This is a genomic window from Pseudomonas sp. BNK-7 (genome assembly GCF_048072025.1).
Taxonomy (GTDB): domain Bacteria; phylum Pseudomonadota; class Gammaproteobacteria; order Pseudomonadales; family Pseudomonadaceae; genus Aquipseudomonas; species Aquipseudomonas danubii.
Genome location: NZ_CP182252.1, coordinates 375,001 through 431,185, shown reverse-complemented (window position 1 = coordinate 431,185; position 56,185 = coordinate 375,001). Strand labels below are relative to the sequence as shown.

51 protein-coding genes and 1 tRNA gene (2 of these 52 running past the window's edge) are annotated in these 56,185 nt (G+C 60.4%); 25 read left to right on the top strand and 27 right to left on the bottom strand.

Annotation, left to right across the window (positions count from 1 at the left end; genetic code table 11):
* Positions 1-42, top strand: the 3' portion of a protein-coding gene (locus ACMGF8_RS02050; protein ID WP_416758523.1) for a glucose/quinate/shikimate family membrane-bound PQQ-dependent dehydrogenase. It extends 2,331 nt beyond the left edge of the window; the window shows 42 of its 2,373 coding nt (coding positions 2,332-2,373); the start codon falls outside the window, past its left edge; it ends in the stop codon at positions 40-42.
* Positions 43-216: 174 nt separating this feature from the next.
* Here ACMGF8_RS02050 and ACMGF8_RS02045 read toward each other — a convergent pair.
* From ACMGF8_RS02045 to rpsU, 5 genes are all read right to left on the bottom strand, one after another.
* A tRNA-Ile gene (locus ACMGF8_RS02045) sits at positions 217-293 on the bottom strand.
* A 15-nt stretch (positions 294-308) separates the two neighbouring features.
* The gene (locus tag ACMGF8_RS02040) at positions 309-4,052 is read right to left on the bottom strand and encodes a bifunctional diguanylate cyclase/phosphodiesterase (RefSeq protein ID WP_102861934.1); all 3,744 of its coding nucleotides are present in this window, start codon (positions 4,050-4,052) and stop codon (positions 309-311) included.
* A gap of 109 nt (positions 4,053-4,161) precedes the next feature.
* On the bottom strand, positions 4,162-6,009 hold the full coding sequence (gene rpoD / locus ACMGF8_RS02035; protein ID WP_102861933.1) for an RNA polymerase sigma factor RpoD: 1,848 nt from the start codon (positions 6,007-6,009) through the stop codon (positions 4,162-4,164).
* 67 nt (positions 6,010-6,076) lie between these two features.
* Positions 6,077-8,050: a DNA primase gene (gene dnaG / locus ACMGF8_RS02030; RefSeq protein ID WP_416758521.1), complete on the bottom strand. Its 1,974-nt coding sequence runs from the start codon at positions 8,048-8,050 to the stop codon at positions 6,077-6,079.
* Positions 8,051-8,530: 480 nt separating this feature from the next.
* Entirely contained in the window at positions 8,531-8,746 is a 216-nt protein-coding gene (rpsU, locus tag ACMGF8_RS02025) for a 30S ribosomal protein S21 (RefSeq protein WP_002551877.1), read from the bottom strand.
* A gap of 200 nt (positions 8,747-8,946) precedes the next feature.
* Here rpsU and tsaD point away from each other — a divergent pair, with 200 nt between their 5' ends.
* Positions 8,947-9,972, top strand: coding sequence for a tRNA (adenosine(37)-N6)-threonylcarbamoyltransferase complex transferase subunit TsaD (tsaD, locus tag ACMGF8_RS02020; RefSeq protein WP_102861931.1), 1,026 nt, complete (start codon positions 8,947-8,949; stop codon positions 9,970-9,972).
* A gap of 38 nt (positions 9,973-10,010) precedes the next feature.
* Here tsaD and plsY read toward each other — a convergent pair whose 3' ends face one another.
* Complete coding sequence (gene plsY / locus ACMGF8_RS02015; RefSeq protein ID WP_416758518.1) at positions 10,011-10,580, bottom strand: glycerol-3-phosphate 1-O-acyltransferase PlsY; 570 nt, start codon at positions 10,578-10,580, stop codon at positions 10,011-10,013.
* Positions 10,581-10,654: 74 nt separating this feature from the next.
* Between plsY and folB the strand changes: the two genes are divergently transcribed.
* Together folB and folK are read left to right on the top strand one after the other, a co-directional pair.
* On the top strand, positions 10,655-11,008 hold the full coding sequence (gene folB, locus ACMGF8_RS02010; RefSeq protein ID WP_102861929.1) for a dihydroneopterin aldolase: 354 nt from the start codon (positions 10,655-10,657) through the stop codon (positions 11,006-11,008).
* Positions 10,999-11,514, top strand: coding sequence for a 2-amino-4-hydroxy-6-hydroxymethyldihydropteridine diphosphokinase (gene folK, locus ACMGF8_RS02005; RefSeq protein ID WP_102861928.1), 516 nt, complete (start codon positions 10,999-11,001; stop codon positions 11,512-11,514). The genes folB and folK overlap by 10 nt, the downstream gene beginning before the upstream one ends.
* Positions 11,515-11,565: 51 nt before the next feature.
* On the opposite strand, the gene ACMGF8_RS02000 is transcribed toward folK, so the two are convergent.
* The 11 genes from ACMGF8_RS02000 to ACMGF8_RS01950 all read right to left on the bottom strand — a co-directional run bounded on the left by ACMGF8_RS02000 (position 11,566) and on the right by ACMGF8_RS01950 (position 25,692).
* Positions 11,566-12,795, bottom strand: a complete 1,230-nt coding sequence (locus tag ACMGF8_RS02000; RefSeq protein ID WP_416758515.1) for a multifunctional CCA addition/repair protein — start codon at positions 12,793-12,795, stop codon at positions 11,566-11,568.
* Between the two features lie 66 nt (positions 12,796-12,861).
* Positions 12,862-14,424: a SpoVR family protein gene (locus ACMGF8_RS01995; protein WP_102861926.1), complete on the bottom strand. Its 1,563-nt coding sequence runs from the start codon at positions 14,422-14,424 to the stop codon at positions 12,862-12,864.
* Positions 14,421-15,695 carry a YeaH/YhbH family protein gene (locus tag ACMGF8_RS01990; protein WP_102861925.1) on the bottom strand — a complete coding sequence of 425 codons (1,275 nt, stop codon included), beginning with the start codon at positions 15,693-15,695 and terminating at the stop codon, positions 14,421-14,423. Before ACMGF8_RS01990 ends, ACMGF8_RS01995 begins: the two co-directional genes overlap by 4 nt.
* Before the next feature lie 118 nt (positions 15,696-15,813).
* Positions 15,814-17,736: a PrkA family serine protein kinase gene (locus tag ACMGF8_RS01985; RefSeq protein WP_016967942.1), complete on the bottom strand. Its 1,923-nt coding sequence runs from the start codon at positions 17,734-17,736 to the stop codon at positions 15,814-15,816.
* A gap of 299 nt (positions 17,737-18,035) precedes the next feature.
* On the bottom strand, positions 18,036-18,365 hold the full coding sequence (gene glpE / locus ACMGF8_RS01980) for a thiosulfate sulfurtransferase GlpE (protein WP_102861924.1): 330 nt from the start codon (positions 18,363-18,365) through the stop codon (positions 18,036-18,038).
* Positions 18,366-18,398: 33 nt separating this feature from the next.
* On the bottom strand, positions 18,399-19,268 hold the full coding sequence (locus tag ACMGF8_RS01975) for a symmetrical bis(5'-nucleosyl)-tetraphosphatase (protein WP_416758512.1): 870 nt from the start codon (positions 19,266-19,268) through the stop codon (positions 18,399-18,401).
* A complete protein-coding gene (apaG, locus tag ACMGF8_RS01970) occupies positions 19,268-19,648 on the bottom strand; it encodes a Co2+/Mg2+ efflux protein ApaG (protein WP_025131262.1) in 381 nt (126 codons plus the stop codon). The genes ACMGF8_RS01975 and apaG overlap by 1 nt, the downstream gene beginning before the upstream one ends.
* Positions 19,649-19,774: 126 nt before the next feature.
* Positions 19,775-20,587: a 16S rRNA (adenine(1518)-N(6)/adenine(1519)-N(6))-dimethyltransferase RsmA gene (rsmA, locus tag ACMGF8_RS01965; RefSeq protein WP_102881042.1), complete on the bottom strand. Its 813-nt coding sequence runs from the start codon at positions 20,585-20,587 to the stop codon at positions 19,775-19,777.
* A complete protein-coding gene (gene pdxA / locus ACMGF8_RS01960; RefSeq protein ID WP_207166653.1) occupies positions 20,584-21,573 on the bottom strand; it encodes a 4-hydroxythreonine-4-phosphate dehydrogenase PdxA in 990 nt (329 codons plus the stop codon). Before pdxA ends, rsmA begins: the two co-directional genes overlap by 4 nt.
* Positions 21,570-22,886 (bottom strand): peptidylprolyl isomerase SurA, encoded by a 1,317-nt coding sequence (surA, locus tag ACMGF8_RS01955; RefSeq protein ID WP_146036396.1) that lies wholly within the window; start codon positions 22,884-22,886, stop codon positions 21,570-21,572. The genes pdxA and surA overlap by 4 nt, the downstream gene beginning before the upstream one ends.
* The gene (locus ACMGF8_RS01950; protein WP_416758509.1) at positions 22,867-25,692 is read right to left on the bottom strand and encodes an LPS-assembly protein LptD; all 2,826 of its coding nucleotides are present in this window, start codon (positions 25,690-25,692) and stop codon (positions 22,867-22,869) included. Before ACMGF8_RS01950 ends, surA begins: the two co-directional genes overlap by 20 nt.
* Before the next feature lie 130 nt (positions 25,693-25,822).
* Between ACMGF8_RS01950 and ACMGF8_RS01945 the strand changes: the two genes are divergently transcribed.
* Genes ACMGF8_RS01945 through ACMGF8_RS01935 form a run of 3 tightly spaced genes read left to right on the top strand, consistent with a single transcriptional unit; the run spans position 25,823 to position 28,288 of the window.
* Positions 25,823-26,848 (top strand): aminoglycoside phosphotransferase family protein, encoded by a 1,026-nt coding sequence (locus ACMGF8_RS01945; RefSeq protein ID WP_115581060.1) that lies wholly within the window; start codon positions 25,823-25,825, stop codon positions 26,846-26,848.
* Positions 26,845-27,519 (top strand): N-acetylmuramate alpha-1-phosphate uridylyltransferase MurU, encoded by a 675-nt coding sequence (gene murU, locus ACMGF8_RS01940; protein WP_102861917.1) that lies wholly within the window; start codon positions 26,845-26,847, stop codon positions 27,517-27,519. The genes ACMGF8_RS01945 and murU overlap by 4 nt, the downstream gene beginning before the upstream one ends.
* Position 27,520: 1 nt before the next feature.
* Positions 27,521-28,288, top strand: coding sequence for a TerB family tellurite resistance protein (locus tag ACMGF8_RS01935; protein WP_102861916.1), 768 nt, complete (start codon positions 27,521-27,523; stop codon positions 28,286-28,288).
* Between the two features lie 49 nt (positions 28,289-28,337).
* Here ACMGF8_RS01935 and ACMGF8_RS01930 read toward each other — a convergent pair whose 3' ends face one another.
* The gene (locus ACMGF8_RS01930; protein WP_115581059.1) at positions 28,338-29,327 is read right to left on the bottom strand and encodes an alpha/beta hydrolase family protein; all 990 of its coding nucleotides are present in this window, start codon (positions 29,325-29,327) and stop codon (positions 28,338-28,340) included.
* A 74-nt stretch (positions 29,328-29,401) separates the two neighbouring features.
* Here ACMGF8_RS01930 and ACMGF8_RS01925 point away from each other — a divergent pair, with 74 nt between their 5' ends.
* The 14 genes from ACMGF8_RS01925 (at position 29,402) to ACMGF8_RS01860 (ending at position 44,848) form a co-directional block, all read left to right on the top strand.
* Positions 29,402-31,801, top strand: a complete 2,400-nt coding sequence (locus tag ACMGF8_RS01925; RefSeq protein WP_102861914.1) for a PAS domain-containing sensor histidine kinase — start codon at positions 29,402-29,404, stop codon at positions 31,799-31,801.
* 13 nt (positions 31,802-31,814) lie between these two features.
* Positions 31,815-32,444 (top strand): response regulator transcription factor, encoded by a 630-nt coding sequence (locus ACMGF8_RS01920; RefSeq protein ID WP_102861913.1) that lies wholly within the window; start codon positions 31,815-31,817, stop codon positions 32,442-32,444.
* A gap of 261 nt (positions 32,445-32,705) precedes the next feature.
* Positions 32,706-33,830: an ABC transporter ATP-binding protein gene (locus tag ACMGF8_RS01915; protein WP_102861912.1), complete on the top strand. Its 1,125-nt coding sequence runs from the start codon at positions 32,706-32,708 to the stop codon at positions 33,828-33,830.
* A 41-nt stretch (positions 33,831-33,871) separates the two neighbouring features.
* On the top strand, positions 33,872-34,933 hold the full coding sequence (locus ACMGF8_RS01910; protein ID WP_102861911.1) for an ABC transporter substrate-binding protein: 1,062 nt from the start codon (positions 33,872-33,874) through the stop codon (positions 34,931-34,933).
* Positions 34,934-35,076: 143 nt separating this feature from the next.
* Complete coding sequence (locus tag ACMGF8_RS01905) at positions 35,077-36,324, top strand: ABC transporter permease (RefSeq protein WP_102861910.1); 1,248 nt, start codon at positions 35,077-35,079, stop codon at positions 36,322-36,324.
* Positions 36,325-36,337: 13 nt separating this feature from the next.
* Positions 36,338-37,162, top strand: a complete 825-nt coding sequence (locus ACMGF8_RS01900) for an ABC transporter permease (protein WP_102861909.1) — start codon at positions 36,338-36,340, stop codon at positions 37,160-37,162.
* A gap of 141 nt (positions 37,163-37,303) precedes the next feature.
* Positions 37,304-38,452 (top strand): iron-containing alcohol dehydrogenase, encoded by a 1,149-nt coding sequence (locus ACMGF8_RS01895; RefSeq protein WP_102861908.1) that lies wholly within the window; start codon positions 37,304-37,306, stop codon positions 38,450-38,452.
* Between the two features lie 80 nt (positions 38,453-38,532).
* Positions 38,533-39,207: a ribulose-phosphate 3-epimerase gene (gene rpe / locus ACMGF8_RS01890; protein WP_207166650.1), complete on the top strand. Its 675-nt coding sequence runs from the start codon at positions 38,533-38,535 to the stop codon at positions 39,205-39,207.
* Complete coding sequence (locus ACMGF8_RS01885) at positions 39,204-40,022, top strand: phosphoglycolate phosphatase (RefSeq protein ID WP_102861906.1); 819 nt, start codon at positions 39,204-39,206, stop codon at positions 40,020-40,022. The genes rpe and ACMGF8_RS01885 overlap by 4 nt, the downstream gene beginning before the upstream one ends.
* 71 nt (positions 40,023-40,093) lie before the next feature.
* Positions 40,094-41,581 (top strand): anthranilate synthase component I, encoded by a 1,488-nt coding sequence (trpE, locus tag ACMGF8_RS01880; protein ID WP_110653351.1) that lies wholly within the window; start codon positions 40,094-40,096, stop codon positions 41,579-41,581.
* A 12-nt stretch (positions 41,582-41,593) separates the two neighbouring features.
* The gene (locus tag ACMGF8_RS01875; protein WP_102881031.1) at positions 41,594-42,187 is read left to right on the top strand and encodes an aminodeoxychorismate/anthranilate synthase component II; all 594 of its coding nucleotides are present in this window, start codon (positions 41,594-41,596) and stop codon (positions 42,185-42,187) included.
* Between the two features lie 9 nt (positions 42,188-42,196).
* Complete coding sequence (trpD, locus tag ACMGF8_RS01870; protein WP_102881030.1) at positions 42,197-43,246, top strand: anthranilate phosphoribosyltransferase; 1,050 nt, start codon at positions 42,197-42,199, stop codon at positions 43,244-43,246.
* Positions 43,243-44,079 carry an indole-3-glycerol phosphate synthase TrpC gene (trpC, locus tag ACMGF8_RS01865; RefSeq protein ID WP_102861902.1) on the top strand — a complete coding sequence of 279 codons (837 nt, stop codon included), beginning with the start codon at positions 43,243-43,245 and terminating at the stop codon, positions 44,077-44,079. Before trpD ends, trpC begins: the two co-directional genes overlap by 4 nt.
* 67 nt (positions 44,080-44,146) lie before the next feature.
* Positions 44,147-44,848, top strand: a complete 702-nt coding sequence (locus tag ACMGF8_RS01860) for a lipoate--protein ligase family protein (protein WP_180988536.1) — start codon at positions 44,147-44,149, stop codon at positions 44,846-44,848.
* On the opposite strand, the gene crp is transcribed toward ACMGF8_RS01860, so the two are convergent.
* The gene (gene crp, locus ACMGF8_RS01855) at positions 44,845-45,489 is read right to left on the bottom strand and encodes a cAMP-activated global transcriptional regulator CRP (RefSeq protein ID WP_102861900.1); all 645 of its coding nucleotides are present in this window, start codon (positions 45,487-45,489) and stop codon (positions 44,845-44,847) included. The genes ACMGF8_RS01860 and crp overlap by 4 nt on opposite strands.
* A gap of 233 nt (positions 45,490-45,722) precedes the next feature.
* Between crp and ACMGF8_RS01850 the strand changes: the two genes are divergently transcribed.
* Positions 45,723-46,145, top strand: coding sequence for an OsmC family protein (locus ACMGF8_RS01850; RefSeq protein WP_020295492.1), 423 nt, complete (start codon positions 45,723-45,725; stop codon positions 46,143-46,145).
* Positions 46,146-46,220: 75 nt separating this feature from the next.
* Here ACMGF8_RS01850 and coq7 read toward each other — a convergent pair whose 3' ends face one another.
* The 6 genes from coq7 to hemJ all read right to left on the bottom strand — a co-directional run bounded on the left by coq7 (position 46,221) and on the right by hemJ (position 50,692).
* Positions 46,221-46,868 carry a 2-polyprenyl-3-methyl-6-methoxy-1,4-benzoquinone monooxygenase gene (gene coq7 / locus ACMGF8_RS01845; RefSeq protein WP_011063796.1) on the bottom strand — a complete coding sequence of 216 codons (648 nt, stop codon included), beginning with the start codon at positions 46,866-46,868 and terminating at the stop codon, positions 46,221-46,223.
* Positions 46,869-46,995: 127 nt separating this feature from the next.
* Positions 46,996-47,334 carry a histidine triad nucleotide-binding protein gene (locus ACMGF8_RS01840; protein ID WP_011063795.1) on the bottom strand — a complete coding sequence of 113 codons (339 nt, stop codon included), beginning with the start codon at positions 47,332-47,334 and terminating at the stop codon, positions 46,996-46,998.
* Positions 47,335-47,404: 70 nt separating this feature from the next.
* Complete coding sequence (locus ACMGF8_RS01835) at positions 47,405-48,193, bottom strand: SDR family NAD(P)-dependent oxidoreductase (protein ID WP_102881027.1); 789 nt, start codon at positions 48,191-48,193, stop codon at positions 47,405-47,407.
* 61 nt (positions 48,194-48,254) lie between these two features.
* Positions 48,255-49,163 (bottom strand): DUF805 domain-containing protein, encoded by a 909-nt coding sequence (locus ACMGF8_RS01830; protein ID WP_416758497.1) that lies wholly within the window; start codon positions 49,161-49,163, stop codon positions 48,255-48,257.
* A gap of 95 nt (positions 49,164-49,258) precedes the next feature.
* Positions 49,259-50,227 (bottom strand): NAD(P)H-dependent flavin oxidoreductase, encoded by a 969-nt coding sequence (locus tag ACMGF8_RS01825; protein ID WP_102861897.1) that lies wholly within the window; start codon positions 50,225-50,227, stop codon positions 49,259-49,261.
* A gap of 33 nt (positions 50,228-50,260) precedes the next feature.
* A complete protein-coding gene (gene hemJ, locus ACMGF8_RS01820; RefSeq protein WP_011063791.1) occupies positions 50,261-50,692 on the bottom strand; it encodes a protoporphyrinogen oxidase HemJ in 432 nt (143 codons plus the stop codon).
* A 135-nt stretch (positions 50,693-50,827) separates the two neighbouring features.
* Between hemJ and argC the strand changes: the two genes are divergently transcribed.
* Positions 50,828-51,862 (top strand): N-acetyl-gamma-glutamyl-phosphate reductase, encoded by a 1,035-nt coding sequence (gene argC / locus ACMGF8_RS01815; protein WP_102881023.1) that lies wholly within the window; start codon positions 50,828-50,830, stop codon positions 51,860-51,862.
* A gap of 169 nt (positions 51,863-52,031) precedes the next feature.
* A complete protein-coding gene (gene erpA / locus ACMGF8_RS01810) occupies positions 52,032-52,382 on the top strand; it encodes an iron-sulfur cluster insertion protein ErpA (protein ID WP_011063789.1) in 351 nt (116 codons plus the stop codon).
* A 71-nt stretch (positions 52,383-52,453) separates the two neighbouring features.
* Here the strand turns inward: erpA and ACMGF8_RS01805 are convergent, their stop codons facing one another.
* Entirely contained in the window at positions 52,454-53,545 is a 1,092-nt protein-coding gene (locus ACMGF8_RS01805) for an anhydro-N-acetylmuramic acid kinase (RefSeq protein WP_115581050.1), read from the bottom strand.
* Positions 53,546-53,548: 3 nt separating this feature from the next.
* Positions 53,549-54,970 (bottom strand): peptidoglycan DD-metalloendopeptidase family protein, encoded by a 1,422-nt coding sequence (locus ACMGF8_RS01800; RefSeq protein WP_102861893.1) that lies wholly within the window; start codon positions 54,968-54,970, stop codon positions 53,549-53,551.
* Positions 54,971-55,179: 209 nt separating this feature from the next.
* Here ACMGF8_RS01800 and tyrS point away from each other — a divergent pair, with 209 nt between their 5' ends.
* Positions 55,180-56,185 carry the 5' portion of a tyrosine--tRNA ligase gene (tyrS, locus tag ACMGF8_RS01795; RefSeq protein ID WP_102861892.1) on the top strand. It continues 194 nt past the right edge of the window, so only the first 1,006 of its 1,200 coding nucleotides appear in the window; the start codon lies at positions 55,180-55,182; its stop codon lies beyond the right edge, outside the window.

The following is a 56,185-nucleotide window of genomic DNA, read 5'->3' as shown; positions in this document are numbered from 1 at the left end:
GACCGTGGCGATTATGTGATCGCCTACGCGCTGCCGAAATAGACACCGCGTCACGGCACTCTAAAAAAGCCGCGCCCAGCGCGGCTTTTTCATCAGCGCACGCCAGGTATCTCGGTCTTGGGTGACCCTGGAAAAGACTGCGCGAAGCGCGCCATGTCCTGAAGCCAGGTAAAACCTGCGGGCACAAAAAAGCCGCGTATCACGCGGCTTTCAATTTGGTGGGCCCACACGGACTTGAACCGTGGACCAAAGGATTATGAGTCCTCTGCTCTAACCAACTGAGCTATAGGCCCTCAGTAGGCGGCGGATTATAACGATGGTTTCTCGGCTGTGCTATCCGAAAAGTCGGAAACCCGGATCTGCAGGAAGGTTGCGCAGAACTCATCGGCTTCCAGGGGCAGGCTGACGATGTAGCCCTGGATCTGCTCGCAGCCTTCGAGAGTGAGGAAGGTCTGCTGGGCCTGGTTTTCAACACCTTCGGCAATGACCGTGAATTGCATGCTGCGGCCCAGGGCGATGATGGCGCGGACTATCGCCACATCGTGGGGGTCGTCCGGCAAGCCGCGGACGAATGATTGGTCGATCTTGAGAAAGTCCAGAGGCAGGCGCTTGAGGTAGCTCAAGGACGAGTAGCCGGTGCCGAAGTCGTCGATGGCCAGTTGCATTCCCAGGCGTTTGAGCTGATGCAGTACCTCCAGGGCTTCTTCGGCCTGGCTCATGATGAAGTTCTCGGTGATTTCCAACTGCAGCAACCCAGGCGGCAGGTCATAGTCGCGCAGCAGTTGTTCGATGCGGCCCAGCAGGTTGGGTTGGCGCAACTGGGCACCTGCCAGATTCACTGACAGTGGCCCGAAATTCTCATAGCGCTGACTCCAGGTATGGAGTTGCTGGCAGGCCCGTTCCAGTACCCAGTCCCCGATCAGCAGGATCATGCCGTTCTCTTCCGCCAATGGAATGAAATGCTCGGGGGGGACGTCGCCGAAGTTGGGGTGGTGCCAGCGAATCAGCGCTTCGGCCCCCACCAGTTCGTGGCTGCTGAGGCTGATCTTGGGTTGGAAATAAAGAGACAGCTCTCCGCGTTCGATGGCTCGTCGCAGTTCGTGCTCCAGGGCGACACGTTCGCTGGCCTGGGCGGTCAGGTCGCGGGTGTAGCGCTCGACCCGGTTGCGCCCCTTGGCCTTGGAGCGATACATGGCGGCGTCGGCGTTCTTGATCAGCGTGGCAACGTCGCAGCCGTCCTTGGGGTACAGGCTGGTGCCGATGCTGGCGCTGATGAAGAACTCGTGTTCGCCGGCCTGGAAGGGGGCGGTGAAGCAGTTCAGCAGCTTGGTGGCGATATGGTCGGCGTCGCTGGCCTGATGCAGGCCCGGAAGCAAGATGATGAATTCGTCCCCACCGAGGCGGGCGACAGTGTCGATGTCTCGCAACTGTTCCTTGAGACGTACCGCGATGCCTTTGAGCAGCAGGTCGCCCACCGGGTGCCCAAGGCTGTCGTTGATGTGCTTGAAGCGGTCCAGGTCGAGAAACAGCACGGCGCCCTGGCTGCCGTTTTCCTCTTGGCTGTTGAGCGCCGTCAGTAAGCGGCTTTCGAACAAGGTGCGGTTCGGCAGCCCGGTGAGGGGATCGTGGTGGGCCTGGTAGTCGAGGCGTGCCTGGGCATGCTTGAGGCTGGAGATGTCGGCGAACACCGCAACGAAATGGGTGATCTGCCGATCCTTGTTGCGCACTGCGTTGATCGTAAGCCAGTTGGGGTAGAGCTCGCCGTTCTTGCGGCGGTTGGAGATCTCGCCCTGCCAGTGGCCTTCCAGGGTCAGTTGGTGCCACATCGCCGCATAGAAGGCGCTGTCATGCAGGCCGGACGCCAACAGGCGCGGTGTGTGTCCCAGGGTTTCACTTTCGCTGTAACCGGTGATCTCGCTGAAGGCACGATTGACGGCGCTGATGCGCTGCTGGGTATCGGTGATCATTACGCCTTCGGCGGTGCTCTCAAACACCGTGGCGGCCTGCTGCAGTTTTTCCTGCATCAACTGGCGGTCGGTGATATCCCGGGCAATGGTCAGCATGCAGTCGTCGCCGCCAATGGGCAGCGGTCGGCTCGACAGTTCACAGAGACGGATCTGGCCATCGTTGCGTCGGATGTGGCAGCTGAAGTCACGGACAAAACCGTCCCGCTGCAGCAGGTCGAGCAGCTGCTTGCGCTCGTTGAGGTTGACCCAGATTCCCAGGTCCAGAGTCGAACGATCCAGGGACATGGCACTGTTGAAGCCGGTGATGCGGCTAAAGCCCTCGTTGACCTCGATCAGCAGTCCATCCCGTTGCCGGGTCAGCAACAGCCCATCTGGTGAAGCATGGAAGGCTTTGGCGAACTTCTCCTCTGAGGTCTGCAACTGTTGCTGGGTTTCCTTGAGCTGGCTGATGTCGCGCACTACCACCACCAGCGCCGGGGTGGTGTCGAGGTCGAAGGGTTCGGCGGAGATCAGGCCGGTGAAGAGTTGGCCATTGTGGCGGCGGAAGGGCATTTCCAGGTTGCGGATGCTACCGGCCTGCAAGCGCTGCAAGAGGCTCGGGCCGACCCCCGGGATGCCCCAGATATTCAGTTCGGTGGCGGTCTGGCCAATCACGGTTTCGGCGCTCAGGCCGATCTGCTCCTCGAAGGCCTTGTTGACCTCCAGCAGGCAGCCGTCGGACAGACGCGCGATGACCAGGATGTCCGGACACTGCTGGAACACTGAGGCGAACTTCTGTTCGGAAAGGCGCAGGGCCTCTTCGGTGTGCTTGGTCTCGCTGATGTCGATCATCAGGCCGCGCATCACCGGCTCATGGCCGTGTTCGATCAGGCTGACGATATCGCGCACCCAGAGGCATCGGCCGTCAGCGGTGATCACTCGATAGTCGAGGCTGTGGTCGCGTCCGGCCTGTACTTCGTGGTCGCAGAAGGCCTGGGCACGAGTCAGGTCGGCGGGGTGGATGATGTTGCGCCAGAACCCCGGGATCAGCCAGTGGGATAGGGGGTAGCCCAGCAGGGCCTCGGCATGGGGGGAGACATAGCTGTAAGTGAAGTCGCTGACACGCGCTTCCCAGGCGATGGCCGAGAGGCTCTCCACCAGGCTGCGGTAATGGTATTCACTGCGGCGCAACTCTTGTTCCAGAGCCACCCTGCGGGAGATCTCCGAGCTCAGGCGACGGTTGATGCGGATCACCACCGCCAGCACTGTGACCAACAGCAGGAGGCCGGGCAGACCGTACATCAGGACATCCGACCAGAACGTCCGATGGTCGAGGACGCTGCCGACCCAATGTTGTTGAATCTCGCTGATTTCCTCGGCACTGAGGTCCGCCAGGACCTTGTCGAGTATGCCCGCCAGGATCTTGCTGTCCCGTGGGACGCCCATGGCCAACTGGTAGCGATAAGGGGTTTCGCCGCTGACGTACAGGCCCTCGAGCTTGAGCTGGCGCAGGCTCCAGACACTGGAGGCCAGATCGCCCACTACGGCGTCCACCTCGTCGGTGGCCAGGGCCTGCAGGGCCGAGCTGATATTGGGCAGGGCCACGAGGTTCAGGTCCGGGTGTTGGGTGCGCAGCAACTCGTGGGGGGCGTAGTTCTCCACCACCGCGACCTTGAGGCCGTAGAGATCCTTGAGGTTGCGCGGTTGTGCGCCACCTGCATGGGCCAGGATCACAATGGGGAAGTCGAGATAGGGGCGGGTGAAGGCCATGTAACTCTGGCGTTCCGGAGTCGACATGATGCCGGGCAGCAGGTCCAGCTTGCCTTGCTTGGCATCTTCGAGCACGGCGGTCCAACTGGCCGGTTCGACGGGCGTCAGGGTGATTGACAGGCGTTCCTGGATCAGCTGGATGTAGTCTGCTGCCAGGCCCTGGTAGCGGCCCTCTTCATCCCGATACTCAAAGGGCGGCCAGGAGGCATCTACACCCAGGCGCAGTTGCGGGTGGGCCTTGAGCCAGCCACGTTCTTCATCGGTGAGAGTCAGCGCGCCAGCCGTTGCGGTCCAGGTAAGTAGCGCCAGCAGAAGCATGGCCGACAGTCTGGGCATAACCGTCTCGTTATGGCACGGGGAATGTTTCGAGTGTAGACGGGCTATGGGGTGGGAGAGGGGGGATCTGCAAAAAGCAAAACCCCCAGCTGGGCTGGGGGTTTTGGTCTTACTCGTCGAGGAAGGAGCGCAGATGCTCGCTTCGCGTCGGGTGGCGCAGCTTGCGCAGCGCCTTGGCTTCGATCTGACGAATCCGTTCACGGGTCACGTCGAACTGTTTACCAACCTCCTCAAGGGTGTGGTCGGTATTCATGTCGATGCCGAAGCGCATGCGCAGGACCTTGGCTTCACGGGCAGTGAGGCCGGAGAGTACTTCGCGAGTCGCTTCTTTGAGGCTCTCAACGGTGGCTACATCGATTGGCGACTGCATGGTCGAGTCTTCGATGAAGTCGCCCAGATGGGAGTCTTCGTCATCACCGATCGGGGTTTCCATGGAGATCGGCTCTTTAGCGATCTTCAATACCTTGCGGATTTTGTCCTCAGGCATTTCCATGCGTTCGCCCAGCTCTTCCGGGGTCGGTTCACGACCCATTTCCTGCAGCATCTGCCGGGAAATGCGGTTGAGCTTGTTGATCGTCTCGATCATGTGCACCGGAATACGGATGGTGCGGGCCTGGTCGGCGATCGAGCGAGTGATCGCCTGACGGATCCACCAGGTGGCATAGGTCGAGAACTTGTAGCCGCGACGGTATTCGAACTTGTCTACCGCTTTCATCAAGCCGATGTTGCCTTCCTGGATCAGGTCGAGGAATTGCAGGCCACGGTTGGTGTACTTCTTGGCGATGGAGATCACCAGACGCAAGTTGGCTTCAACCATCTCTTTCTTCGCGCGGCGGGCCTTGGCCTCACCGATCGACATGCGACGGTTGATGTCCTTGATCTCGGCAATCTTCAAGCCGGTTTCAACTTCAAGCGCGGTCAGCTTCTGCTGGCAACGGATGATATCCGGCTGCAGACGGGCAATGGCTTCGGCGTACTTGCTCTTGCCTTTGGCCAGGGCGTCGGTCCAGCTTTCATCCACTTCGTTGCCCGGGAACTGGCGCAGGAAGTCGGCACGCGGCATGCGGGCATCACGCACGCAGAGTTGCATGATGGCGCGTTCTTGCTGACGCAGACGATCCAGGGCGCTGCGTACACGTTCAACCAGGCCTTCGAATTGCTTCGGAACCAGCTTGATCGGCATGAACAGTTCGGCCAGGGCCAACATCTCGGCGATGGCTTGCTTGTTCTCGCGGCCGTGCTTCTTCAGCGCCTTGCGGGTGATCTCCATCTGATCGGCGACGGCGCCAAAGCGCTGTGCAGCGACGACCGGATCCGGACCGCTTTCGGCTTCTTCTTCGTCTTCGGTTGCTTCAGCTTCTTCGTCATCGCTGTCGTCATCCGCTTTCGCGGTTTTGGTGTCGACAGGAGGCGGTACTTCGGCGGCAGGCGGCGTAATGCCGTCATCCGGGTCGATGTACCCGCTGAGAACGTCAGACAGGCGGCCACCTTCGGTGGTGACGCGAGTGTATTCGGAGAGGATGTGATCAACCGTGCCAGGGAAGTGCGCGATTGCGCCCATCACTTCACGGATGCCCTCTTCGATACGTTTGGCGATTTCGATTTCGCCTTCACGTGTGAGCAGCTCTACCGTACCCATTTCGCGCATGTACATGCGCACTGGGTCGGTAGTGCGACCAATGTCGGTTTCCACAGCCGCCAACGCTGCTGCGGCTTCTTCAGCTGCTGCTTCGTCGGTGTCGGCTTCGGCCAACAAAAGGGCATCCGCATCCGGAGCACTCTCGAATACGTTGATCCCCATGTCGTTGATCATGCGGATGATGTCTTCCACCTGTTCCGGATCTGAAATATCCTCCGGCAGGTGGTCGTTGACCTCCGCGTAAGTCAGGTAACCCTGCTCACGTCCACGGCTGATCAACTCTTTGAGGCGAGACTGCTGTTGCGCTTTTCCGGACATAACACCCTATCCACTGAAGGTCTTGGCGGGCAAAAAACAAGCCGAGGATTATACCCGAGCTATGACCTCACGCGCCAGTTGAGGTCGGGTTTGATGCGGGAACATTGCGTTTTAGAAGCTCAACCAGCTGTATTTTCTCTTCGCTGCTGAGCTCGCTTTGGCGCGATTTCCTGAGAAGTTGTTCTAAAACACGCTCGCGTTGGCGAGCGGACAAGCTATTAATGGTGTCGAAAAACTGTTGTTCAAGGTTATCTCCGTCGATCAACCACTCTTTTTCTGCCAGTGCGGTAAGCAGGTGCCCCTGTTGAGTACCGTGCCAGCGCGCCATCAGCTGATGAATAGAGCGTAGCTTAGGATTTTTCTGTACGGCTTCGATCAGGGCCACCAGCAACTGAGTGTTGGTGTTGTCGTCATCGGCAAAATGTCCGGCATCTTCAACTTTTTCTGCCAGTTGCGGGTGATGCAGCAGGGTGCGCAAGGCTGCAAGCGTAGGAGGCTCCACCGCCGCCGGGACGCGAGGGCCGCGAGGCTGGTCGCGATCGCCCTGGCGCTTGCCTTTGCTGTTCTTGTCCCAGGGCTTGTTTTCCCATTTCTTGCCACCGCCGCTTTTCTTCGGCGTCCACTCTTTTTGGGGGGCGTACGCTTCCTGATGAGGCTCGTGGTAGTCGGCATAATCCGGCATGGCGTCGTAGTCGATGCCAGCGTCATAGATTGGGGGGGATTCCGCTGGGGCGCTGTGGGCTAGTTGATTCACCGTTTCATTGGTCAGACCGGTGATTTCGGTCAGGCGCTGGCGCATCAGGGTGCGCAGGTTGGCCCCTGGGATTTTCTCGATCAGCGGTGCTGCCAGGGTCGCCAGATGAGCCTTGCCTTCCAGTGAGCGTGGGTCGGCCTCGTCGATCAGTTGTTGAAAGAAATAGTCCGCCAGCGGCTGGGCGTGCTGGTTGATGCGGGCGCGGAAGGCGTCTGTGCCTTCGGAGCGGACCAGGGTATCGGGGTCTTCCCCTTCCGGCAGGAACAGGAAGCGCGCGCGGCGCCCGTCCTGCAGGCAGGACAGGGTGGCCTCGAGGGCGCGCCAGGCAGCTTTGCGTCCGGCTTGGTCGCCGTCAAAGCAGAACAATACGTTGGGCACGATGCGGAACAGGCGCTTGAGGTGTTCCTCGCTGGTTGCGGTGCCCAGAGTCGCGACGGCATTGCGCAGGCCCTGCTGGGCCAGGGCGATCACGTCCATATAGCCTTCGACGACGATGATTTCGTCGAGGTTGCGGTTGTTCTTGCGGGCTTCGAACAGACCGTAAAGCTCTTGGCCCTTGTGGAATACCAGAGTTTCCGGAGAGTTCAGGTATTTGGGTTTGTCGTCCCCCAGCACCCGGCCGCCGAAGGCAATGATCCGGCCGCGGGTATCGCGGATCGGGAACATCACGCGATCGCGAAAGCGGTCATAGCGCTTGCCGGTCTCGGCGTTCTCAATCAGCAGTCCGGCATCGATCATGGCTTTCTGCTGCAGAGTGTCGCTGCTCAGGTGCTTGAACAGGTTGTCCCAGCCGGGCGGCGCAAAACCCAGGCCGAAGTCCCGGGCAATTTCGCCGGTGAGGCCGCGCCCCTTGAGGTAGTCGACTGCTGCCTTGCGTGCCGGGTGGCTTTTCAGTGCCTGGCGATAGTAGTCGGCAGCGGCGCTGAGCAGCGGGTACAGCGGTGAGTCTGTGGGTTGTCGTGGTTTGCGCTGGCCGCGATTGCTTTCCTCGCGGGGGATCTCCATGCCGGCAGCTTTCGCCAGTTCCTCGACGGCCTGGGGAAAGTCCAGGTTGTCGTGGTCCATGATGAAGCCGAGGGCATTGCCGCCTGCGCCGCAGCCGAAGCAGTAATAGAACTGCTTGTCGGGGCTGACGCTGAAGGAGGGGGTCTTTTCCTTGTGGAATGGGCAACAGGCTGTGTAATTCTTGCCGGCTTTCTTGATCTGCAGGCGCGAGCTGACTACATCGACGATGTCGGTGCGGTTCAGAAGGTCGTCAATAAAGCTCTGGGGAATAAGCCCGGCCATTGCGTTCTCGTCATCACTGCGGGGAAAAATAGCCCTGGCGACGCTGTCGAAAGATCAGGTGAGGCGGGGCCTGAAGAGGGCGCGGCTCGACCTGGTTTTCGGCTTGATCGCAGTCGGGAAGTGTATCTGCCGAACGTCCACTGACGTTAATTGCAATCAGTATTCGACTATTTGAGGCAGTGCGCTGAGTCCGACAGTGGCCATTGGAGGGCCTCGGATAGCTCATCAAGCGGGCGCTGGAGAAGGGCGCCTTGGGCTGATCGTCTGCAGGAATCAGTAAGGGTGTGCTCGTCAGTAGCCTTGGAAGGCTCGTCAGAAAAGACGTGCACCGCTGGCAAGAAGCCAGGTCTGACGTGGTGAAGCAGATTCGTCTGGGTCGCATGGGCGGCTTTGACGGTGAAGCATCAAGCGTATTCCGCAAATGCCATTAGCCCGGCTGAGGGCCGGGCTTGGCAGAAGCTTGCAGCGAACGTCTGTGTATTAGTACAGACGTACGGCGCGGCGCTGTTCGCGCTGAACTTTCTTGGCGTGACGCTTAACAGCAGCAGCTGCTTTGCGCTTACGCTCGGAAGTCGGCTTCTCGTAAAATTCGCGGCTACGAACTTCAGCCAGAACACCGGCTTTTTCGCAGGAGCGCTTGAAACGACGCAGAGCTACGTCGAAGGGTTCGTTCTCTTTAACTTTGACGGCTGGCATCCAGAGCTACCTTCATTCATTACCGGGGTCAACGTTCTCGTCGCAAAAATCGCGGCTGAGGTCGTCGGTTTTTAAGGGTTGCGGATGTTAACCCCTCAACGCTCGGAATGCAAAGCCTCTGATCGAAAACCGCTGGCCGGGCGCAGGAGTGGCGACTATTATGCGCGCCTTCGAATTCAGCCTCTACAAGGCGCAAACCCATGCTAGTACTGGGATTAGAAACCTCTTGCGACGAAACCGGCGTCGCGCTTTACGACAGTGAGCGTGGCCTGCTGGCCGACGCGCTGTTCAGTCAGATCGACCTGCATCGCGTCTACGGTGGCGTGGTGCCGGAACTGGCCTCTCGTGACCACGTCAAGCGTATGCTGCCCCTGATTCGTCAGGTCCTGGCGCAAGCTGACTGTGTCTCCACCGAGATCGATGCCATCGCCTATACCGCAGGTCCCGGCTTGGTGGGCGCCTTGTTGGTAGGTGCCTCCTGCGCCCAGGCGCTGGCCTTTGCCTGGGGGATTCCGGCCCTGGGCGTGCATCACATGGAAGGTCACCTGCTGGCGCCGATGCTCGAGGAGCATCCGCCGGAATTTCCGTTCGTCGCTTTGTTGGTGTCGGGCGGCCACACCCAGTTGGTCCGGGTTGATGGCATCGGCCAATACCAGCTGTTGGGCGAGACCCTGGACGATGCGGCAGGCGAAGCGTTCGACAAGACCGCGAAAATGATTGGCCTGAATTATCCAGGCGGCCCCGAGATCGCCCGCCTGGCAACACAGGGCGTCCCTGGGCGTTTTGTCTTCCCGCGGCCAATGACCGATCGTCCGGGCCTGGACTTCAGCTTCAGCGGCTTGAAGACCTTCGCCCTGAACACCTGGCAGCAGTGCGTCAGTGCTGGAGACGACGGTGAGCAAACCCGTTGCGACATCTCTCTCGCCTTCCAACAAGCTGTGGTGGAAACTTTGACCATCAAGTGCAAGCGCGCCTTGAAGCAGACAGGCCTCAAGCGTGTGGTCATTGCCGGGGGCGTGAGTGCCAACAAGGCCCTGCGAGCCTCCCTGGAAAACATGCTCGCCGAGATGAACGGCAATGTGTTCTACGCTCGTCCCGAGTTCTGCACCGACAACGGCGCGATGATCGCCTATGCCGGCTGTCAGCGTTTGCAGGCCGGACAGCAGGAAAGCCTGGCGATCAGTGTGCAGGCACGCTGGCCGATGGAGCAGCTGTCAGCACTCTGAGAGAGACGCGCAAGCTGAAGTCTTTTCATCTGTCGGATTCAAAAATGCCGTTCGCGCCCGGCAAACAGGTCGCGTAGATTGCCGCGATGGCGCCAAACGATCAGTAGCGTGAGTACGCTCATCGGTAGTAGTGCCTCAGGTTCCTGCCAGGCCAGTAGCGGCAGGGTCAGGGGGGTAGCGATCAGTGCGGCCAGTGAGCTGGTGCGGGTCAGGTAGAAGGTCAGCGCCCAGGCGACGATGGCCAGGAGCGCCGCCGGGGGATAGAGCCCCAGCAACATGCCGGCAGCAGTGGCGACGCCTTTGCCGCCGCGAAAGCGGAAGTACAGTGGGAACAGGTGGCCGATTACGGCGTAGAGTCCGATCCACGCCTGTTGCTGCAACGAAAGCCCCGCAAGGTGGGCGATCAGCACAGGCACCAGGCCTTTGCACAGATCCCCCAGCAGGGTTAGGACAGCGAGTTTTTTGCCGGCCAGGCGCAGCATGTTGGTGGCACCGGCATTGCCCGATCCACTCATTCGCGGGTCGGGGTTGCCCGTGAGGCGGCTGAGCAAAATGGCGAAGGACAGAGAGCCAAGCAGGTAGGCGAGAATCGCCAGTAACCAAAACATGCTAACTATTCCGGGCGAGGATGCCCTGATTCTAACGGCGCATTGCGCCCTTGTCGTGCTGCGGAGAAGAGTGCTTGGACAGAGTGTTTATCGAAGGACTGGAAGTGGACACCGTGATTGGAGCCTACGACTGGGAGCGTGGCATCCGACAGTGTCTGCGTCTTGATCTGAGCTTTGCTTGGGATAATCGTCCGGCTGCTGCTGGGGACGATCTGACGCTGGCGTTGGATTATGCCAGTGTTTCCGCGCGGATCCAGGCGTTTGCCGAGCAGGCCCAGTACCAGTTGGTGGAAACCTTTGCCGAGCGTCTTGCCGAAGTGTTGATGAGCGAGTTTCACATTCCTTGGCTGCATTTGAAGCTGACCAAGCCAGGCGCTGTTCCGGCCGCCACTGGCGTGGGTGTGGAGATCGAGCGCGGATGTCTCTGACTCAGGTGTTTCTGGGGCTTGGTAGCAATATCGAGCGTGAAGCTCATCTGCGGGCCGGGCTCGATGCCTTGGCCGGTTTCCTGGTGGATATGCGTTGCTCGGCGGTGTTTGAAAGCCAGCCGGTGGGAATCAAGAGCGGTCCGTTCTTCAATCTGGTGGTGTCGGGTTACACCGACTTGCCGTTGACTGAACTGGACCGGCGTTTGAAGTTCATCGAGGCGGACAACGGTCGTTATGCCCCGGACCGCAAAGGTTTGCCACTGGATATCGATGTGCTGCTGTACGGCGACCTGACTGGCAATTTCGATGGCCTGATCCTGCCCCGTGCGGAAATCCTGAAGAATGCCTTTGTGCTTTGGCCGTTGTCGCTGATGGCGCCGGAGCGGCTACACCCATTGGCCGGCAAGAGCTTGGGGATGCTTTGGGATGAGGCGCAGATCGATCAGGTTCTAGCGCCCGTGGCGTTCGAATGGCAGGGCAGGCAACTGACGCCTCCGGGCCTGTAACTCCTCGGACTCTCCTTGTGCTGACAAGGCTGGAGCCTTGTCAGCCGTTTCTCAGGATGCGTGCTGTTCCTTGTAGGTCTTGATTGCCTTCAGTCGCTCCAGCCTCAACGTCTCACCCAGTTCCGGGCCTTTGAAGCCCTGCTCCAGTAAAGGTTGAACCGCCACTGAGCGCGCCGCGTTGGCGCCGCCGCGCAGGTAATCTGCTTGGGGGTAGGGTCGTGACTCCAGCCCCAGGCGACCACGGGCGTCCATTTCGCAAGCGGCAATGAACTCTTCAAAGCGCTGCGGACGGCGGAAGACGTCGAAGTTTTGCAGCAGCTCAAGCAGTGTCGAAGCCTTCAGTTCCTGGGCCTTGTGGGCGTGGGTGTGATACTGCCCCACCAACAGCGCCAGCTCCTGGCATTCCCGTGGGGCCTTGAAGCGCTCATTGACGGCCTTGATCAGTTCAAGTCCCTTGTGCTCGTGACCAATGTGGCGTGGCCACTCCTCCTCAGGTGTCACGCCTTTGCCCAGGTCGTGGAGCAGGCAAGCCCAACGTACCGAGAGGGGCTGCTGGTGCAGCGCCGCTTGCTGCAACACGCTGAGGGTATGCAGGCCGGTGTCTATTTCCGGATGATGGGTCGGTGGCTGGGGAACGCCGAATAGTGCGTCGACCTCAGGTATCAGTACGGCCAGGGCGCCGCAGTCACGCAATACCTGGATAAAGACCTGAGGCTGATCCTCCATCAAGGCGCGAGACATCTCCTTCCAGCTGCGTTCCGCCGTCAGGGCTTGAAGCTCGCCTGACTCGCTGAGTTGGCGCATCAATTCAAGTGTCTCAGGGGCCACGCTGAAACCCAGGTCGGCGTAGCGCGCGGCAAAGCGTGCCACTCGCAGAACTCGCAGGGGATCTTCGGCGAATGCCGGTGAAACATGGCGCAACAGCCGGTTTTCCAGATCCTTTTGACCGTTGTAAGGATCAGTCACAAGACCCTGATCATCTTCGGCCATGGCGTTGATCGTCAGGTCGCGGCGAATCAGGTCCTCTTCCAGGGTGACTTCCGGACTGGCATGGAAAGTGAAACCGCCGTAACCCCGTCCACTCTTGCGCTCGGTTCGAGCGAGGGCGTATTCCTCGCCGCTCTTGGGGTGCAAAAACACTGGAAAATCGGCGCCTACCGGGCGAAAGCCCTTGGCGATCATGTCTTGCGCACTGGCGCCCACCACGACCCAGTCGACGTCGGTGACTGGTCTGCCCAGCAGGCGATCGCGTACAGCACCGCCGACTTTATAAATCCGCATAAAAAAACCTCCGTTAGCACGACAGGATAACCCTTGTGCCGCGCTAACGGAGGCTCGTTCTTGGGCTCAGAGGTGGATGACTGCCAGGTCCAGTCGTCCGTAGTCGTTTTCGTTGTGATCGCTTCTCGGCGGTACGTGAAGGGTTTTTATCACCTGATCGCCCTGCAGGGTTTCCAAGTGAATATCGAAGCCCCAGAGGCGGTGCAGGTGCTTGAGCACCTCCTCGGTGGAATCCCCCAAGGGTTTGCGATCGTGTTGCTGATGGCGCAGGGTCAGCGAGCGGTCGCCACGACGGTCGATGCTCCAGATCTGCACGTTGGGTTCACGGTTGCCCAGGTTGTATTGCGCGGCCAGGGTTTCCCGAATGATTCGATAGCCGCTTTCATCATGGATTGCTGGTACCAGCAGGTCATCCTTCTGGTCGTCATCCATGATGCTGAACAGCTTGAGGTCGCGGATCACCTTGGGGGACAGATACTGCAGGATGAAGCTCTCATCCTTGAAACTGCTCATGGCGAACTTGATGCTCGACAGCCAGTCGGTGCCGGCCAGTTCCGGGAACCAGCGGCGATCTTCTTCGGTGGGGTCTTCGCACATGCGGCGGATGTCCCGGTACATGGCAAAACCCAGAGCGTAAGGATTGATGCCGTTGTAATAAGGGCTGTCGAATCCCGGCTGATAAACCACGCTGGTGTGGGAAGCGAGGAATTCCATCATGAAGCCGTCGGTGACTAGGCCTTCGTCATACAGGTCATTCATCAGGGTGTAATGCCAGAAGGTGGCCCAGCCTTCGTTCATCACCTGGGTCTGGCGCTGCGGGTAGAAGTACTGGGCGATCTTGCGCACGATGCGGACAATTTCTCGCTGCCAGGGCTCCAGCAATGGCGCATGTTTTTCGATGAAATACAGGATATTTTCCTGAGGCTCTGCGGGGAATCGCGCGTTGTCCTTGTCGCTGTATTTGTCCGCGCCTTTGGGAATCGTGCGCCACAGGTCGTTGATCTGTTTCTGCAGGTGCTCTTCCCGATCCTTCTGCCGACGCCGTTCTTCCTCGGCGGAGATCGGGTAAGGCCGCTTGTAGCGATCGACGCCGTAGTTCATCAGGGCATGGCAGGAATCCAGCAGATCCTCCACGGCATCGATGCCATGGCGTTCCTCGCATTGCATGATGTACTGCTTGGCGAACACCAGATAATCGATGATCGAGCTGGCATCGGTCCAGGTGCGGAACAGGTAGTTGCCCTTGAAGAAACTGTTGTGGCCGTAGCAGGCATGGGCCACCACGAGGGCCTGCATGCAGATGGTGTTCTCCTCCATCAGATAGGCGATGCAAGGGTCTGAATTGATCACGATCTCGTAGGCCAGGCCCATCTGCCCACGGCTGTAGGACTTTTCGGTACTGAGAAAGTGCTTGCCATAGGACCAATGGTGATAACCCAAAGGCATGCCCACCGAGGCATAGGCATCCATCATCTGCTCGGCGGTGATCACTTCGATCTGGTTGGGATAGGTATCCAGAGCATAGCGAGCCGCGATACGGCTGATTTCGCGGTCGTAGGCCTGGATCAGCTCGAATGTCCATTCCGAGCCGGTGGAGATAGGTTGGCGCTTCTGCTCTCTGGCGGTCATGTCACTAACCTGCGCTGGAAGAGTTCACGGAAGACCGGATAGATATCGCCGGCCGAAACCAATTGTTGCTGGGCGAACGTGTCGGAGAAGGCCTCGGCGATACGTTCGTACTCGAACCACAGGGCCTGGTGTTCACGTGGAGTGATCTCCACGTAGGTGTAGTACTGCACGAAAGGCATGATCTGGTTGATCAGGATATCGCGGCAGATGGGTGAGTCATCGTTCCAGTTGTCGCCGTCGGAAGCCTGTGCGGCGTAGATGTTCCATTCGTTGCTTGGATAGCGCTCGGCCATGATCTCCTGCATCAGTTTCAGGGCACTGGAGACAATGGTCCCGCCGGTTTCCCTGGAATAGAAGAACTCTTCCTCGTCCACTTCACGGGCACTGGTGTGATGGCGGATGAAAACCACGTCGATCTTGTCGTAGTTGCGCTTGAGGAACAGGTACAAAAGGATGAAGAAGCGTTTGGCTATGTCCTTGGTCGCCTGGGTCATGGAGCCGGATACGTCCATCAGGCAGAACATCACCGCCTTGGAGCTGGGGTTGGGCTGTTTCACCAGCAGGTTGTATTTGAGGTCGAAGGTGTCGAGAAAGGGCACGCGGTGAATCCGCGCACTCAGGCGCTCGATTTCAGCTTCCAGTTCCTGGATATCGCCGAAGTTGTCCGGTTCTTCCCGCTTCAAGCGCTCCAGATCCTCCTTGGCCTCCCGCAGCTTGGCCCGGCTGCTGCCGGACAAGGCAATGCGTCGGGCGTGGGCCGAGCGCAAGGTGCGGATGATGTTGATCCGCGATGGGTTGCCTTCGTTGCTGATCCCTGCACGCACGGTCTTGAAGGTGTCTGTCCCGGTCAGGTTGCGTTTGACCAGGTTGGGCAGCTCCAAATCCTCGAACATGAACTCGAGGAATTCCTCCTGGGTAATCTGGAAGACGAACTCATCCATGCCCTCGCCGGAATTGCCCGCCTTGCCGCGGCCAGCACCGCCTCCACCACCACCTTGAGGCCTGGCGATATGCTCCCCAGCCGTGAACTCCTTGTTGCCGGGATGGACCACGGTCTGTTTGCCGCCACGGCCGTGGTGCAGCACCGGTTCGTCGATGTCCCGTCCGGGAATACTGATTTGTTCGCCATGCTCCATATCGGTGATGGAGCGGCGGCTGACGGCCTCTTCGACGGCCTTTTTGATGTGGTCACGGTAGCGCCGCAGAAACCGCTGGCGGTTCACCGTGCTCTTGTTCTTGCCATTGAGACGTCGGTCGATCACATAGCTCATGGGCCCCTCCGGGGAGCTTCAAGACATAAGCCTCAAGCCGTAAGTCACGCTGCAGCAGAGCCTGTGAGGGCTCTACGGCACCGCGCTTGCAGCTTGTGGCTAGAAGCTTGCAGCTGCTTTACTGCGATTTTCTGACCCGCAGATACCATTCGGACAGCAGCCGTACCTGTTTGTCGGTGTAGCCGCGCTCGACCATTCGTGTGACGAAGTCGTTGTGTTTCTGCTGATCCTCCTTGCTGGCCTTGGCGTTGAAGCTGATGACCGGCAGCAGATCCTCGGTGTTGGAGAACATTTTCTTCTCGATGACCACCCGCAGCTTCTCGTAGCTGAGCCAGGTGGGGTTCTTGCCATTGTTGTTGGCTCGTGCCCGCAGGACGAAGTTGACGATTTCGTTGCGGAAGTCTTTCGGGTTGCTGATGCCCGCAGGCTTTTCGATCTTCTCCAGCTCTTCGTTGAGGGCAACGCGATTGAGGATTTCGCCGGTTTCCGGGTCGCGGTATTCCTGATCCTGAATCCAGAAGTCCGCGTAGAGCACGTAACGGTCGAAGATATTCTGGCCGTACTCGCTGTAGGACTCGAGGTAGGCAGTCTGGATCTCCTTACCGATGAACTCGATGTAGCGTGGGGCCAGGTACTCCTTGAGGAAGCGCAGGTAGCGCTCGCGGGTTTCTGCCTGGAACTGCTCCTGCTCGATCTGCTGCTCCAGCACATACAGCAGGTGCACCGGGTTGGCCGCCACTTCATGGGGATCGAAGTTGAAGACTTTTGACAGGATCTTGAAGGCAAAGCGGGTCGATAGGCCATTCATGCCTTCATCGACGCCGGCACTGTCGCGGTACTCCTGGATCGACTTGGCCTTGGGGTCGGTGTCTTTCAGGTTCTCGCCGTCATAGACGCGCATCTTCGAGTAGATATTGGAGTTTTCCGGCTCCTTGAGGCGCGACAGCACAGTGAACTGTGCCAGCATCTTCAGGGTGTCGGGGGCGCAATGGGCCTTGGCCAGCGAGCTGTTGAACAGCAGCTTGTCGTAGATCTTCACCTCATCGCTGACACGCAGGCAGTAAGGCACCTTGACGATGTAGATACGGTCAATGAAGGCTTCGTTGTTCTTGTTGTTGCGGAAGGTGTGCCACTCCGATTCGTTGGAGTGGGCCAGCAGGATGCCGGTGAAGGGGATCGCCCCCAGCCCTTCGGTGCTGTTGTAGTTGCCTTCCTGGGTGGCGGTGAGCAATGGGTGCAGCACCTTGATCGGTGCCTTGAACATTTCGACGAACTCCATCAGGCCCTGGTTGGCCCGGCACAGTGCCCCAGAGTAGCTGTAGGCGTCGGCGTCGTTCTGCGGGAATTCTTCCAGTTTGCGGATATCCACCTTGCCCACCAGGGCCGAGATGTCCTGGTTGTTCTCGTCCCCGGGCTCGGTCTTGGCCACGGCGATCTGGTTGAGAATCGACGGGTAAAGTTTCACCACCCGGAACTGGCTGATGTCACCGCCAAACTCCGCCAGGCGCTTGGTGGCCCATGGCGACATGATGGTGTTGAGGTAGCGCCGCGGGATGCCGAAGTCTTCTTCGAGAATGGCGCCATCTTCCGTGGCATTGAACAGGCCCAGCGGCGATTCGAAGACCGGGGAGCCCTTGATGGCGTAGAAGGGCACTTTTTCGATCAGCTGCTTGAGCTTCTCGGCCAGGGACGATTTACCACCGCCCACCGGACCCAGGAGATAGAGGATCTGTTTCTTCTCTTCCAGGCCCTGAGCGGCGTGGCGGAAATAGGAGACGATCTGGTCGATACATTCTTCCATGCCATGGAAGTCTTCAAAGGCCGGATAGCGCCGGATCACCTTGTTGGAGAAAATTCGCGACAGCCTCGAGTTGGTCGAGGTGTCCAGCAGCTCGGGCTCGCCGATGGCCAATAGCAAGCGCTCGGCGGCGGATGCATAGGCGCTTCGGTCCTTTTTGCACAGTTCCAGGTATTCCTGCAGCGAAAACTCTTCCTGGCGTGTGGATTCGAAGCGTTGTTGGAAGTGGCTAAAAATACTCATGACGTCACCTCGCTCGATACGTGGAGCCGGCGTCGGATCAGTCAGTCAAGTGCTGGCATGCAGCTGAGTTTCCAGCTGCTGTTTACCCCCCAGAACACTTTCAAAGCTATCGACCTTGAAAGCTAGTACCGATGACCCGCTCGCCGGTGTACCGGCTCTCCCCTGATTTGGATGGCCTGAGGCTAAGGATAGTTCGGAATCCGGGAGGTCAAGGCGAGATGGGGAATTAGTTGCGCACTACCGTTCGTCCGGTGGCGCGCAAGCCCGCGTAGTACGCGGGCTAGCGCTACTGAAAAAAATTATTCGGCGGTGCCTTGAGCGATTTCCGTCGGATAGGTACTGCGCCAAAGTTCGAAGCCGCCATCGAGGCTGTAAACGTCGGAAAAGCCCTGGCTCACTAGATACGCGGCAGCGCTCTGGCTGGAGTTGCCGTGATAGCAGACCACCACCAATGGGGCATCGAGGTCGGCACCACGAATGAAGTCGGAAATGGAGTGATTATCCAAGTGTTGCGCGCCGCTGATATGGCTCAGTGCATAGGTTTGCGGATCGCGGATATCCACGACCACGGCACCTTGTTCGCGCAGTGCCTGGGCCTGTTCTGGAGGGATGCGTTTGAATTCGCTCATGGCGGGCTCCTGGAGCTAGATAGTCAGCGCCGACTAGCGCTTTGCCGGGACGGGCAAGGGTTCTGGGGAAAGGGGCGCAGTGTACCCCTGGGCGTCGCAATCGCAGGTCAGGCGCACGCCGGTATCGACATTCAGCAAGGTCATGGCCCCGCCCCAGACGCAGCCGCTGTCCAGGGCAAAGATGCCAGGTTCGTTGCAATGGCCTTCCAGGGCCGCCCAGTGACCGAAGATGATCTTCAGGTCCCGAGTCTTGCGCTCCTTGTGACTGAACCAGGGCGCGTAGCCCGGTAGTGCGGTGTCCAGTCCTTCCTTGCTCTTGAGGTCGAGCTTGCCCTCGCTGGTGCAGAAACGCATGCGGGTGAAGTAGTTGGTGATGACGCGCAGGCGGGTCACGCCCTTGAGGTCGCTGTCCCATTTCGCAGGATCGTTGCCGTACATGCCGTCCAGGAAGGGCTCGAAGAGGTTGTCGTCGCGTAGCGCTTCCTCGACTTCGGCGGCGCACTTGAGGGCCTTCTTCAGGGACCACTGCGGGGCGATGCCGGCATGGACCAGGGCCACGTTGCGGGCTTCGTCGTAATGCATCAGTTTTTGCTGGCGCAACCACTGCAACAGTTCTTCGCAATCTGGGGCTTCAAGGATTTCCCGCAGCGTGTCGGACTTCTTCAGCCGTTCGATATTGCGCCAGGCTGCCAGCAGGTGCAGGTCGTGATTGCCCAGCACGCAAACCAGCGAATCGCGGATGGAATAAAGGTAGCGCAGGGTTTCCAGTGACTGTGGGCCGCGATTGACCAAGTCTCCCACCAGCCACAGGCGGTCCCTGGCAGGGTCGAACGCGACTTGTTCAAGCAGGCACTGCAGCGGTTCCAGGCAGCCTTGCAGATCGCCGACGGCGTAGGTTGCCATCAGTGCAGGGCCCCGGGGACCGCCAGGCGGAAGGGGGCAATGATGGCGTCGAACTGTTTGCCGTCCTCGGCCAGCATCTGGTAACTGCCCTGCATGTTGCCGACCCGGGTGGTCATCACCGTGCCGCTGCTATAGGTGTGGCTCTTGCCAGCGGCAATCAATGGCTGCTGGCCAACCACGCCAGCGCCACGAACCTCTTCTACATGGCCATCACCGTCGGTGATCACCCAGTGCCGGGACAGCAGCTTGGCCGGGAGTGATCCGTTGTTCTGAACGGTAATGGTGTAGGCGAAAGCGAAACGGTTCTGCTCGGGTTGCGATTGGTCTGCCAGAAAGCGGGTGACGACGCTGACGTCGACCTGATAACGAGGATCGGACATGCAAAAGGCCTTTAAAGCAAAGCGGGGCGCGGGACAAAGCTGATGGAGGTCAGTCTAGGTCAAGTATCGGGTAGTAAACCAGACATCCTGTCCGGCGTCCTACCCGATCTCGGGCAAGGGCGTTTCTCAGTCGTTGGCAGGCTTGGGCTGGTCGGCCAATTGATCGGCCAGGCGTACAAAGGCGGCCAGATCCAGCTGCTCGGGGCGCAGGCTGCCATCGACACCGGCGGCTTCGATCTCGGCGCTGCTGAGGAGGGCCTTGAGGGTATTGCGCAGTGTCTTGCGGCGCTGGTTGAAGGCTTCGCGGACGATGCGTTCCAGCAGGCGATGATCCTTGGCTGGATGTGGCAGCACCGCGTGAGGTACCAGGCGCACGATGGCCGAATCAACCTTCGGTGGAGGATTGAAGGCGCCGGGGCCGACGTTGAACAGATGTTCCACTCGGCAGTGATACTGAACCATGATCGACAGGCGACCCCAGTCACCTCCACCAGGGCCGGCGGCCAGGCGCTCGACCACTTCCTTTTGCAGCATGAAGTGCATGTCGCGGATCAGCCCGGCGTTCTGCAGCAGGTGGAAGATCAGCGGGGTGGAGATGTTGTAGGGCAGGTTGCCGACCACCCGCAGGCTGCTTGGTGCGGCGCCCAGTGTATTGAAGTCGAACTTCAGGGCATCGCCCTGGTGCAGGTTGAAGTTGCTCTTACCGGCGAACTGCTGGTTGAGGATCGGGATCAGGTCCTTGTCCAGCTCCACCACGTCCAACTGGGCTCCGCTGCTCAGCAGACCTTCGGTCAGGGCGCCTTGGCCCGGGCCGATTTCCAGCATGCGGTCTTCGGGTTTGGCGTGGATAGCCCGCAGGATACGGTCGATAACGCCGGCGTCATGCAGGAAGTTCTGGCCGAAGCGCTTGCGCGCCCGGTGTTGGTATTGCTCGCTCATAAACGGTTCTCGGCCATCTGGTAGGCGGTTTCCAAGGCGACCTGCAGGCTGCCGGTGTCGATCTTGCCGCTGCCTGCCAGATCCAGGGCGGTGCCGTGGTCGACGGAGGTGCGGATGATCGGCAGGCCGAGCGTCACATTGACGGCTGCGCCGAAGCCTTTGTATTTCAGCACGGGCAAGCCTTGGTCGTGGTACATCGCCAGCACTGCGTCGCAGTGCTCCAGATATTTGGGGGTAAACAGAGTGTCGGCAGGCAATGGACCGCGCAGGTCCATGCCTTCATTGCGCAGGCGCTCTAGGGTGGGTTCGATGATGTCGATTTCTTCGCGGCCCAGGTGTCCGCCTTCACCGGCATGAGGGTTGAGCCCACACACCAGGATGCGTGGCTGGGGGATGCCGAACTTATGCTGCAGGTCGGCATGCAGGATTCGTGTGACCCGTTCCAGGCGCTCTACGGTGATGGCGTCGGCAATCTCCCGCAAGGGCAGGTGGGTGGTCACCAGGGCCACGCGCAGGCCACGGGTGGCCAGCATCATCACCACTTGTTCGGTGTGGGTCAGGTCCGCGAGAAATTCGGTATGCCCGGAAAAGGCAATTCCGGAGTCGTTGATCACGCCCTTGTGCACGGGGGCCGTGATCATGCCGGCGAAGTGCCCATCCAGGCAGCCCTGGCCGGCGCGGGTCAGGGTTTCCAGGACGAAGGCTGCATTGGCCTGGTCCAGCTGGCCGCTGACCACTGGTTTGTCCAGGGGCGTGTCCCAGACATACAGGCTGTCTGCAGGGGCGGGTTCAGTCGGCAGTTGTTCCAGGGTCACCGGCAGCAGATTGACTGCCACACCCAGCTGCGCGGCCCGCTCAAGGAGCAGGTCGCGGCTGGTGATGGCAATCAGGGGGTATGGCTGGGGTTGCGAGGCGAGCAGCAGGCACAGGTCAGGACCTATACCCGCCGGTTCGCCGGGTGTCAGAGCGAAACGTCTGGGTTTCACTGGGCCGCCTGTTCAGCGCCAGGCAGTTTGATCTCGACGTAGGCCTCATCACGGATCTGCCGCAACCAGGTCTGCAGCTCTTCGTCGTACTTGCGGTTACGCAGGACGGTCATGGCTTGTTGCTCGCGGGCCTGGCTGGTGCTGTCGGTGGCGCGACGGCCAAGGACTTCCAGTACATGCCAGCCATAAGGGCTCTTGAACGGCTTGGACAGTTGACCTTGTGGGGTCTTGGCCATCACTTCGCGGAACTCAGGCACCAGGGCGTTCGGGTCGATCCAGTTGAGGTCGCCGCCGTTGAGCGCCGAACCCGGGTCTTCCGAGTAGCTTTTCGCCAGTTCGGCAAAGTCTTCGCCGGCTTCGATGCGGTCGTAGAGTTTCTGCGCCAGGCGCTTGGTCTCTTCTTCGCTGCGAATCTCGCTTGGCTTGATCAGGATGTGGCGCACATGCACTTCATCGCGCACCTGATTGCCGCCACCGCGCTTGTCCAGCAGCTTGAGAATGATAAAGCCGCCTGGGGTGCGCGCTGGCTGGGTGATATCGCCCACGGCCATTGCGCTCAGTTCACGGTCGAACGGAGGAGGCAATTGAGCAGCTTTACGCCAGCCCATGTCGCCGCCTTCCAGGGCGTTGTCGCTGCCGGAGCGGGCAATCGCCAATTGCGCGAAGTCCGCACCTTGCTTGAGTTGCTGGTACACGTCCATGGCCTGGCGGGCGGCACTCTGAATCGCTTCGGAGTTGGCGCTTTCCGGGGTCGGGATCAGGATATTGGCCAGGTGCAGTTCTTCGGAGAGCTGCATCTTGCCCAGGTCCGAGGCCAGGAAGTTCTTCACTTCCTGTTCCGATACCTGAATACGCTCGGCCACCCGGCGCTGACGCACGCGGCTGATGATCATTTCACGGCGCACCTGGTCACGAGCGTCTTCATAAGACAGGCCGTCGCGGGCCAGAGCGGCACGGAACTGCTCGATGCTCATGCTGTTGCGCTGGGCAATGGTGCCGATGGCCTGGTTCAGTTCTTCATCGGTGATGCGGATGCCGGAACGCTCGCCAATCTGCAGTTGCAGGTTTTCAACGATCAGACGCTCCAGAACCTGCTGTTCCAGGACGCTGGTAGGCGGCACACCACCGCCACGCTTGGCGATGGTTTGCTGAACTTCGTTAACCCGCTGATCCAACTGGCTCTGCATGACCACGTCGTTGTCGACGATGGCCACAACCTTGTCGATGGACTGCACTGCGGCGCTGGCCGCAGTGCTCAGGAACAGCGCGCCCAACATCAGCGGGCGCAGACAATCAGAAAGCTTGGTCTTCACGTTCACGATAACCTTGGATGCCTTTGTCGAGGAAGCTCTCTACTTTGGTGCCCATGACGCCACCGAGACCCTTCAGAACAATTTGGAGGAAGATGCCGCGGTCGCCTTTCTCGTTCTCCGGAGCGTTCTGACTGAACTCGTCATACTTGACCCAGTAACGGCTGATCAGGCGCAGTTTCCAGCAGCAGTTGTCGTATTCGAAACCACCGAAGGCCTCAAGCGTGCGGTTACGGTTGTAGTCGTACTGCCAGCGGCTGATGGCGTTCCATTGCGGCACGATCGGCCAGATCACCGAGAAGTCATGCTGCTGGATCTTGTAGTAGTCCTTCACGTAGCCAGGCGTACCTGGAGTGCCGTAGTCGCCGCCCATTTTCCAGGTACCGCTGTTCTGGTCGTAGCGGATCTGGTCGTTGCGATAGCGATAGCCGGCGTTGACCACCTTGTTCGGGTTGTCTTCAGGCTGGTAGTGGAACATCGCACTGCCGGAGCGTGCGGTGTGGCTGTCCGGGTCCCAGTTGTACTCTGCGTTGGCGCGCCAGTCGCGGTTGAAACGGTATTCGTATTCAAGGGCGTAAGGCGAGACGTTGGACGTTGCATCGTCGCGAGTGCGGTAGTCGATACCTGGCAACTGGACGGTGCGATCCTTGAAGTACAGGGCCTGGCCAACGCTGACGCGCTGACGCTGGAAGCCGTTGTCTTCGATCCAGCGGCTGGTCACGCCCAGAGACAGCTTGTTCTCGTCGCCGACACGGTCGGAGCCGGAGAAGCGGTTGTCACGGAACAGCGACGAGTAGTTGAAGGTGGATTCGCCGGTATCGAATACCGGGATGTCCTTCTGGTCTTCCTCGGGTACATAGAGGTAGAACGCACGCGGCTCCAGGGTCTGGCGGTAGTTCTTGCCAAACCATTGAGTGTCACGGTCGAAGTACAGGCCGCCGTCGACGCTGGCGATTGGTACGCCGCGGTTTTGTGAGCTCTTGTACGACTCACCCAAGGCAGCAGCTCTATTCCTGTTGGTGACCAAGTCGTCTTTGCCTTGGCCATCCAGATCAAGATTGTACTGGGTGTACATATACTTCAGGGATGGAGTCAGATAGCCATAGCTCCAGTTCAACGGCAGGCTGACACCGGGCTTGAGGTTCAAGCGATCACCGTTGGCGCGGGCCAGGCCCGCTACGTTGGTGTCCAGGCGCGGATTGCCTACCAGCCCGGTGATAGGGTCAATCGGTCCGCCATCTTTATCTGTGTAGTTGCCCTTCAGTAGATCCCGCTCAAACCGAACCAGCTCGGTTTCATAGGTGAAATCCAGACCTTGCGGATGGTACGGCAGCGCACCGTTGAAGGTGATCTGCGGCAGCTTGTTGTACGGAGTGATGTTGGAGACGCTTGCCAGCTCAAACGCTTGTACGTTGAGGCGTGCGGTGTAGTCATCACCACGGTAGGTCACTACGCCTTGCTGGTTGACGTAATCGTTAGTTTTCACGCCGATCTGATCGGTTTCCAGGTCCTGGAAGTAATACGGATCGCTGATTTTGGTGTAGTCGACCTCGGTCATCACTCGCGAATCAAGCCCGCCCTTATGCTGCCAGTTGAGCATGTAGCGGGTTTTTTCGTAGTCGGTCTGCTTCTTGCGATCGGTGTCGTCGTCATTGAGGTAGGCGGCGCCGAACTGACCCTCGCTGCTCTTGGTCAGGTAGCGGAACTCGCCTTCCATCAACAGGCCGCGCTTGGACATGTAGCGCGGGTACAACGTGGCATCGTAGTTCGGTGCCAGGTTGAAGTAGTAGGGCGTGACCAGCATGAAGCCGGTATCGCCGCCTGTGCCGATGCTCGGCGGCAGGAAGCCGGACTGACGACGGTCGTCGATCGGGAAATAAATATACGGGGTGTAGAGCACCGGAATGTCTTTGACCCGCAAGGTCACGTTGGTCGCGGTACCGAAGCCGGTGGCCGGGTTCAAGGTGATGTTGTTGCCCTTGAGCTGCCAGGCGTTGCTGTTCGGTTCGCACGTGGTGTACGTACCATCCTTGAGGCGGATGATGGCGTTTTCCGCACGCTTGGCATACAGCGCACTGCCGCGAACCCGCGACTTGTGCATCACGTATTCGGCGTTATCGACCTTGGCTTCGCCAGTGTCGAGTTGCACGTCGGCGTGGTCGCCGACCATCAGCGTGCCGTTATCGCGGATGCGTACGTTGCCGCTGAGCTCGCCACGGTTCTCGGCCTGATACAGGTTGGCCTCGTCGGCTTCGACCTGCATGCTGCCCTGGCGCATGACCACGTCACCGGCCAGGGTCGCCACCTGTTCTTCCTGCTGATAACGCGAGGCCTTGGCACCGATAAAGGTGGGGGCGTCACTTTTATTCGTCTTGTCATTCATGCCAGGACGAATTGGTTCGATATAGGAACCAGAGCAGTAAGGACCGGTTTCGGCCAATTGAGCGGCGGTGAGCTTCTCGCGCGGTACCCAGTCGAGGTGGCTGTAGTCCGCGCTGCGGGACTTCAGACCCCGGCCTTTGGCCTCGGTGACCAGCACTGGCTTGTCGCCGGTAGCTTGTTCTGCGGTGCCACTGTCGGTTGCGGTGGCGCCGTTGGAACTGACCGAGCTGGCATCGTGAATCGGCCGTGGAGGCAGTGGGGCTGCACTGGCTTTCGGCGCACAGGCCCAGCCACCCGAAGCAGAGACTGAGCAGTCATACTGTTCCGCGGCGACCACGAAGGAAGTGGCTAGAGGTTGCAGGGCCAGCAAACCGCCGGTAACCAGCAACGGAAATTTTTTACGAAACGCGGGGGATTTCAATGCCATCTTATTAGTCCGGGCTTCCTGCGTGCCATCTGCCCGCGGTGTGGGCCGCACGCCTCTCGATGGTCTGAAAAAGATGCTGGATAATAAAGCATGACCCGCTTGACGGCTAGCGCCGTCGGAGACCCTTGTAATGCCTGACCAAGATGTACGCTTGCAACACCTGAAAGTTTGGCTCGATGAGCAGTTGGCGATTGTTTATGCAGCACAAGGCTGGGGTGAAGTACCCCCGGCGACATTGACCGCGGCCAGCAGCGACGCGAGTTTCCGCCGTTATTTCCGTTGGCAGGGTGCAGGCCGCAGCTTTGTGGTCATGGATGCTCCGCCCCCCCAGGAAAACTGCAAACCCTTCGTGGATATCGCCCAGTTGCTGGCGACTTCCGGCATCAATGTGCCGAAAATTTATGCCCAAGACTTGGTTCGGGGCTTTTTATTGCTCAACGACCTGGGCAACAAGACCTATCTCGATGTGATCGACGAAAGCAATGCCGATGCACTTTTCGACGATGCACTGCAGGCCTTGCTGGCGTTTCAACAGTTGCCGATGGATGCGCCATTGCCCAGCTACGATGTCGCTCTCTTGCGCCGTGAGCTGGAGCTGTTTCCTGAGTGGTACGTCGGACGTGAACTGGCTGTCACGCTCAGTGCGCAGCAGCGTGAACAGTGGCAGCGGGTCAGTGACCTGCTGATCGACAGCGCCCTGGCGCAGCCCAAGGTGCTGGTGCATCGCGACTATATGCCTCGCAACCTGATGCTCAGCGAACCGAATCCAGGGGTGCTGGACTTTCAGGATGCGGTCTACGGCCCAGTGACCTACGACGTGACCTGCCTGTTCAAGGATGCCTTCCTCAGTTGGCCGCAGCCCCGGGTGCGTGGCTGGCTGGAGGGCTATTGGCACCAGGCCCGAGCGCTGGGGATTCCGGTCCAGGAAGACTTCGAGGAGTTCCTCCGGGCCAGTGACCTGATGGGCGTACAGCGTCACCTCAAGGTGATCGGTATCTTCTCGCGGATATGCCACCGCGATGGCAAGCCTCGTTACCTGGCCGACGTGCCACGGTTCTTTGCCTATATAGAAGCAGTGCTGGCCCGTCGTCCCGAATTGGCCGAGCTTTCGCAACTGCTGCTCAGCCTGCGCCAGCCAGCGGGAGCCGATGCATGAAGGCAATGATTCTGGCCGCCGGCAAGGGCGAGCGCATGCGCCCCCTGACCCTGGCCACCCCCAAGCCGCTGTTGCCTGTAGCCGGCATGCCCCTGATCGAATACCACCTGCTGGCGCTGGCCAAGGCGGGTTTTTGCGACATCGTCATCAACCATGCCTGGCTTGGCCAGCAGATCGAGGACGCCCTTGGCGACGGTCAACGCTGGGCCCTGAACATTCAGTACTCGGCGGAAAGCGAGCCTCTGGAAACCGCCGGCGGTATTTTCAAAGCCTTGCCCTTGTTGGGGGATGAGCCGTTTCTGGTGGTCAATGGCGATATCTGGACCGACTACGACTTCGCCTCTTTGCGTCGGCCCCTGGCTGGACTGGCTCACCTGGTGATGGTGGATAACCCGGCGCACCATCCCAGTGGTGGCGATTTCTGCCTGCAGGACGGGATGTTGCACGATGCCCGGCCCGGAGCTGCAGCCCTGACCTTTAGTGGGATTTCGGTTCTGCATCCGAATTTGTTCCAGCACTGTGTCCCGGGCCCCTGCAAACTGGCACCGCTGTTGCGCGAGGCCATGGCCCGGGGACAGGTCAGCGGCGAGCATATGCAGGGGCAATGGATCGACGTGGGAACGGTCGAGCGTCTGGCGCAGGTCGAAGCCCTGCTGCAAGCGAGGCGCTGATATGTGGTGGCCAGGGACTCTGATCGGAGCCGGAGCGGGTTTTGCAATTGCCAGCATTCCGGGGGCCATGCTTGGTGCGTTGTTGGGGCAGGCTCTGGACCGGCGCCTGCAACTGCACAGCTGGGCGCATGTGCGTGAGCGCCTGGGCGGTCGCCCAGCGTTGCGCAATGATGAATTGCTGTTCGTGTTGCTGGGGCGCTTGGCGAAAAGTGATGGCCGGGTGGTGGATGGGCATATCCAGCAGGCGCGTCAGGAGATGCGTTCGCTGGACATGAACGATTCAGCCCAGCGCCGTGCCATTGCAGCCTTCAATCGAGGCAAGTCGGGCAATGACCGTCTGCGCGGTTATCTGCGGCGCCTGAGTGCCCAGCCCCATGCCGCGGAGGGTGTGTTGCGTGCCTGCTGGCGGATGGTTTGGGCCGATGGCCGGGTGGGTCCGGCGGAGCGTGAACTGATCCAGCTCTGGGGTAAATGGCTGGGCTGGACCACGGAACAGATCCAGGCGCTGGCGCAGGAGTATGGCCCGGCGCGCAGGTCGTTGGCCGAGGGAACCCTGACCTATCAGGAGGCGTTGCGCCTGTTGGGGGTTGCTGCCACTGCTGAACCGGCACAGATCAAGCGCGCCTATCGCCGCCTGCTTAGTCGTCATCACCCGGACAAGATCGCCGGTAGCGGTGCCAGTGCAGCCCAGGTGCGGGAGGCGACGGAAACGACCCGTGAATTGCACAGCGCCTATGCCCTGATACGCGAGCGCCGGGATTTCCGCTGAGGCGTGGCCGGGCCGCCATTGCCAGTCAGGCAGTGGCGGCTCGAGCTCTTCAGCTGTCGGTGTTCTGCGGGTTCAACCAGCCACGTACCCGGCGGAACAGCTGCTCTTGCTGGGCGGCATGATTGCCGGGCAGGGCTTTGAGGGCGATCTGGCTGAAGTTTGAATGCTTCAGGCGCTTGCTGGCTTGCAGTCGTTCCAGTGCCGCTTTCTGCGCAGCGCTTTTGTCGACATAGTAGAAATCTGCGGTTGCCAGCTTCAGGGTGGGTGTCAGCTCTGCCAGTTGTGGCTTGCCATTGGCAGGTGTCTGGGCAGCCACCATCACCAGCTTCTGTACCTGGGAGGGCTGCTTTTCGCTCAGGTAGCGTGCGGCCCAGTAGGCGCCGGTGCCGTGGCCCAGGAGCACGATGCTGCGGGCATTCTGCTGTTCGGCGAAGGCCAGGGCTGCATCGATCCGGGTGAAGATGCGCTCGGCATCGGCCTTGACCTGTTCTTCGGTGCTTTCTGCGACGGCGCGGTCCGCCACGTCGGCTTCGCCACCGGCGGCTTGTTCGATGGGCTTGGCCTCGGCGCTGGCGTCTTTGGCGGTGTTGCTGGTGTCCGCTGGCGGCGGCGCGGCCTCGACGATCCGCGGTTGTGCCGCTTCGCTGAGCATGTCCGGCAGGGTCAGGCTCAGGCTGCCCCAGTCAGTGTCCGGCAGTTTATTGCGCAGTGGGGCCACGGCTTGGGGCCAGTCGGCGCTTTCGCCGGCTCCCGGGAGGATAATCACCACGCCCTTGGGTTCGCTGGTGTTGGCCGGTTTCCACAGGGCCAGGAAGGTGTCGCCACCGGCTTGCAACTGTTGTTGCTCCTGGGCAGGCAACTGACGCTCCAGGGCGCTGGCATCTTCCTGGCTGCGTTCAGGCAGGGTTTGGCGTTGCGCCGGTTGTTCCTCGGGGCTCTTGGTTTCCGGGGCCGGGTCGGCGGCTTCCACAGAAAAGGTCCAAGGCAGGATCAGCGACAGGCACAATGCAGGCAGTGCCGAGCGGTGGACAAGGGGCATCGGATATTCCAGGCCAGAAGTAATTCCGGCAGCCTAATGGGTTGGTCAGTATTTGTCAGGGTGTGAGACTTCAGATGATGCGTTTTCGCTGCCTTCTGCTTATCGGCTGTCTGTGCCTTCCCTTGATAGGCGGGGCGGCACCGACGCCCCATGTGCCCACAGCACCCTTGAGCCACGAGCAGCGTCAATGGCTTGAACAACACCCGGAGTTGCGGGTGGGGCTGGTACTGCAGGCACCGTTCGCCCAATACGACCGGCGTCTGCAGCGCCTGTCCGGGGCTAACGTCGAACTGATGCAGACCTTGGCCCAGGCGCTGAAGATTGAACTCAGCTGGCGCAACTTTCCCGATCAGGCACAGCTGGAAAGAGCCCTGCGCGACGGCGAAGTGGACATGGCCCCCGGCCTGACCCAGACGCCCGCGGGCCTGAGGCTGTGGCTGTTCAGCGACCCTTATATGCGTGTGCCACAGCTGGTGGTGGGTGAGCGCAAGGGCGCGGGGGCCGTGGAACTGGAGAAGCTCGACAGCCAGGCCCGAGTCGCGGTGCGCATGCCCAGCGCGGTGGCCGATTACCTGCGCCTGACCTACCCCAACCTGAATCTGCAAGGGGTTCCCCTGGAGCGCCAGGCCCTGCAACTGCTGCTGAGCCAGCAAGCCCGTTATGCGGTTGTGGATGAAGCCCAGCTCAGTCGCCTGTCGGCGGAGGCAGAGTTTTCCGGGTTGGCGGTGGTGGGGGATATCGGCCTGCCGCAGCTGTTACGGGTAGCAACCCGTCGCGACTGGCCGGAGTTGGCCAGTATCGTAGAGGCCGGCTTGCACGCGATCCCGGCCAAGGAGCTGGAGCAATTGCACAGTCGTTGGCTGCAGCCCAAGTACCCGCGCCTGGGAGAATCCCCCGGCGTCTGGCAGAACCTCAGCCTACTGTTGATGATCCTGTTGCTGGCCAGCTTGGCGACTGTCTTCTGGCAGCGTCGTCAGCAACGCAGTCTGGAGCAGAGGTTGCTGGCGGCACGTGAGGATATCGCCCTGCGCGCCGCCAGCGAAGAAGCCCTGCGCCTGACCCAGTTTTCCATTGATCAAAGCACTGTGGGCATTCTCTGGGTCAACTGGGACAGTCATGTGCGTTATGCCAATCGGGCCGCTGAAGAGATGCTCGGTTATCCGGCGGGCGGAGTGATCGACCGCCCGCTGATCGATTTCGAACCCAACCTGCACATGGATCGCTGGCTCAACCTGTGGAAGCGTGCCCGGGCCAGTGAGGAGGGCGCGCAGAGTTTCGAGACCCAGTGCGTGCGTGCTGACGGCAGTATCCTGCCGGCGGACGTGTCCTTGAGCTTCCTGCGTTTTCGCGACAGTGAATACCTGGTGGTCTACCTCAATGACGTCACCGAGCGTCGTCGTGCGCTGGCGGCGCTGCGGGAAAGCGAGGCGCGCCTGCAGGGTATCGCCGCCAACGTCCCGGGCCTGGTGTTCCGCCTGGAGCGAGCGCCGGTCACCGGGCAGATCGATTTCGCCTATATCAGTGAAGGCAGTGAAACCCTGGTGGGCTACTCGCCGGCGACGCTGGCCCACCGGGACACCGGCCTGCGCAGCCTGGTGCACCCGGACGACAAGGCCAGTTATCACCAGACCCAGGATCAGGCCCTGGACACCGATAGCGACTGGTCCTGGCAAGGTCGCATCCTGACCCGCCAGGGCCAGCAGCGCTGGGCCGAGATCAAGGCCATCACCCGCCGCCTGGATGACGGCGCTTTTGTCTGGGACGGCATTGTCTGGGACATCAGCGAAAGCAAGCGCATCGAGCTGGAGCTGGCCAGCTCCCGTGAGCAATTGCGGGAATTGTCGGCGCACCTGGAAAGCGTGCGCGAAGAAGAAAAGGCCCGCATTGCCCGGGAAGTCCATGACGAGCTGGGGCAGATGCTCACCGTGCTCAAGCTGGAAACCTCCATGTGCGAACTGGCCTATGCCCAACTCGACCCGGGCCTGCACGAACGACTCAACAGCATGAAGCGCCTGATTGCCCAACTGTTCCAACTGGTGCGCGACGTGGCCACGGCCCTGCGGCCGCCGATCCTCGATGCGGGCATCGCGTCGGCCATCGAATGGCAGGCCCGACGGTTCGAAGCACGCACACAGATCCCTTGCCTGGTTCAAGTGCCGGATAACCTGCCGCGCCTGAGTGACGCCAAGGCCGTCGGCCTGTTTCGTATCCTCCAGGAGGCCCTGACCAATGTCATGCGCCACGCCCAGGCGCATACTGTGGAACTGACCTTGGCCCTGGAAGAGGGCGAGTTGTGCATGACCATCAGCGATGACGGCCTTGGTTTCGACACCGCCTCGGCACGCCCGACGTCCTTTGGCCTGGTGGGCATGCGCGAGCGGGTGCTGATCATGGGCGGCAGCCTGTCGCTGCACAGTGAACAGGGAGAGGGCACCCTCCTGAGTGTCCGGGTGCCCCTGGACCGAGAACAATAACGAGGAGACGCGCGTGATCCGTGTACTGGTAGCCGAAGACCACACCATTGTCCGCGAAGGCATCAAGCAGCTGATCGGCCTGGCCAAGGACCTGCTGGTGGTGGGCGAGGCGAGCAACGGTGAACAGCTGTTGGAAACCCTGCGCCAGGTGCCCTGTGAAGTGGTGCTGCTGGATATCTCCATGCCCGGGGTAAACGGCCTGGAAGCCATTCCACGGATTCGGGCCCTGAACAATCCCCCGGCGATCCTGGTGCTGTCGATGCATGACGAGGCGCAGATGGCGGCGCGTGCGCTGAAGATCGGCGCTGCCGGCTACGCCACCAAGGACAGCGATCCTTCACTGTTGCTGACGGCAATCCGCAAGGTGGCGTCCGGTGGGCGTTACATCGACCCGGACCTGGCGGACCGTATGGTCTTCGAGGTCGGCCTGACCGATGCCCGGCCCTTGCATTCGCTGCTTTCCGAGCGCGAGTTCTCGGTCTTCGAACGCCTGGCACAGGGTGCCAACGTCAATGACATTGCTCAGCAACTGGCCCTGAGCAGCAAGACCATCAGCACCCACAAGGCGCGGCTGATGCAGAAGCTCAATATCACCTCCCTGGCGGAACTGGTGAAATACGCCATGGAGCACAAGCTGCTCTGACGTCATCTGCAGTGCTCTCTCCACCTCCCGGGGAGGGCACTTATCCATTTACGACATCCCCGCTTTCGGCCTTCTGCCGTTTCTTGCTGCTTGTAGCTTGCCGCTGGCCTCTGCCCTTATCCAATCCCGCCATCCTTGTAGGGCAATCCCTACACGCAACCTTCCAGGCGGCTGAGGCGAATCTCTCCTGCGCCCCGATTTGCGCGGCCTGCGGCCTCCACTAGGCTTGTTCCACAGCCGTCTAAAACAAAAGGTGTGGGTATGAGCGAGGTTGATTCAAGCGCTGGGGCCAACGATGTTCTGGTCAGCTTTCGTGGTGTGCAGAAAAGCTACGACGGTGAAAACCTGATCGTCAAAGACCTCAACCTGGATATTCGCAAAGGCGAGTTCCTCACCCTGCTGGGGCCGTCCGGGTCCGGCAAGACCACCAGCCTGATGATGCTGGCCGGTTTCGAGACCCCAACCGCCGGCGAGATCCAGCTGGCCGGGCGCTCCATCAACAATGTACCGCCGCACAAGCGCGACATTGGCATGGTGTTCCAGAACTACGCCTTGTTTCCGCACATGACCGTGGCCGAGAACCTGGGCTTTCCGCTGTCGGTGCGCGGCCTCAGCAAGACCGACATCAGTGAACGGGTCAAACGGGTGCTGAGCATGGTTCAGCTCGATGCCTTCGCCCAGCGTTATCCGGCGCAATTGTCCGGTGGCCAGCAGCAGCGTGTGGCCCTGGCCCGTGCCCTGGTGTTCGAGCCGCAGTTGGTGCTGATGGACGAACCCCTCGGTGCTCTGGACAAGCAACTGCGTGAGCACATGCAGATGGAAATCAAGCATCTGCACCAGCGCCTGGGTGTGACCGTGGTCTACGTGACTCACGACCAGGGCGAGGCCCTGACCATGTCCGATCGGGTGGCGGTGTTCCATCAGGGCGAAATCCAGCAGATTGCCCCGCCGCGCACTCTTTACGAAGAGCCCAAGAACACCTTCGTCGCCAACTTCATTGGCGAGAACAACCGTCTCAACGGTCGGCTCCACAGCCATACCGGCGAGCGTTGCGTGGTGGAGCTGGGGCGTGGCGAAAAAGTCGAGGCGCTGGCGGTGAACGTCGGCCAGGTCGGCGGCCCGGTGACCCTTTCCATCCGTCCGGAGCGCGTGAGCCTTAACGGCTCCAGCGAACGCTGCGTCAACCGCTTCTCCGGGAGGGTGGCGGAATTCATCTATCTGGGCGACCACGTCCGGGTGCGCCTGGAAGTCTGCGGCAAGAGCGACTTCTTCGTGAAACAACCGATTGCCGAGCTCGATCCTGCGCTGGCGGTGGGCGACGTGGTGCCGCTTGGCTGGCAAGTCGAGCACGTTCGCGCGCTTGACCCGCTTCTAGAGGCGAATTGATCGCCCCCTGCAACACCAACCTGCACGTGGAGAACACAATAATGTTGAGATCCCTGAAATTCACCGCCCCCCTCAGCGCTATCGCTGTGGCACTGGGCATGCTGGGTGCGGCACACGCCATGGCGGCGGGTCCCGACCTGACCGTGGTGTCCTTTGGTGGGGCGAACAAGGCGGCTCAGGTCAAAGCCTTCTACGCGCCTTGGGAAGCCGCAGGCCATGGCAAGATCGTTGCTGGCGAGTACAACGGCGAGATGGCCAAGATCAAGGCCATGGTCGATACCAAGAGCGTGTCCTGGGATCTGGTAGAGGTCGAGTCTCCTGAACTGTCCCGCGGTTGCGACGAGGACATGTTCGAACAGCTGGACCCGGCCCTGTTCGGCAAGAGCGAAGACTACGTCAAGGGTGCCATCCAGCCTTGCGGCGTGGGCTTCTTCGTCTGGTCCACGGTGCTGGCCTACAACGCCGACAAGCTGAAAGCAGCTCCCGCCAGTTGGGCCGACTTCTGGGACACCAAGCAGTTCCCGGGCAAGCGCGGTCTGCGCAAGGGCGCCAAGTACACCCTGGAGTTCGCCTTGATGGCCGACGGCGTCGCGCCCAAGGATGTCTATAAAGTCCTGGCTGGCAAGGACGGCCAGGATCGCGCCTTCAAGAAACTCGATGAGCTCAAGCCCTACATTCAGTGGTGGGAAGCCGGCGCCCAGCCGCCGCAGTACCTGGCTTCCGGCGACGTGGTCATGAGCTCGGCCTACAACGGCCGGATCGCCGCAGTGCAAAAGGAAAGCAACCTGAAAGTGGTGTGGAACGGCGGCATCTACGACTTCGATGCCTGGGCCATTCCCAAAGGCCTGGACAAGGATCGCGCTGAAGCCGCGAAGAAGTTCATCGCCTACTCGGTACAGCCGCAGCAGCAGAAAACCTATTCGGAAAACATTGCTTACGGCCCAGCCAACATCCAGGCCGTGCCGCTGCTGGCCAAGGACATTCTCAAGGACATGCCCACTACCCCGGAAAACATCGCCAACCAGGTGCAGATCGACGTCAGCTTCTGGGCTGACAACGGTGAGCAACTGGAGCAGCGCTTCAACGCCTGGGCAGCCAAGTAACCACCCCGCTGTTGTAGGAGCGAGCTTGCTCGCGAGGGCGTGATCGGCACCACCACCGGTGTCGCCTGATGCGCCTTGTTCGCGGGCAAGCCCGCTCCTATCCCGGTGGTTTGTATTCGAAAGTTCGATTCGCGGAGTTTGTCATGACCATCACCGTTCCCTTGAACGCGGTCACCGGCCCGACCTTGAAGCAGCGGCTGGCCCGTGCCGAGCGGGTCAACCGCTGGAAGGCACAGGCCTTGATCGCGCCTCTGGTGCTGTTTCTGCTGCTGGTGTTCCTGGTACCGATTGTGGCGCTGCTGTACAAGAGCGTCGGCAACCCGGAAGTGGTCGGGGGCATGCCGCGCACTGTCGCGGCCGTGAGTGCCTGGGATGGTCGTGGCCTGCCCGCCGAAGCGGCCTACAAGGCCTTGAGCGAAGACCTGTTCGAAGCCCGCAAGAATCAAACCTTGGGCGATCTGTCCAAGCGCCTGAACATGGAGTTGGCAGGCTATCGCAGCCTGTTGACCAAGACCGCCCGTGCCTTGCCGTTCAAGGCCGAGCCCGAATCCTATAAAGAAGCCATGGAGAGTCTGGACGAGCGTTGGGGCGACCCGGCCTACTGGCAGGCGATCCGGCGCAACACCAGCAGCCTGACGCCCTATTATCTGCTGGCGGCGGTGGACCATCGCATCGATGACCTGGGAGAACTGGCCCCGGCCACCCCGGATCAGTCCATCTACCTGGACATCTTTGCCCGGACCTTCTGGATGGGCCTGGTGATCACCGCGATCTGCCTGGCGCTGGCCTATCCCCTGGCTTACCTGCTGGCCAACCTGCCGGCGCGCAAAAGCAATCTGCTGATGATCCTGGTGCTGCTGCCGTTCTGGACGTCGATCCTGGTGCGGGTAGCGGCGTGGATCGTGCTGCTGCAGTCCGGCGGCTTGATCAACAGTGCGCTGCTGGCCATGGGGGTGATCGATAAGCCGCTGGAGTTGGTGTTCAACCGCACCGGGGTCTACATCTCCATGGTGCATATCCTGCTGCCGTTCATGATCCTGCCGATCTACAGCGTGATGAAGGGCATCTCGCCCACTTACATGCGTGCAGCGATTTCCCTGGGCTGCCATCCATTCGCCAGCTTCTGGCGGGTGTATTTGCCGCAGACCTACGCCGGGGTCGGCGCCGGCTGTCTGCTGGTGTTCATCCTGGCCATCGGCTACTACATCACTCCGGCGCTGCTGGGCAGCCCGAACGACCAGATGGTCAGCTACTTCGTCGCCTTCTACACCAACACCAGTATCAACTGGGGCATGGCTACGGCCCTGGGCGGCCTGTTGTTGCTGGCGACCATCGTGCTCTATCTGATTTACAGCTGGCTGGTGGGCGCCAGTCGCCTGCGCCTGAGCTAAGGAGAGAATCGAAATGCTGAGCCCCTACATGTCGCCCGTTGAACGGGTCTGGTTCTACAGCTTGCGGATTCTCTGCGGCTTGATCCTGTTGTTCCTGGTATTGCCGGTGCTGGTGATCATCCCGCTGTCGTTCAACTCCGGGAGCTTTCTGGTGTATCCGCTGCAGGGCTTCTCGCTGCACTGGTACCAGGACTTCTTCGCTTCCGCCGAATGGATGCGAGCCCTGAAGAACAGCATCATTGTCGCCCCGGCCGCCACCTTGCTGGCGATGGTCTTCGGCACCCTGGCGGCGATCGGCCTGACCCGTGGCGACTTCCCCGGCAAGGCGCTGGTGATGGCCCTGGTGATTTCGCCGATGGTGGTGCCGGTGGTGATCATCGGCGTTGCCAGCTATCTGTTCTTTGCCCCGCTGGGCATGGGCAACAGTTTCTTCTCGCTGATCGTCGTGCATGCGGTGCTGGGGGTGCCCTTCGTGATCATCACCGTGTCGGCGACCCTGCAAGGCTTCAACCACAACCTGGTGCGGGCTGCAGCCAGCCTCGGCGCCTCACCGTTGACCACCTTTCGCCGGGTGACCTTGCCCCTGATCGCGCCTGGGGTCATCAGTGGTGCGCTGTTCGCCTTCGCCACCTCGTTCGACGAAGTGGTGGTGACCCTGTTCCTGGCCGGCCCCGAGCAAGCGACGTTGCCACGGCAGATGTTCAGCGGTATTCGCGAAAACCTCAGCCCGACCATCGCCGCCGCCGCCACGCTGCTGATCGCCTTCTCGGTGATTCTGCTGCTGACTCTGGAATGGCTGCGTGGGCGCAGTGAGAAGTTGCGCACCGCCCAGGTGTGAGGTCCTTGGCCTTCCTGACAGGTGTTGCCAGGCGCGGCACCGGTCAGGGAGAGAAGGGAATTCGTCTGCTGAATAGGCGACAATCGACAATCCGCGACTACGCTTGTGCCGGCTCCTACCTTTATATAAGAGGCTGCGCACATGAGTATTTCCTCTTTCAAGATCGCCCACAAACTGCTCACCGGCAGCACCGCCATCGAACAGCTGGCCGCCGAGCTGACCCGACTGGATGTGGATAACCCGCTGATTGTCACCGATGCCGCGTTGCTCAAGTCGGGCACGGTGGAACTGGCGCTGGCACACCTGGGTGAGCGCAGTTATGAGATTTTCGACCGGGTGCAGCCGGACCCGGAGATCGCCATTGTCGAAGACTGCATGCAGGTCTACCGCGAGGGCGGGCATGACGGCCTGATCGGCCTTGGGGGCGGTAGCGCCATCGATATCGCCAAGAGTGTCGCGGCTTATGCGGGCTACCATGGCGCCCTGGAGGATCTGTTCGGCGTTGATCAGGTCCCGCGCAAAGGACCACCGTTGATCGCCATTCCCACCACGGCCGGCACTGGCTCGGAAGTGACCAACGTGGCCATCCTGTCGGACAAGGCGGCGCTGTTGAAGAAAGGCATTGTCAGTGATTACCTGCTGCCGGACGTGGCCCTGGTCAGTCCACAGATGACCTTGACCTGTCCCCGCAGCGTCACGGCCGCCAGTGGTGTCGATGCCCTGGTTCACGCTGTCGAGTCCTACCTGTCCCTCAACGCCTCATCCATCACCGACTCCCTGGCCATTGGTGCGATCAAACTGATCGTCAAGGCGTTGCCCAAGGCTTATGCCAACCCGGCCAACCTGCAAGCCAGGGAGGACATGGCCACCGCCAGCCTGATGGCCGGCATGGCCTTCGGTAATGCCGGGGTCGGGGCGGTGCATGCCCTGGCCTATCCGCTGGGTGGACGTTTTCATGTGTCCCATGGCGTCGGTAATGCCTTGCTGCTGCCCTATGTCATGACCTGGAACAAGATGGCCTGCGTTGAGCGTATGCAGGATATCGCCGAAGCCATGGGGGTCCAGACGGCGCATTTGAGTGCCAGCGAGGCCGCTGATCGGGCCGTGGAGGCAATGACTGCGTTGTGCGCTGCGGTGGAAATCCCCAGCGGCTTGCGCAGCTTTGGCGTGCCGGAGGAGGCCATCCCCGCCATGGCGTTGGAGGCCGCGGGTATTGAGCGCCTGATGCGCAATAATCCGCGCAAACTGAGTCCTGCCGATATCGAGAAGATCTATCGCGCGGCTTACTGAAGATCGCGGTTACGGTGTGCGCTCCAAAGCATGAGGTATACAATGCGCGCCATCGTGATTCTGCTCAAAAAAGGTGCGTCATGCAGCCCTTCGCTATTGCTCCGTCGATTCTTTCTGCCGACTTCGCCCGTCTGGGTGAGGAAGTGGACAATGTCCTGGCCGCTGGTGCCGACGTCGTCCACTTCGATGTCATGGACAACCACTATGTGCCGAACCTGACCATCGGCCCGATGGTCTGTTCTGCACTGCGCAAGTATGGGATCACCGCGCCGATCGATGCGCACCTGATGGTGACCCCGGTGGATCGCATCATCGGTGACTTCATCGAGGCAGGCGCGACCTACATCACCTTTCACCCCGAAGCCACGCTGCATGTGGACCGTTCCCTGCAGATGATCCGCGAGGGCGGCTGCAAGGCCGGCCTGGTGTTCAATCCGGCGACCCCGTTGGACGTGCTCAAGTATGTGATGGACAAGGTCGACATGGTCCTGCTGATGAGCGTCAACCCGGGCTTTGGCGGGCAGAAGTTCATTCCTGGGACCCTCGACAAGCTGCGCGAGGCACGGGCCCTGATCGACGCTTCCGGTCGCGATATCCGCCTGGAGATCGACGGTGGGGTGAACGTCGGCAACATCCGTGAGATCGCCGCCGCAGGCGCTGACACCTTTGTTGCCGGTTCGGCCATCTTCAATGCGCCGAACTATCAGGAAGTCATTGAGAAGATGCGCGCCGAACTGGCGCTGGCTCGGCCATGAGCGCATTTGAGCAGCTGTTCTCGGGGCGTTTGCCGCGACTGGTGATGTTCGACCTGGATGGCACCCTGGTCGATTCGGTGCCGGACCTCGCGGCCGCCGTGGATCAAATGCTGCTCAAGCTGGGGCGCAAGCCCGCGGGTATCGAGGCGGTGCGCGAGTGGGTCGGCAACGGTGCGCCGATGCTGGTGCGCCGGGCCCTGGCCAACAGCCTGGATGCCCAGGGTGTCGACGATGTCGAGGCGGAGCACGCTCTTGAGTTGTTCAACAGCGCGTACGAGGACAGCCACGAGCTGACTGTGGTCTATCCCGGTGTGCGCGAAACCCTCAAGTGGCTGCACAAGCAGGGCGTGGAAATGGCCCTGATCACCAACAAGCCCGAGCGTTTCGTCGCGCCATTGCTGGATCAGATGAAGATCGGCCGGTATTTCCGCTGGATCATCGGCGGCGACACCCTGCCGCAAAAGAAACCCGACCCGGCGGCACTGTTCTTCGTGATGAAGATGGCCAGCGTACCGGCGTCGCAGTCGCTGTTCGTCGGCGACTCGCGCAGCGATGTGCTGGCGGCCAAGGCGGCGGGGGTCAAGTGCGTGGCGCTGAGCTACGGCTATAACCACGGCCGGCCGATTGCCGAGGAGTCGCCGGCGCTGGTGATCGACAACTTGCGGGCGCTGATCCCCGGTTGCTTAGAACCAGCCGCTGAGATAACGTTGCCCGACGCTGTTCCATCCCCTTCTGGAAATTCCATCGTGGTGGTCACTCGCAAACTCTGGATGAAAGTCATCAAGGCCTTGGCCCGTTGGCGTTGGCGCGCCTGATTTTTGTCTGGCCGGCCCTGCCGGCACGTTTGCATACCTGACTGTTAGACCCTCAAGCCACGAGGCACCCCATGATTCGCGAAGAATTCCTGCGTTTGGCCGCAGCCGGTTACAACCGTATCCCGCTGGCCTGCGAAACCCTTGCCGACTTCGACACGCCGCTGTCGATCTACCTGAAACTGGCCGATCAGCCCAACTCCTACTTGCTGGAGTCGGTGCAGGGCGGTGAAAAGTGGGGGCGCTATTCGATCATCGGCTTGCCGTGCCGCACCGTGTTGCGCGTGCATGGGCACCAGGTCAGCGTGAGCCATGACGGTGTCGAGATCGAGAGCCATGAAGTGGCTGATCCGCTGGCTTTCGTCGAGGAATTCAAAGCCCGTTACAACGTGCCGACCATCGCCGGCCTGCCGCGCTTCAACGGTGGCCTGGTGGGGTATTTCGGTTATGACTGCGTGCGTTATGTCGAGCCGCGCCTGGGCCAGTGCCCGAACCCTGACCCGATCGGTGTGCCGGATATCCTGCTGATGGTCTCCGATGCGGTGGTGGTGTTCGACAACCTGGCGGGCAAGATGCACGCCATCGTGCTGGCCGACCCCAGCCAGGACAACGCCTTCGAGGCCGGGCAAGCGCGCTTGCAGGAGTTGCTTGCGCAACTGCGCCAGCCGATCACGCCGCGTCCCGGGCTGGATTTCAGCAAGCAGCAGGCGGCCGATCCGGTATTCCGCTCCAGCTTCACCCAGGCGGACTACGAGCGAGCCGTGGACACCATCAAGGAGTACATCCTGGCCGGTGACTGTATGCAGGTGGTGCCGTCCCAGCGCATGTCGATTGACTTCAAGGCTGCGCCCATCGATCTGTACCGGGCGCTGCGCTGCTTCAACCCGACGCCCTATATGTACTTCTTCAACTTCGGCGACTTTCATGTAGTGGGCAGTTCGCCGGAAGTGCTGGTGCGGGTCGAGGACAACCTGATTACCGTGCGGCCGATTGCCGGCACCCGTCCGCGGGGCGCTACCGAGGAAGCCGACCTGGCCCTGGAACAGGACCTGCTGTCGGATGCCAAGGAAATCGCCGAGCACCTGATGCTGATCGATCTGGGGCGCAACGACACCGGTCGCGTATCCGAAATTGGCTCGGTGAAGCTCACCGAGAAGATGGTGATCGAGCGTTATTCCAATGTGATGCACATCGTCTCCAACGTCACCGGTCAACTGAAAGCCGGGCTGACGGCGATGGACGCCCTGCGGGCGATCCTGCCGGCGGGGACGTTGTCCGGGGCGCCGAAGATTCGCGCCATGGAAATCATCGACGAGCTGGAGCCGGTCAAGCGTGGGGTCTACGGCGGTGCCGTGGGTTACTTCGCCTGGAACGGCAACATGGATACCGCCATTGCCATTCGCACGGCGGTGATCAAGAACGGTGAGCTGCATGTACAGGCCGGTGGCGGGATTGTCGCCGACTCAGTGCCGACCCTGGAGTGGGAAGAGACGCTGAACAAGCGTCGCGCAATGTTCCGTGCCGTGGCGCTGGCAGAACAAACCCCCGCATCCAAGGTTTGAGGAGTTTCCATAATGTTGCTGATGATCGATAACTACGACTCCTTCACCTACAACGTCGTCCAGTATCTGGGCGAGTTGGGTGCCGAAGTGAAAGTGGTACGCAATGACGAGCTGACCGTGGCTGAAATCGAAGCCCTCAAGCCCGAGCGTATCGTGGTCTCGCCTGGCCCTTGCACGCCGACCGAGGCCGGTGTCTCCATCGAGGCGATCAAGCATTTCGCCGGCAAGCTGCCGATTCTGGGCGTGTGCCTGGGCCACCAGTCCATCGGCCAGGCTTTTGGCGGCCAAGTGGTGCGAGCCCGGCAAGTGATGCACGGCAAGACCAGCCCGGTGTTTCACCGTGACCTGGGGGTGTTCAACGGTTTGAACATGCCGCTGACCGTGACCCGTTACCACTCGCTGGTGGTCAAGCATGAGAGCCTGCCCGAGTGCCTCGAAGTCACGGCTTGGACCCAGTTGGAAGACGGCAGCGTCGACGAAATCATGGGGCTGCGCCACAAGACGCTGAATATCGAAGGGGTGCAATTTCACCCCGAGTCTATCCTCACCGAGCAGGGCCACGAGCTGTTCGCCAACTTCCTCAAACAGAGCGGCGGCACGCGCTAAGGACTTTTCATGGATATCAAGACTGCCCTGAGCCGTATTGTCGGCCATCTGGACCTGAGCACCGATGAGATGCGCGATGTCATGCGCGAGATCATGACCGGCCAATGCACCGATGCGCAGATTGGCGCCTTCATGATGGCCATGCGCATGAAAAGCGAAAGCATCGACGAGATCGTCGGCGCGGTATCGGTGATGCGTGAACTGGCTGACACGGTCGAACTGAAAACCCTCGACGGTGTGGTGGATGTGGTCGGCACCGGCGGTGATGGTGCGAACATTTTCAACGTTTCCACAGCGTCTTCCTTTGTTGTTGCCGCCGCCGGCTGCACCGTCGCCAAGCATGGTAACCGTGCGGTATCCGGCAAGAGCGGCAGCGCCGATCTGTTGGAGGCGGCCGGGATCTACCTGAACCTGACGCCAGTCCAGGTCGCGCGCTGCATCGACAACGTCGGCATCGGCTTCATGTTTGCCCAGTCTCATCACGGCGCCATGAAGTATGCCGCCGGCCCGCGCCGAGACCTCGGCCTGCGCACCCTGTTCAACATGCTTGGCCCGCTTACGAATCCGGCCGGCGTGAAACATCAGGTGGTGGGAGTATTCACTCAGGCCTTGTGCCGGCCATTGGCCGAGGTTTTGCAACGTCTGGGCAGCAAACATGTGCTGGTGGTGCATTCCCAGGATGGCCTGGACGAGTTCAGCCTGGCGGCGCCGACCTATGTTGCCGAGCTGAAGAATGACCAGATCACCGAGTACTGGGTACAGCCCGAGGACTTGGGCATGAAGAGCCAGAGTCTGTTTGGCTTGGTGGTGGAGAGCCCGGCGGCGTCCCTTGAGCTGATCCGCGATGCCCTGGGACGACGCAAGACCGAGCACGGCCAGAAGGCCGCCGAGATGATTGTGCTCAATGCCGGTGCGGCGCTGTATGCCGCGGATCATGCCAGCAGCTTGAGAGAGGGCGTGGCCCTGGCGCACGATGCCTTGCACACCGGCTTGGCCCGGGAAAAGCTCGAGGAGCTGGGCGCCTTTACCGCGGTGTTCAAGCAGGAGAATGAAGGATGAGTGTGCCGACAGTTCTGGAAAAAATCCTCGCCCGCAAGGTTGAGGAAGTTGCCGAGCGCAGCGCTCGCGTCAGTCTGGCCGAGCTGGAGAGCCTGGCGCGGGCCGCCGATGCGCCGCGGGGTTTCGCCAGGGCGCTGCAGGAGCAGGTCAAGCTCAAGCAGCCGGCGGTGATTGCCGAGATCAAGAAAGCTTCGCCGAGCAAAGGCGTGATCCGCGAGAATTTCGTGCCGGCAGAGATCGCCAAGAGCTACGAGAAGGGCGGTGCCACTTGCCTGTCGGTGTTGACTGACGTCGATTACTTCCAGGGGGCCGATGCCTACCTGCAGCAGGCCCGCGCGGCCTGCAAACTGCCGGTGATCCGCAAGGATTTCATGATCGATCCCTACCAGATCGTCGAAGCCCGTGCCCTCGGTGCCGACTGTGTGCTGCTGATTGTCGCTGCGCTGGACGACCAGCGGATGGCCGAGTTGGCCACGGTGGCCAAGGGCGTCGGTCTGGATGTGCTGGTGGAAGTGCACGACGGCGACGAGTTGGAGCGGGCGCTGAAGACCCTCGACACACCGTTGGTCGGGATCAACAACCGCAATCTGCATACCTTCGAAGTCGACCTGGAAACCACTCTCGACCTGCTGCCGCGGATTCCTCGCGATCGCCTGGTGATTACCGAGAGCGGCATTCTCAACCGTGCCGATGTCGAGCTGATGGAAATCAGTGATGTCTATTCGTTCCTGGTGGGCGAGGCATTCATGCGCGCCGAGAGCCCGGGCAGCGAGTTGCAACGCTTGTTCTTCCCCGAGCGTGGCGTGCCGGTCAGCGGTTCGACCCTGGACTGAACCTGAAACAATGAATAAGCCGGCGATGCCGGCTTTTTCGTATCTATTGCAAAGGATTTCCACTGTCATGACCCAACCCCTTGCCTTGACTGTCGAAGCTGGCCTGCAGGCCGAGCAGGATCTGCTGGCGCTGGTGTGTGCTGGCGAGCAGGAGTTTGGGCTGCTGTTCTGGCAGCCCAGCGATCGGGCGCTGGTGATGCCTCGGCGCTTGAGTCGCCTGCCGGGGTTCGAGCAGGCCAGCCAGGCGTCGGCGGCCAACGGCTGGCCGGTGCTGCTGCGGGAAACCGGCGGTGAGCCGGTGCCGCAATCGGCAGCCACGGTGAATATTGCGCTGGTTTATGCGCCACCGCGCAGCGAGGGGGATCAGGGGCGGATCGAAACGGCCTATCGGCGTCTGTGCCAGCCGATTTGCGATCTGCTCAGTGAGCTGGGAGGCAATCCGTCGTTGGGGGAGGTGGACGGCGCCTTTTGCGATGGACGTTTCAACGTCAATCTGGAGGGGCGCAAGATGGTTGGTACAGCCCAGCGCTGGCGTCAGAGCAAAGGCGGACAGCGCCCGGTGGGGCTGGTACACGGTGCCCTGCTGTTGGATAACGAGCGCGACTCCATGGTGGGGGCGGTCAATACCTTCAATCAGGCTTGCGGCCTGGAGCAGCGTTGCCGGGCTGAAAGCCACATCGCCCTGCATGAGGCATTTACCGCAGAGAATGCCGTGGCCCGGCTGGACAGCCTGTACCGGCAGATGCTCAAGAGCTTTCTGCCGGGTTAGCGGGTGCCGAACACCACCATGGTCTTGCCTTTGACGTGAACCAGGTTGCGTTCCTCAAGATCCTTGAGGACGCGGCCGACCATTTCTCGGGAGCAGCCGACTATCCGGCCGATCTCCTGACGGGTGATCTTGATCTGCATGCCGTCAGGGTGGGTCATGGCATCCGGTTGCTTGCACAGCTCCAGCAGGCAGCGGGCAACCCGTCCGGTCACGTCGAAGAACGCCAGGTCGCCGACCTTGCGCGTGGTATTGCGCAGGCGCTGGGCAATCTGCCCGCTGAGGACGTAGAGAATGTCCGGGTCGTTCTGCGACAACTCGCGAAACTTGATGTAGCTGATCTCGGCGACTTCGCATTCCACTTTGGCCCGTACCCAGGCGCTGCGCTGCTGTTCGTGCCCGGCCTCTTCGAAAAGCCCCAGTTCACCGAAGAAATCCCCGGCGTTGAGGTAGGCGATGATCATCTCCCGGCCATCGTCGTCCTCGATGAGGATGGTCACCGAGCCCTTGATGATGAAATACAGGCTGTCGGACACATCACCGGCGCAGATGATGTTGCTCTTGGCCTGATACCGGCGGCGTTGACAGTGCATCAGCAACTTGTCGAGATTTTTGATCCTGGGGGTGGGGGCAATAGCAACCATGGTTGTATCCCGAGAAGACTGCACGGTATGAGGTGATTTTTATGGGCGTAAAACGAGGACGTTGAACGCTGGCTAAGCGCCAGTCATTTGGCGTCAGCTTAACAGACACATCCTTGACGGATTTAAGATTTTTCTTGGTGAAGATCGGTAATCTGCTGTGAACATGCAAAGCGCAGCCCGGGCAAAACCCTGTGCTAAGCTGGCGACCCTTTTTTTACAGTGGAGTCTTGGCGATGAAGGCACGCATCCAATGGGCTGGCGAAGCCATGTTCCTCGGTGAGTCGGGCAGTGGCCACGTTGTGGTGATGGACGGTCCGCCAGAAGCCGGTGGACGCAACCTGGGTGTTCGCCCCATGGAGATGCTCCTGCTCGGTGTGGGCGGTTGCAGCAATTTCGACGTGGTCAGCATCCTGAAGAAGTCGCGCCAGGCGGTTGAAAGCTGTGAGGCCTTTCTTGAAGCCGAGCGTGCAACCGAGGACCCGAAGGTCTTCACCAAGATTCACATGCATTTCGTGGTCAAGGGGCGTGGGCTGAAGGAGGCTCAGGTCAAGCGGGCCATCGAACTGTCTGCCGAGAAGTATTGCTCGGCTTCGATCATGCTCGGGGCTGCTGGCGTGGCCATTACCCACGATTACGAAATCGTCGAGTTGGGTTGAGCCGGGACGCAGTTCGTCGGCAAAGGAAAAGGGCGCCTCAAGAGCGCCCTTTTTTGTGTTCGGTACTGGCCGGGATCAGATCCGATAGGTGCTCTTGGTCATGACCTTGGCCAACAGGCTCATGCCGAACTTCACCGGTGCCGGGAAGCGGAAGCCGCCCGCTTCGAGAGCGGTTTCTGCGTGGTGCTCTTCGTCGATGCGCATCTGCTCCAGGATGGCCCGGGACTTTTCGTCTTCTGCCGGTAGTTGTTCCAGGTGTTCGTTCAGGTGCTTGCAGACCTGGTCTTCGGTGGCGGCGACGAACCCCAGGCTGACTTTGTCGCTGATCAGGCCGGCGGCGGCGCCGATGCCGAATGACAGGCCATAGAACAACGGGTTGAGAACGCTCGGGTGGCTGCCCAGTTGGCGGATGCGCTGTTCGCACCAGGCCAGGTGGTCGATTTCCTCTTCGGCGGCATGCTCCATGGCCTGGCGTACCTGAGGCAGTTTGGCGGTCAGGGCCTGGCCCTGGTAGAGCGCCTGGGCGCAGACTTCCCCGGTGTGATTGATACGCATCAGGCCGGCGACGTGCCGGGTATCCTCGTCACTCATCTGCGCTTCCGGCTGCACTATGGCCGGTGACGGGCGATAAGGTTGGCCACTGAAAGGCAGCAGCGTACGCATTGCCATGTCGGCTTGCAGCAGCAGACGGTCAATCGGCGAGTAGTGACGTTGGGTAGTCATGCTTATCTCCGGGAAGAATCACGGCGGCCAGTTTACTCCAATCGACAGGGTGAAAACTGCGCTGGATCAGCGCACCCTCGCCTGGGAGTGGGCGAGAGGGCGCGGCACATGAGTGTTAGCAGGGCAATCAGCCCGGAGGCCAGTTCATCTGACGCTGACCCAGTACGTGCATATGAATGTGGTAGACGGTCTGACCGCCCAGCTCATTGCAGTTCATCACCACCCGGAAGCCGTCCTCGCAACCTTGTTCCTTGGCCAGGCGCTGGGCGGTGAACAGGATGTGTCCGGCCAGGGTTTTATCGTCCTCGGTGAGGTCGTTGAGGGTGCGAATGGGCTTCTTCGGTATGACCAGGAAGTGCACCGGTGCTTGCGGAGCAATATCGTGGAAGGCCAGAACCTGGTCGTCCTCGTAGATGATCTTCGCGGGTATTTCTCTGTTGATGATCTTGGTGAACAGAGTATCCACAGCTGTTTCTCCATTGGGTTGGTCCGGGGTGAGTGTACTCAGGCTCACAATGTGCGCCCAGTCCGAACATCTAACGTGGGCAATAGGCCCGATTGAAGTAACCGACGATCTTGCGGGTCAGCCAGCGAGAGCCCAGGCGGCTGCTGAAGGCCATCCAGCGGTTCAAGCGGCCGGGGATGATGATGGCACGGTTCTTTTCCAGGGCCCGGACTGCGTACAACGCGACTTCTTCGGGGCTCATGAGCAACTTGCTGTCGTTGAGCTTCTGGGTGTCCATCTGGGCGGTGCGGAAGAATGCGGTGCGGGTGGGGCCGGGGCACAGCACCGAGACCTTGACCGCGCATTTTTTCAGCTCTTCGCGCAGCCCTTCGGAAAAGTGCAGGACATAGGCCTTGCTGGCGTAGTAGGTACTCATCCAGGGGCCGGGATAGAAGGCCGCTACCGAGGCGACGTTGAGTATCTGTCCTCCACCCAGCAGGGCCATGCTGTTGCCCAAGGCGTGGCAAAGGCGGGTCAGCGCGAGGATGTTGACCTCGATCAGGTCTTGTTCGGTCATCCAGTCCTGGGCCAGGAAAGGGCCGCTGGTACCGATCCCGGCGCAGTTGACCAGCAGGTCGATCTGGCGGTCGCCTTCCTCCAGTTCCAGCAGGAAGCCGGACAGTCGCAGAGGCTCTCCCAGATCGCAGGCCCGGAACAATACTTCGACGCCGAAGCGTTGGGTCAGCTCCAGGGCGATGCATTCCAGCTGATCACGCTGGCGGGCCACGAGAATCAGGTTGCGGCCACGCCGGGCCAGTGCTTCGGCAAGGGCCAGGCCTATGCCGCTGGAAGCACCAGTGATCAGAGCGTAACGGGTCATGCATTTCTCCATCGCAACGGCCAGCGGCCTGCGACAGGAAGGGTCGCAGGCTGGGGCGCGTTTATTCTTGCTCGGATTCTACAGGGGCGGCGATGTCCGCTGGTTCAGCATCTTCATCGGCGCTGCTGGAATCGATGGTTTCGCTGTAGCTGGTTTCGCTGTAGCTGTCTTCCAGGGAGCTCAGGCCGCCGGCCACCACACCCACGATCAGGACGGCGATCAAGACTACCCACATCCAGGACAGGACCTTGACGGCGGTGGTGTTGGGTGGAGGTGGCGCGCCGTAGCGGTTGGCCACGTTGCTGCCCGGGCTGACCATCAGCACCAGCGGGAACACGCTGCCGACGATAGGGACGAAGTTCAGCAGCCACAGCCAGCCCGACCAGCCGAGGTCGTGCAGGCGCTGCACGCTGATCTGGATGCTGACGACGATGAAGCCGATGAAGACCACTGCCCCACCAGTAATTCCAAGGACAGTGAGCAGTGTGGAGTTGAACATTGCGGCGGACAGGATGCCGAAGAAGGCACCCACACCGATCACTGCCAGCATGGCCACCGTCAGGACCAGGGTCCAGGCCAGATAGCGCAGGCGACCGATGCGGCCTTCGAAACTGAAGACATTGAGTGTGGCGTATTGGGGGAGGGCATCGCCCACCGCCGCTTGCGGGGGCGCATAGGGCGACGCGCTGATGCTGGCGGCCGTGGGCGTTACTGCATCGAGGTTCAACTGCAACGAGGGCTCGGATTCGATGCGGGCATCGATCCCGGTGTTCTTCAACGCTTCCAGGTAGCGCTGGGCATCGGCCTGAGTCAGGTCGCGCTTGAGTTCCACCTGTTGGCCACTGAACAGGCGTTCCACGGCAGCGACGTCGCTTTTGAACAGTTCGGCCAGGTTCAGTTGGGCGGTGGATTTTTCCACGCCGGGCAGCAATGTGCCGTCGAAAACAATCTTGTAGCGGGTCTCACTCATGGGGGCATCCCTGTCGCTTGAAAAGAAGGCTTACATAAAAGGCCGACAGTTTAAGGCCAGTGCCCCCCGGCTGGCCAAAAAACAATGAGAACTGGTTAGCGTGGCCAGCGTTTAATGAGTTGCGCCGAGCGTTCCTGAGCGGCCTGATACTCGCTGTCCAGGCGGGCAATCAGTTGATCGACGCTGGGCAGGTCGTTGATCTCACCGACGCCCTGGCCGGCAGACCACACGGTTTTCCAGGCCTTGGCTTCGTCGCTGATGGGTTTGAGCTTGGAGCCGAAATTGACTTCGCCTTTACCTTGCAGGGCTGCCAGGTCGAAACCAGCGTTTTCCAGGCTCTGGCGCATGAAGCTGGCAGGGACCCCGGAGACGGCGGCAGTGTGCACGATATCCGCAGCGCGAGAGTTGAGCAGCATCTCTTTATAGGCGTCCGGTGCATGGCTTTCGGTGGTGCCGATAAAACGGGTGCCCAGATAGGCCAGGTCGGCGCCAAGCAGCTGTGCGGCGAGAATCTCGTGACCGCGGTTCAGGCAGCCGGCCAGCAACAGGGTCTTGTCGAAGAACTGGCGAATCTCGGCAATAAGGGAGAACGGGCTCCAGGTTCCGGCATGTCCGCCCGCCCCTGCCGCTACAGCGATCAGTCCGTCGACTCCGGCCTCTGCAGCTTTCTCCGCATGCCGGCGGGTGGTTACGTCATGGAACACCAGCCCGCCATAGCTGTGTACGGCGTCTACCACTTCCTTGACCGCGCCCAGGCTGGTGATGACGATCGGCACCTGGTGTTCGATGCAGATCTGTAAATCCGCCTGTAGACGCGGGTTGCTGTTGTGCACGATCAGGTTCACTGCGTAGGGGGCAGGGTTCTCCAATTTGGCCAACCCTGCTTCGATCTCCTCTAGCCAGGCCTTGAAGCCACTGCTTTCACGCTGGTTGAGGGCAGGGAAGCTGCCTACCACGCCATTGCGACAGCAGGCCAGAACCAGTTCAGGGTTGGAGATCAGGAACATTGGCGCCGCCACCAGAGGCAGGCGCAGGCGTTGTTCGAGCAGAGCGGGCAGTGACATTGGAGTACTCCCAGGGGAAGCGACTAGTAAGAGTTAGAACGGCCGTACAACGACCAAAATTACAATAGCCAGCAATATCAGGACCGGTACTTCATTGAACCAGCGATAAAAGACATGGCTGCGGGTGTTTTCGCCACGGGCAAAACGTTTCACTTGAGCGCCGCACATGTGGTGGTACCCGATCAGGATCACCACCAGGGTCAGTTTGGCGTGCATCCAGCCACCCTGGCCGAAGTAGGCGCTGGGATTGAGGCTGATCAACCAGATGCCAAAGATCAGCGCGGCGATCATTGCCGGCCCCATGATGAAGCGATACAGCTTGCGCTCCATGAGGCAGAAGCGCTCACGGCTGATGCTGTCTTCGCTTTGAGCGTGATAGACGAACAGGCGCGGCAGGTAGAAAAGGCCGGCAAACCAGCAGACCACACTGACGATGTGAAAGGCTTTGAGCCATAGATAGAGCATTTTTAGTTATTCCCAGGTTCACGGTGGCGAAGATAGTAGAGGGTAGAGCGGCCGCACGTCACCTTGACGGTTGTCGCAGGGGCGCGCCACCCCTATTATCGGCAGCTTTCCAGTGGGTTCGTTGAGGGCAGGTTTATGGTCAAGGTCGGTATTGTCGGCGGCACGGGTTACACCGGTGTCGAACTGCTGCGTCTGTTGGCACAGCATCCGCAGGCGCGAGTGGAAGTCATCACTTCGCGATCCGAGGCGGGCCTGGCCGTAGCCGACATGTACCCGAACCTGCGCGGTCACTATGACGGCCTGGCTTTCAGCGTGCCGGATATCAAGACGCTGGGTGCCTGTGATGTGGTGTTCTTCGCAACGCCCCACGGTGTAGCCCATGCACTGGCCGGCGAGTTGCTGGCGGCTGGGACCAAGGTCATCGATTTGTCGGCGGACTTCCGTCTGCAGGATGCCGATGAGTGGGCCAAATGGTACGGCCAGCCCCACGGCGCACCTGAGCTGCTGGATGAGGCGGTCTACGGACTACCGGAAGTCAACCGCGAGCAAATAAAGAAGGCTCGTCTGATTGCCGTTCCCGGGTGCTATCCAACGGCCACCCAGCTGGGCTTCCTGCCATTGCTGGAGGCCGGTCTTGCCGACACCACGCAGTTGATCGCTGATTGCAAGTCCGGTGTCAGTGGAGCAGGCCGTGGTGCCAGCGTCGGTTCGCTGTACTCGGAAACCTCCGAGAGCATGAAGGCCTATGCAGTCAAAGGGCATCGTCACTTGCCGGAAATACGCCAGGGTCTGCGTCGGGCGGCAGGCAAGGACGTCGGCCTGACCTTTGTGCCGCATCTGACGCCAATGATTCGCGGCATTCACTCGACGCTCTACGCGACCGTGGTGGACCGCTCGGTTGATCTGCAAGCGCTGTTTGAGAAGCGTTATGCCAACGAGCCTTTCGTTGATGTGATGCCGGCGGGCAGTCATCCTGAGACTCGCAGTGTGCGTGGTGCCAACGTATGTCGGATTGCCGTGCACCGGCCACAGGATGGTGATCTGGTGGTGGTGCTGTCGGTCATCGACAATCTGGTCAAGGGGGCTTCCGGCCAGGCGGTGCAAAACCTCAACATTCTGTTCGGCTTGGACGAGCGCCTGGGGCTGTCCCACGCTGGCATGCTGCCTTAAGGTCGGTTTAGAGGTGAACAGAAAGGCCCGTTTGACGGGCCTTTCTGCGTTCTGCGGGCAACTGGATGACTATTGATATACCGTAACAATAGTTGACCGCTTTTCTGGGAGAAGCGGATAATGCGCGTCATTACGCAGTATGGCGGCTTAACGCCGGGAGATAGTCAGCATGAGCGTTGAATCCTTCACCCCCACGGCTTTGCAATTCACTCAAGGTGCAGCGCACAAGGTGAAGACCCTGGTCGACGAAGAGGGTAATGATCGCTTGAAGCTGCGCGTATTCGTTACGGGCGGCGGTTGTTCGGGGTTCCAGTACGGTTTCACTTTCGATGAGGAAGTGGCCGAGGACGACACCATCGTCGAGCGCGAAGGCGTAAGCCTGGTGGTCGACCCGATGAGTTTCCAATACCTGGCCGGTGCTGAAGTGGACTACCAGGAAGGTCTGGAAGGTTCGCGGTTCGTGATCAAGAACCCCAATGCCACCACTACTTGTGGTTGCGGGTCCTCGTTCTCGATCTGATCAGTCGGCAAAAACCAGATAGCAAAACGCCGCAGTGTCTAACGACTCTGCGGCGTTTTGCTATCTGGCGTTCAAGCCGGGTAGATAGCGCCCAGTACACGCAGGCCGCGGGCGCCTGTGACGCTGGGCCGGTTGGCGGCGATGCCTTCCAGGCAGCAATGGGCCAGCCAGGCGAAGGCCATGGCTTCTACCCAGTCGGGGTCCACGCCATAAATGGCGGTACTGTTGACCTGTGTCCCGGGCAGTAGCGTGCTGAGGCGCCGCATCAATGTGCCGTTATGGGCACCGCCGCCACAAACCAAAAGCTCCTGGGTGCCGACTTGTGCGGCCTGCAGCGAGTCGACGATGGTCAGCGCTGTCAGTTCCAGCAGGGTGGCCTGTACATTTTCTGCGGGGATGGCGGGATGCTGGGCCAGATGCTGATTCAGCCACTGGAGGTTGAATACCTCGCGCCCCGTGCTCTTGGGTCCTTGAGTGGCGAAGAAGGGATCGCTGAGCAGGGTCTTCAGAAGGGCCTGGTCAAGCTGGCCGCTGGCCGCCCATTGGCCGTTGCGGTCGAAGGTTTCAGCCCGTTGAGTCTGTATCCATGCATCGAGCAGCACGTTGCCGGGGCCGCAATCAAAGCCGGCGACCGGTTTGGCGGTTTCGATCAGGCTCAGGTTGCTGAAGCCACCGACGTTCAGAACGGCACGCTTTCCGGAGCGCTGCTCGAACAGGGCTTCGTGGAAGGCGGGGACCAGAGGGGCGCCTTGGCCGCCGGCAGCCACGTCGCGACTGCGGAAGTCGCTGATAACGGTGATACCGGTGAGTTCTGTGAGCAATGCGGGGTTGCCGATCTGCACGGTAAATCCGCGGCTTGGCTCATGGCGCACGGTCTGCCCGTGGCTGCCTATGGCGCGAATGTCTTGAGGCTGGAGTTGTTGTTGCTGCAGAAGGCTGTGGATGCCCTGGGCAGCCAGCTTGACCCAGTGTTGCTGGGCCATGGCGGAACGGGCGATCTCGTCAGGGCCGCTGGCGCACAAACTCAGGAGTTCGGCGCGCAGGGTCTCTGGCATGGGGATGTAGTGGGTAGCGATCAATCTGATCGCCGGGCTCTGCTCGATCAGGGCAATGTCCAGGCCGTCGAGGCTGGTTCCGGACATTACTCCTATGTAGAGCGCCATGGCTCAGCGCTTGCTCGAGGCCAGCATGGTGGCCTTTTCCTGGTCCATCCGAGCCATAAGAGGCTGGCTCTGTTGCAGGAAGCGAGCTCGCTCGGCCTTGGCAATAGGGTCAGCCATCGGCAGTTTCTGGCCCAGAGGGTCTACGTGGACGCCGTTGACCTGGAACTCGTAGTGCAAGTGAGGGCCGGTAGACAGGCCTGTGGTGCCGATATACCCAATGACCTGACCCTGTTTCACGGAGCCGCCGGTCTTGACGCCCTTGGCAAAGCCTTGCATGTGGCCATACAGGGTCCTGTAGGTGTTGCCGTGCTGAATGATCACGGTGTTGCCGTAACCACCGCGGCGGCCCGCCAGCAGAACCTTTCCGTCACCGGCAGCCTTGATCGGCGTGCCTCGTGGGGCGGCGTAGTCGACGCCCTTGTGAGCGCGGATCTTGTTCAGAATCGGGTGTTTACGACCCATGGAGAAGCGCGAGCTGATACGGGCAAAGTCCACTGGCGTACGGATGAACGCTTTGCGCATGCTATTGCCGTCGGCGGTGTAATAGCTGCTGGAACCCTGTTTGTTGGTGTAGCGCACGGCGGTGTAGGTCTTGCCGCGATTGGTGAAGCGTGCAGAAAGGATATTGCCGGTACCGACCACTTTGCCGTTGGCTACTTTCTGTTCGTAGATGACGTCAAACTCGTCACCCTGGCGAATATCCTGCGCGAAGTCGATGTCGTAGCCGAAAATGTTGGCCATATCCATGGTCAGGCTATGAGACAGGCCGGCACGTGCCGCGGACTGTGAAAGCGAACTATTGATGACGCCATGTACATAAGCCGAGCGGACTACTGGTTTAGTGATCACTCGGTTGAAGGTAAAGCCTTTGGGGCCCTTGGTCAGAGTGACGGTTTCCAGATCACTGACTTTAGTGTGCAGGTTGCTCAGTTGGCCGTCTTGAGTCAGTTCGAACTCAAGCTTTTGGCCGTGTTTTAGCTGGGAAAACTGCTTTGCTTGCTTGTCGCTTGCCAGGACTTCGTGAACAGATGTAGCTGGCAGGCCAACCTTCTCGAAGAGTGTGGACAAGGTATCGCCCTTGGCCACTATCACTTCTCTATGGCCTGGGGCTTTTTGCTCTTCCGTGACAGCGGTTGTTGGTGCAGCTTCAGCAGTCTCCGGTGTGGCTTCGGCGGCGTTGTCGATCTGTGCGAAAGGAGAGGCGACGCTTTCGCTTGTGGCTTGTTCGACGGAGGCGGCGTCTTGATCTTGTGTCAGTTGCTCGACCGGACTTTCCAGGTCAAGGCTTAGTGTCGTTTTTTTGGCTTCTACATCACTGGAAGGGAATACCAGTAGTGCCAGGCTTAGAAGGGCTGCGATGCCACTTGCGGCGAGCAGGTGGCTCTTCGGATAAAGCGGTGGCGCTTTAGACGGTTCGGTGGTCATAGGTAATTTGACTTTGAAAAGATGAAATGGAAAAGATGAATGACATGATGAAGATGAAATAACTGTATAAAATATAACCAAATCATCTGTGACGCAAGCTCGCGGACGCTCTGCTGCGTGAATGCCCCCGTACGCCGGGCAAAACTTGTAATTAGTCCGTGATCTTGTATGGTTGGTTCCCTTTTGAATCTGAGCCTTGCGGGTCTGTTATGAAGTCGGTTGAAGAGCAGCTAGCGCTGATCAAACGTGGTGCGGAAGAGTTGTTGGTCGAGTCCGAGTTGATCGAGAAGCTCAAGCGCGGCGAGCCGCTGCGTATTAAGGCTGGCTTCGATCCGACGGCTCCGGATCTGCATCTCGGCCACACCGTGCTTATTAATAAGCTGCGTCAGTTCCAGGATCTTGGTCACCAGGTAATCTTCCTGATTGGCGACTTCACCGGGATGATCGGTGATCCGAGTGGCAAAAGCGCTACTCGTCCGCCGCTGACTCGCGAGCAGGTTCTTGATAATGCAGAGACCTACAAGAGTCAGGTTTTCAAGATTCTTGATCCTGCTAAGACTGAAGTCGCATTCAACTCTACTTGGATGGACAAGATGGGGCCGGCGGACTTCATTCGTCTGACTTCCCAGTACACCGTTGCGCGCATGCTTGAGCGGGATGACTTCGACAAGCGCTATTCGACCAATCAGCCGATTGCCATTCACGAGTTCTTGTATCCGCTGGTGCAGGGCTATGACTCGGTCGCTCTGCGCGCTGATGTCGAGTTGGGTGGTACCGATCAGAAGTTCAATCTGTTGATGGGTCGTGAGCTGCAGCGTGGTTATGGTCAAGAGGCTCAGTGCATTTTGACTATGCCTCTGCTTGAGGGGTTGGATGGCGTTAAGAAGATGTCCAAGTCCTTGGGTAACTATGTAGGCATTCAGGAAGCTCCAGGGGTTATGTATGGCAAGCTGGTCTCTATTCCTGATGCGCTGATGTGGCGTTACTTCGAGCTGCTTAGCTTTCGCTCGATGGATGAGATCAATGCATTCAAGGCTGATGTTGAAGCGGGCGCCAACCCGCGTGATATCAAGATCAAGCTGGCAGAGGAGATCGTTGCGCGCTTCCATGGTGACGAGGCGGCCGCAAATGCCCATCGTGGCGCGGGCAACCGTATGAAGGATGGCGAGCTGCCGGAGGATCTGCCGGAAGTTGAGTTGGTCGCTGCTGAGGATA

What these genes read in the sequence shown, in the direction of transcription:
- ACMGF8_RS01915 (WP_102861912.1), top strand. Translation starts at nt 32,706, where the DNA reads ATGAGCGAGGTTGATTCAAGCGCTGGGGCCAACGATGTTCTGGTCAGC.
- ACMGF8_RS01935 (WP_102861916.1), top strand. Translation starts at nt 27,521, where the DNA reads ATGTGGTGGCCAGGGACTCTGATCGGAGCCGGAGCGGGTTTTGCAATT.
- ACMGF8_RS01825 (WP_102861897.1), bottom strand. Translation starts at nt 50,227, where the DNA reads ATGTCACTGCCCGCTCTGCTCGAACAACGCCTGCGCCTGCCTCTGGTG.
- ACMGF8_RS01900 (WP_102861909.1), top strand. Translation starts at nt 36,338, where the DNA reads ATGCTGAGCCCCTACATGTCGCCCGTTGAACGGGTCTGGTTCTACAGC.
- trpD (WP_102881030.1), top strand. Translation starts at nt 42,197, where the DNA reads ATGGATATCAAGACTGCCCTGAGCCGTATTGTCGGCCATCTGGACCTG.
- ACMGF8_RS01850 (WP_020295492.1), top strand. Translation starts at nt 45,723, where the DNA reads ATGAAGGCACGCATCCAATGGGCTGGCGAAGCCATGTTCCTCGGTGAG.
- ACMGF8_RS02000 (WP_416758515.1), bottom strand. Translation starts at nt 12,795, where the DNA reads ATGCGGATTTATAAAGTCGGCGGTGCTGTACGCGATCGCCTGCTGGGC.
- apaG (WP_025131262.1), bottom strand. Translation starts at nt 19,648, where the DNA reads ATGTCCGATCCTCGTTATCAGGTCGACGTCAGCGTCGTCACCCGCTTT.
- ACMGF8_RS01800 (WP_102861893.1), bottom strand. Translation starts at nt 54,970, where the DNA reads ATGACCACCGAACCGTCTAAAGCGCCACCGCTTTATCCGAAGAGCCAC.
- trpE (WP_110653351.1), top strand. Translation starts at nt 40,094, where the DNA reads ATGATTCGCGAAGAATTCCTGCGTTTGGCCGCAGCCGGTTACAACCGT.
- murU (WP_102861917.1), top strand. Translation starts at nt 26,845, where the DNA reads ATGAAGGCAATGATTCTGGCCGCCGGCAAGGGCGAGCGCATGCGCCCC.
- ACMGF8_RS01950 (WP_416758509.1), bottom strand. Translation starts at nt 25,692, where the DNA reads ATGGCATTGAAATCCCCCGCGTTTCGTAAAAAATTTCCGTTGCTGGTT.
- erpA (WP_011063789.1), top strand. Translation starts at nt 52,032, where the DNA reads ATGAGCGTTGAATCCTTCACCCCCACGGCTTTGCAATTCACTCAAGGT.
- ACMGF8_RS01985 (WP_016967942.1), bottom strand. Translation starts at nt 17,736, where the DNA reads ATGAGTATTTTTAGCCACTTCCAACAACGCTTCGAATCCACACGCCAG.
- argC (WP_102881023.1), top strand. Translation starts at nt 50,828, where the DNA reads ATGGTCAAGGTCGGTATTGTCGGCGGCACGGGTTACACCGGTGTCGAA.
- folK (WP_102861928.1), top strand. Translation starts at nt 10,999, where the DNA reads ATGTCTCTGACTCAGGTGTTTCTGGGGCTTGGTAGCAATATCGAGCGT.
- hemJ (WP_011063791.1), bottom strand. Translation starts at nt 50,692, where the DNA reads ATGCTCTATCTATGGCTCAAAGCCTTTCACATCGTCAGTGTGGTCTGC.
- rpsU (WP_002551877.1), bottom strand. Translation starts at nt 8,746, where the DNA reads ATGCCAGCCGTCAAAGTTAAAGAGAACGAACCCTTCGACGTAGCTCTG.
- ACMGF8_RS01930 (WP_115581059.1), bottom strand. Translation starts at nt 29,327, where the DNA reads ATGCCCCTTGTCCACCGCTCGGCACTGCCTGCATTGTGCCTGTCGCTG.
- ACMGF8_RS01910 (WP_102861911.1), top strand. Translation starts at nt 33,872, where the DNA reads ATGTTGAGATCCCTGAAATTCACCGCCCCCCTCAGCGCTATCGCTGTG.
- ACMGF8_RS01945 (WP_115581060.1), top strand. Translation starts at nt 25,823, where the DNA reads ATGCCTGACCAAGATGTACGCTTGCAACACCTGAAAGTTTGGCTCGAT.
- ACMGF8_RS02040 (WP_102861934.1), bottom strand. Translation starts at nt 4,052, where the DNA reads ATGCCCAGACTGTCGGCCATGCTTCTGCTGGCGCTACTTACCTGGACC.
- ACMGF8_RS01835 (WP_102881027.1), bottom strand. Translation starts at nt 48,193, where the DNA reads ATGACCCGTTACGCTCTGATCACTGGTGCTTCCAGCGGCATAGGCCTG.
- ACMGF8_RS01925 (WP_102861914.1), top strand. Translation starts at nt 29,402, where the DNA reads ATGATGCGTTTTCGCTGCCTTCTGCTTATCGGCTGTCTGTGCCTTCCC.
- ACMGF8_RS01830 (WP_416758497.1), bottom strand. Translation starts at nt 49,163, where the DNA reads ATGAGTGAGACCCGCTACAAGATTGTTTTCGACGGCACATTGCTGCCC.
- ACMGF8_RS01975 (WP_416758512.1), bottom strand. Translation starts at nt 19,268, where the DNA reads ATGGCAACCTACGCCGTCGGCGATCTGCAAGGCTGCCTGGAACCGCTG.
- ACMGF8_RS01875 (WP_102881031.1), top strand. Translation starts at nt 41,594, where the DNA reads ATGTTGCTGATGATCGATAACTACGACTCCTTCACCTACAACGTCGTC.
- rpoD (WP_102861933.1), bottom strand. Translation starts at nt 6,009, where the DNA reads ATGTCCGGAAAAGCGCAACAGCAGTCTCGCCTCAAAGAGTTGATCAGC.
- ACMGF8_RS01860 (WP_180988536.1), top strand. Translation starts at nt 44,147, where the DNA reads ATGACCCAACCCCTTGCCTTGACTGTCGAAGCTGGCCTGCAGGCCGAG.
- ACMGF8_RS01885 (WP_102861906.1), top strand. Translation starts at nt 39,204, where the DNA reads ATGAGCGCATTTGAGCAGCTGTTCTCGGGGCGTTTGCCGCGACTGGTG.
- trpC (WP_102861902.1), top strand. Translation starts at nt 43,243, where the DNA reads ATGAGTGTGCCGACAGTTCTGGAAAAAATCCTCGCCCGCAAGGTTGAG.
- crp (WP_102861900.1), bottom strand. Translation starts at nt 45,489, where the DNA reads ATGGTTGCTATTGCCCCCACCCCCAGGATCAAAAATCTCGACAAGTTG.
- rsmA (WP_102881042.1), bottom strand. Translation starts at nt 20,587, where the DNA reads ATGAGCGAGCAATACCAACACCGGGCGCGCAAGCGCTTCGGCCAGAAC.
- ACMGF8_RS01805 (WP_115581050.1), bottom strand. Translation starts at nt 53,545, where the DNA reads ATGGCGCTCTACATAGGAGTAATGTCCGGAACCAGCCTCGACGGCCTG.
- plsY (WP_416758518.1), bottom strand. Translation starts at nt 10,580, where the DNA reads ATGTTTTGGTTACTGGCGATTCTCGCCTACCTGCTTGGCTCTCTGTCC.
- ACMGF8_RS01905 (WP_102861910.1), top strand. Translation starts at nt 35,077, where the DNA reads ATGACCATCACCGTTCCCTTGAACGCGGTCACCGGCCCGACCTTGAAG.
- ACMGF8_RS01995 (WP_102861926.1), bottom strand. Translation starts at nt 14,424, where the DNA reads ATGACCGCCAGAGAGCAGAAGCGCCAACCTATCTCCACCGGCTCGGAA.
- tsaD (WP_102861931.1), top strand. Translation starts at nt 8,947, where the DNA reads ATGCTAGTACTGGGATTAGAAACCTCTTGCGACGAAACCGGCGTCGCG.
- ACMGF8_RS01895 (WP_102861908.1), top strand. Translation starts at nt 37,304, where the DNA reads ATGAGTATTTCCTCTTTCAAGATCGCCCACAAACTGCTCACCGGCAGC.
- glpE (WP_102861924.1), bottom strand. Translation starts at nt 18,365, where the DNA reads ATGAGCGAATTCAAACGCATCCCTCCAGAACAGGCCCAGGCACTGCGC.
- dnaG (WP_416758521.1), bottom strand. Translation starts at nt 8,050, where the DNA reads ATGGCCGGGCTTATTCCCCAGAGCTTTATTGACGACCTTCTGAACCGC.
- rpe (WP_207166650.1), top strand. Translation starts at nt 38,533, where the DNA reads ATGCAGCCCTTCGCTATTGCTCCGTCGATTCTTTCTGCCGACTTCGCC.
- ACMGF8_RS01990 (WP_102861925.1), bottom strand. Translation starts at nt 15,695, where the DNA reads ATGAGCTATGTGATCGACCGACGTCTCAATGGCAAGAACAAGAGCACG.
- coq7 (WP_011063796.1), bottom strand. Translation starts at nt 46,868, where the DNA reads ATGACTACCCAACGTCACTACTCGCCGATTGACCGTCTGCTGCTGCAA.